Annotated in this window: 41 protein-coding genes and 2 riboswitches (1 of these 43 running past the window's edge); of the genes, 25 read left to right on the top strand and 16 right to left on the bottom strand. The window is 70.0% G+C overall.

Going from position 1 to position 51,720, the window contains the following annotated elements; all coding sequences use genetic code 11:
- Positions 1 to 589 precede the first annotated feature (589 nt).
- The 6 genes from AB0C02_RS15540 (at position 590) to AB0C02_RS15515 (ending at position 4,181) form a co-directional block, all read left to right on the top strand.
- Complete coding sequence (locus tag AB0C02_RS15540; protein WP_357548625.1) at positions 590 to 847, top strand: hypothetical protein; 258 nt, start codon at positions 590 to 592, stop codon at positions 845 to 847.
- Positions 848 to 1,799: 952 nt separating this feature from the next.
- Positions 1,800 to 1,979, top strand: coding sequence for a hypothetical protein (locus AB0C02_RS15535; protein WP_357548624.1), 180 nt, complete (start codon positions 1,800 to 1,802; stop codon positions 1,977 to 1,979).
- A gap of 197 nt (positions 1,980 to 2,176) precedes the next feature.
- Positions 2,177 to 2,380, top strand: a complete 204-nt coding sequence (locus tag AB0C02_RS15530) for a hypothetical protein (RefSeq protein ID WP_357548623.1) — start codon at positions 2,177 to 2,179, stop codon at positions 2,378 to 2,380.
- Between the two features lie 237 nt (positions 2,381 to 2,617).
- On the top strand, positions 2,618 to 2,821 hold the full coding sequence (locus AB0C02_RS15525) for a hypothetical protein (RefSeq protein ID WP_357548622.1): 204 nt from the start codon (positions 2,618 to 2,620) through the stop codon (positions 2,819 to 2,821).
- Positions 2,822 to 2,981: 160 nt separating this feature from the next.
- Positions 2,982 to 3,197 carry a hypothetical protein gene (locus tag AB0C02_RS15520; protein ID WP_357548621.1) on the top strand — a complete coding sequence of 72 codons (216 nt, stop codon included), beginning with the start codon at positions 2,982 to 2,984 and terminating at the stop codon, positions 3,195 to 3,197.
- A gap of 141 nt (positions 3,198 to 3,338) precedes the next feature.
- Complete coding sequence (locus tag AB0C02_RS15515) at positions 3,339 to 4,181, top strand: ricin-type beta-trefoil lectin domain protein (protein ID WP_357548620.1); 843 nt, start codon at positions 3,339 to 3,341, stop codon at positions 4,179 to 4,181.
- Positions 4,182 to 4,268: 87 nt separating this feature from the next.
- On the opposite strand, the gene AB0C02_RS15510 is transcribed toward AB0C02_RS15515, so the two are convergent.
- Positions 4,269 to 7,094, bottom strand: coding sequence for a M36 family metallopeptidase (locus AB0C02_RS15510; RefSeq protein ID WP_357548619.1), 2,826 nt, complete (start codon positions 7,092 to 7,094; stop codon positions 4,269 to 4,271).
- Positions 7,095 to 7,678: 584 nt separating this feature from the next.
- Here AB0C02_RS15510 and AB0C02_RS15505 point away from each other — a divergent pair.
- On the top strand, positions 7,679 to 10,138 hold the full coding sequence (locus tag AB0C02_RS15505) for a hypothetical protein (RefSeq protein WP_357548618.1): 2,460 nt from the start codon (positions 7,679 to 7,681) through the stop codon (positions 10,136 to 10,138).
- 93 nt (positions 10,139 to 10,231) lie between these two features.
- On the opposite strand, the gene AB0C02_RS15500 is transcribed toward AB0C02_RS15505, so the two are convergent.
- A complete protein-coding gene (locus AB0C02_RS15500) occupies positions 10,232 to 10,903 on the bottom strand; it encodes a DUF305 domain-containing protein (protein ID WP_357548617.1) in 672 nt (223 codons plus the stop codon).
- 260 nt (positions 10,904 to 11,163) lie between these two features.
- Between AB0C02_RS15500 and AB0C02_RS15495 the strand changes: the two genes are divergently transcribed.
- Both AB0C02_RS15495 and AB0C02_RS15490 read left to right on the top strand, forming a co-directional pair.
- Complete coding sequence (locus tag AB0C02_RS15495; protein ID WP_357548616.1) at positions 11,164 to 11,460, top strand: phosphopantetheine-binding protein; 297 nt, start codon at positions 11,164 to 11,166, stop codon at positions 11,458 to 11,460.
- On the top strand, positions 11,457 to 12,677 hold the full coding sequence (locus tag AB0C02_RS15490; RefSeq protein ID WP_357548615.1) for a cytochrome P450: 1,221 nt from the start codon (positions 11,457 to 11,459) through the stop codon (positions 12,675 to 12,677). Before AB0C02_RS15495 ends, AB0C02_RS15490 begins: the two co-directional genes overlap by 4 nt.
- A gap of 23 nt (positions 12,678 to 12,700) precedes the next feature.
- Here AB0C02_RS15490 and AB0C02_RS15485 read toward each other — a convergent pair whose 3' ends face one another.
- Genes AB0C02_RS15485 through AB0C02_RS15470 form a run of 4 tightly spaced genes read right to left on the bottom strand, consistent with a single transcriptional unit; the run spans position 12,701 to position 18,016 of the window.
- Positions 12,701 to 14,149 carry an amino acid adenylation domain-containing protein gene (locus tag AB0C02_RS15485; RefSeq protein WP_357548614.1) on the bottom strand — a complete coding sequence of 483 codons (1,449 nt, stop codon included), beginning with the start codon at positions 14,147 to 14,149 and terminating at the stop codon, positions 12,701 to 12,703.
- Positions 14,146 to 15,414 carry a condensation domain-containing protein gene (locus AB0C02_RS15480; RefSeq protein WP_357548613.1) on the bottom strand — a complete coding sequence of 423 codons (1,269 nt, stop codon included), beginning with the start codon at positions 15,412 to 15,414 and terminating at the stop codon, positions 14,146 to 14,148. Before AB0C02_RS15480 ends, AB0C02_RS15485 begins: the two co-directional genes overlap by 4 nt.
- Before the next feature lie 24 nt (positions 15,415 to 15,438).
- Positions 15,439 to 16,758 (bottom strand): MFS transporter, encoded by a 1,320-nt coding sequence (locus AB0C02_RS15475; protein WP_357548612.1) that lies wholly within the window; start codon positions 16,756 to 16,758, stop codon positions 15,439 to 15,441.
- Between the two features lie 7 nt (positions 16,759 to 16,765).
- Positions 16,766 to 18,016, bottom strand: coding sequence for a condensation domain-containing protein (locus AB0C02_RS15470; RefSeq protein ID WP_357548609.1), 1,251 nt, complete (start codon positions 18,014 to 18,016; stop codon positions 16,766 to 16,768).
- 198 nt (positions 18,017 to 18,214) lie between these two features.
- Between AB0C02_RS15470 and AB0C02_RS15465 the strand changes: the two genes are divergently transcribed.
- Together AB0C02_RS15465 and AB0C02_RS15460 are read left to right on the top strand one after the other, a co-directional pair.
- A complete protein-coding gene (locus AB0C02_RS15465) occupies positions 18,215 to 19,501 on the top strand; it encodes an MFS transporter (RefSeq protein WP_357548605.1) in 1,287 nt (428 codons plus the stop codon).
- A gap of 309 nt (positions 19,502 to 19,810) precedes the next feature.
- Entirely contained in the window at positions 19,811 to 22,384 is a 2,574-nt protein-coding gene (locus tag AB0C02_RS15460) for a tetratricopeptide repeat protein (RefSeq protein WP_357548601.1), read from the top strand.
- A 69-nt stretch (positions 22,385 to 22,453) separates the two neighbouring features.
- On the opposite strand, the gene AB0C02_RS15455 is transcribed toward AB0C02_RS15460, so the two are convergent.
- The 4 genes from AB0C02_RS15455 to AB0C02_RS15440 form a co-directional block, all read right to left on the bottom strand.
- Positions 22,454 to 23,212 carry an SRPBCC domain-containing protein gene (locus AB0C02_RS15455; protein ID WP_357548598.1) on the bottom strand — a complete coding sequence of 253 codons (759 nt, stop codon included), beginning with the start codon at positions 23,210 to 23,212 and terminating at the stop codon, positions 22,454 to 22,456.
- A gap of 44 nt (positions 23,213 to 23,256) precedes the next feature.
- Positions 23,257 to 23,841: a helix-turn-helix domain-containing protein gene (locus AB0C02_RS15450; RefSeq protein WP_357548595.1), complete on the bottom strand. Its 585-nt coding sequence runs from the start codon at positions 23,839 to 23,841 to the stop codon at positions 23,257 to 23,259.
- A gap of 125 nt (positions 23,842 to 23,966) precedes the next feature.
- Positions 23,967 to 24,875 carry a DMT family transporter gene (locus AB0C02_RS15445; protein ID WP_357548633.1) on the bottom strand — a complete coding sequence of 303 codons (909 nt, stop codon included), beginning with the start codon at positions 24,873 to 24,875 and terminating at the stop codon, positions 23,967 to 23,969.
- 41 nt (positions 24,876 to 24,916) lie between these two features.
- On the bottom strand, positions 24,917 to 26,473 hold the full coding sequence (locus AB0C02_RS15440; protein ID WP_357548591.1) for a helix-turn-helix domain-containing protein: 1,557 nt from the start codon (positions 26,471 to 26,473) through the stop codon (positions 24,917 to 24,919).
- A gap of 135 nt (positions 26,474 to 26,608) precedes the next feature.
- On the opposite strand from AB0C02_RS15440, the gene AB0C02_RS15435 reads away from it, so the two are divergent.
- From AB0C02_RS15435 to AB0C02_RS15410, 6 genes are all read left to right on the top strand, one after another.
- Positions 26,609 to 27,871, top strand: a complete 1,263-nt coding sequence (locus tag AB0C02_RS15435; protein WP_357548588.1) for an FAD-dependent oxidoreductase — start codon at positions 26,609 to 26,611, stop codon at positions 27,869 to 27,871.
- 281 nt (positions 27,872 to 28,152) lie between these two features.
- On the top strand, positions 28,153 to 29,577 hold the full coding sequence (locus tag AB0C02_RS15430; protein WP_357548585.1) for a M1 family metallopeptidase: 1,425 nt from the start codon (positions 28,153 to 28,155) through the stop codon (positions 29,575 to 29,577).
- A 103-nt stretch (positions 29,578 to 29,680) separates the two neighbouring features.
- A riboswitch (cobalamin riboswitch) is annotated at positions 29,681 to 29,895 on the top strand.
- 212 nt (positions 29,896 to 30,107) lie between these two features.
- Entirely contained in the window at positions 30,108 to 32,429 is a 2,322-nt protein-coding gene (locus AB0C02_RS15425) for a ribonucleoside-diphosphate reductase subunit alpha (protein ID WP_357548632.1), read from the top strand.
- Positions 32,411 to 33,460, top strand: a complete 1,050-nt coding sequence (locus AB0C02_RS15420; protein ID WP_357548581.1) for a ribonucleotide-diphosphate reductase subunit beta — start codon at positions 32,411 to 32,413, stop codon at positions 33,458 to 33,460. The genes AB0C02_RS15425 and AB0C02_RS15420 overlap by 19 nt, the downstream gene beginning before the upstream one ends.
- Before the next feature lie 44 nt (positions 33,461 to 33,504).
- Positions 33,505 to 33,720, top strand: a riboswitch (cobalamin riboswitch).
- Positions 33,721 to 33,845: 125 nt separating this feature from the next.
- Positions 33,846 to 34,358, top strand: coding sequence for an acyl-CoA thioesterase (locus AB0C02_RS15415; protein ID WP_357548578.1), 513 nt, complete (start codon positions 33,846 to 33,848; stop codon positions 34,356 to 34,358).
- A 3-nt stretch (positions 34,359 to 34,361) separates the two neighbouring features.
- Positions 34,362 to 34,985, top strand: a complete 624-nt coding sequence (locus AB0C02_RS15410) for a LysE family translocator (RefSeq protein WP_357548576.1) — start codon at positions 34,362 to 34,364, stop codon at positions 34,983 to 34,985.
- Positions 34,986 to 35,070: 85 nt separating this feature from the next.
- Here AB0C02_RS15410 and AB0C02_RS15405 read toward each other — a convergent pair whose 3' ends face one another.
- Entirely contained in the window at positions 35,071 to 37,884 is a 2,814-nt protein-coding gene (locus tag AB0C02_RS15405) for a M36 family metallopeptidase (RefSeq protein WP_357548574.1), read from the bottom strand.
- A gap of 279 nt (positions 37,885 to 38,163) precedes the next feature.
- The gene (locus AB0C02_RS15400; RefSeq protein WP_357548631.1) at positions 38,164 to 38,874 is read right to left on the bottom strand and encodes a YcnI family protein; all 711 of its coding nucleotides are present in this window, start codon (positions 38,872 to 38,874) and stop codon (positions 38,164 to 38,166) included.
- A gap of 505 nt (positions 38,875 to 39,379) precedes the next feature.
- Here AB0C02_RS15400 and AB0C02_RS15395 point away from each other — a divergent pair.
- Positions 39,380 to 40,813, top strand: a complete 1,434-nt coding sequence (locus AB0C02_RS15395) for a non-reducing end alpha-L-arabinofuranosidase family hydrolase (RefSeq protein ID WP_357548572.1) — start codon at positions 39,380 to 39,382, stop codon at positions 40,811 to 40,813.
- A gap of 74 nt (positions 40,814 to 40,887) precedes the next feature.
- On the opposite strand, the gene AB0C02_RS15390 is transcribed toward AB0C02_RS15395, so the two are convergent.
- On the bottom strand, positions 40,888 to 42,255 hold the full coding sequence (locus AB0C02_RS15390) for a cellulase family glycosylhydrolase (protein WP_357548570.1): 1,368 nt from the start codon (positions 42,253 to 42,255) through the stop codon (positions 40,888 to 40,890).
- Positions 42,256 to 42,679: 424 nt separating this feature from the next.
- Here AB0C02_RS15390 and AB0C02_RS15385 point away from each other — a divergent pair, with 424 nt between their 5' ends.
- Positions 42,680 to 43,867 (top strand): RNA ligase RtcB family protein, encoded by a 1,188-nt coding sequence (locus AB0C02_RS15385; protein ID WP_357548567.1) that lies wholly within the window; start codon positions 42,680 to 42,682, stop codon positions 43,865 to 43,867.
- On the top strand, positions 43,864 to 44,535 hold the full coding sequence (gene prfH / locus AB0C02_RS15380; protein ID WP_357548564.1) for a peptide chain release factor H: 672 nt from the start codon (positions 43,864 to 43,866) through the stop codon (positions 44,533 to 44,535). Before AB0C02_RS15385 ends, prfH begins: the two co-directional genes overlap by 4 nt.
- On the opposite strand, the gene AB0C02_RS15375 is transcribed toward prfH, so the two are convergent.
- Genes AB0C02_RS15375 through AB0C02_RS15365 form a run of 3 tightly spaced genes read right to left on the bottom strand, consistent with a single transcriptional unit; the run spans position 44,527 to position 46,144 of the window.
- Complete coding sequence (locus AB0C02_RS15375; protein WP_357548559.1) at positions 44,527 to 45,501, bottom strand: NAD(P)-dependent alcohol dehydrogenase; 975 nt, start codon at positions 45,499 to 45,501, stop codon at positions 44,527 to 44,529. The genes prfH and AB0C02_RS15375 overlap by 9 nt on opposite strands.
- On the bottom strand, positions 45,498 to 45,704 hold the full coding sequence (locus AB0C02_RS15370) for a helix-turn-helix transcriptional regulator (RefSeq protein WP_357548630.1): 207 nt from the start codon (positions 45,702 to 45,704) through the stop codon (positions 45,498 to 45,500). Before AB0C02_RS15370 ends, AB0C02_RS15375 begins: the two co-directional genes overlap by 4 nt.
- Positions 45,705 to 45,715: 11 nt before the next feature.
- A complete protein-coding gene (locus tag AB0C02_RS15365) occupies positions 45,716 to 46,144 on the bottom strand; it encodes a hypothetical protein (protein ID WP_357548557.1) in 429 nt (142 codons plus the stop codon).
- A gap of 146 nt (positions 46,145 to 46,290) precedes the next feature.
- On the opposite strand from AB0C02_RS15365, the gene AB0C02_RS15360 reads away from it, so the two are divergent.
- The 5 genes from AB0C02_RS15360 to AB0C02_RS15340 all read left to right on the top strand — a co-directional run.
- Positions 46,291 to 47,541, top strand: coding sequence for a sugar efflux transporter (locus AB0C02_RS15360; protein ID WP_357548556.1), 1,251 nt, complete (start codon positions 46,291 to 46,293; stop codon positions 47,539 to 47,541).
- A 238-nt stretch (positions 47,542 to 47,779) separates the two neighbouring features.
- Entirely contained in the window at positions 47,780 to 48,574 is a 795-nt protein-coding gene (locus AB0C02_RS15355; RefSeq protein ID WP_357548554.1) for an SCO2525 family SAM-dependent methyltransferase, read from the top strand.
- A gap of 216 nt (positions 48,575 to 48,790) precedes the next feature.
- The gene (locus AB0C02_RS15350) at positions 48,791 to 50,632 is read left to right on the top strand and encodes an SCO2524 family protein (protein WP_357548552.1); all 1,842 of its coding nucleotides are present in this window, start codon (positions 48,791 to 48,793) and stop codon (positions 50,630 to 50,632) included.
- Positions 50,633 to 51,562, top strand: a complete 930-nt coding sequence (locus AB0C02_RS15345; protein ID WP_357548550.1) for an SCO2523 family variant P-loop protein — start codon at positions 50,633 to 50,635, stop codon at positions 51,560 to 51,562.
- Positions 51,562 to 51,720 carry the 5' end (the start) of an SCO2522 family protein gene (locus tag AB0C02_RS15340; protein ID WP_357548548.1) on the top strand. 810 nt of this gene lie beyond the right edge of the window, so only the first 159 of its 969 coding nucleotides appear in the window; its start codon is at positions 51,562 to 51,564; its stop codon lies off the right edge, out of view. Before AB0C02_RS15345 ends, AB0C02_RS15340 begins: the two co-directional genes overlap by 1 nt.

The raw sequence follows: 51,720 nt of genomic DNA, 5'->3' as shown, positions 1-51,720 counted from the left end.
TGATCTTCTTCCCTAGACAAGAGGAATGATCGATCAAGGGCTGTTCCCATGATCAGCCGGGGTTGATGTCACCGCCCCGCAGGTTAAAGACCAAGCTCACGGGCCACGCGGTACCGGCGGTGCGACCTCGGCCGCTTCGCCTGGATGGGTCGCCTCTTAGCCGGCATCAGAACCGCCACCCGCTCCGGCCATCGCCTCCTCCTCCTTTGGTCTTGGCTGCCAAGACGAGGAGAACACGCCGATTTGAGCGGGCAACGTGGGATGCCCTCCGGGTCAGGGCTCACCCAATAGTCGATCTCCAGAGCAACAAACCGGCGGCGTCACCGTTGGACTTCCTGTGCCCGCAGCAAGCCGCGTTACCGGAACGGGGTGTCGAACGATAGGACAGATCGGCAGAGCGGTCACAGGGGCTCCCGCACGGTCGGGTGCCACAGTGCTGTCCGCATCAGTCGATACAGTCAGGCATCGGTCGACTTGGCCTACCTGCGAAATGCAGGGGCCCCTGGGCTCGCACCCCAGGGGCCGCCACGACGGTCACGTCCGCCGGTGTCCGGTGAGGGACCACTACGAGGGAGGAAACGAAGACCAGGTGACAACGGTAACGAGGCGGCCCAGGCAGAGCCAGACCCGGGGCCGAGGCAGCACCGAAACCCCCCTGATCGCGGGGTTGGTGCTGGTCACGTCGCTGGCGATCGGGGCGTTGCTCTGGATCGTCCTGGCCAGCGGCGAGGACATCTCCAACGTCGCCGGGGCGGCCATCACCGCCATCGGGTCGGTCGCCCTCGGCGCGATCGGCGCGTTCTCGGTGGTGCTGCGGCGAAGGAGCGGCAGGAACAGCCGGTCCTAGGCAACGTCAGTGAGGCCGAGGGCAGGGCGGGTTTCATCGACCCCTTGCCCTCGGCCTCACCCTCTTCACCAACGACATCAACGACCTCCTACACAACCTCACCGAGGAGGTGCAGGAGATGGTCAAGTTCATCTCCGACTTCGTCGACCCGACCGACTTCATCTTCGACCACGGCATCATCCGCAACCTCACCTCCTACCTGAACGAATCCCCGAGCCTTTCTCCGGCTGCGGGGAGAGAGAAGCGGGAGAGTGGCGGGGTCTCCGTCTGGCCTTCTCCAAAAAACGGCGGCTGCTCGTCCGCTGTCCGCTGGCATCGCCGATGGCTCTCGCTTGTCCGTCGTCGGCCTCGCGTGGCCTCTCGGTATGTCGTGCCGCCCCGGCCGGACGAGGCGACGGGAAGCCGTCGGAGGCGGTCAGCTCGGGGCCCAGCCGCCGGGTCGCCAGATCCAACCTCGACTGATGCGCCGTTTGACGTCTCTGGGTTTGGCGCAGCAGGGACACGCGGGTTCGCCTGGTCGCCAGCCTTGGTCGGGCCTGCGGGTCGATGGGTGGGTACCCACCCGGTAGGGGGTGGGGGGGTTGGGGGGTAGGTAATTGGTGGGTGGGGGGTATCCCCTCCCCCACTCGGTAGGGCAGTCGGCGGTGGGTCATCGGGCGGCCAATCGGGCGTACGGCAGGTGCCCGGGTCTCAACCGACGGTGAGGGGAGACAGCCCGACAGGGCTGGCCTGTTTCGTCCATATTCCCAGCCCAACACCTGACTTCCAAAAGGGGGAAGCCAGACCGGCGGGCTCACCCTCAGCGACAACCAAAAAGATCCTCTTGACATGACCCCCGTCGGGCTGGCATTTTGCGAAGCAAAGCGGAGCCCAAGGGAGGGCATGGTCGATCCGAATGGATCACTGTGTCGAGCGGAGGCTCACCCCTATGGGCAATAACGTCGCTACCCGGTTGCTGCTGCTGGTCGTCGCCATCCTGGCTGCCAGCCTGATCGGCCTGATCGTCGGCTGGGTCACCTGGGCGATCGAGCAGAACGCTGGCAAGGCTCTGCTCGCCGGGGGTGGCGCCTTCGGCGGTTCGCTGATCCTGATGATCACCGCGTTCAACTTTGTCATGAACCGAAGCGCGTGACCCGCGCTGGCCCCGGGCGATCCCTGGCGGGGGTCGGGGTCGCCCGGGGGCCCGTCAGTATCGGCACGGGGGCAAAAGTCGACGGTGGGTAGACGCCGCGCGGGCGAGGTGCCATTCTGCGGAGCAAGGCGAAGCGGGTCCTCCACCCCGCACTCCTCCACAAGGGAGGACTGTGTGTGTACAGGAGGAACCCCTCGATGGGAAACGGCACCGCTACCCGGGTCTTGTTGCTGGTCGTCGCCATCCTGGCGGCCAGCCTGATCGGCATGATCGCCGGCTGGGTCACCTGGGCGAACCAGCCCAGCGCGGGCAAGGCCCTGCTCGCCGGGGGCGGTGCCTTCGGCGGGGCGATGGTCCTGATGATCACAGCGTTTAACTTCGTGATGAGCCACCACGCGTGACCCGGCCGATCCGGGCGATCCCTGGCGGGGACCGGGGTCGCCCGGGGCCAGCGGCCAGCGCGGGCGACCGACACGACCTGGGCGGCCCCGGACCGGCTGTTTTCGTGACTGCCGTCACCATCCCTTGCCGAGGTCCCGAGCGCTGGCCACAGTAGAGAGACAACTCCAACTCAACCTCTAACACGTAGATCAGCAACTCCTCCAAGGGGAGGACTCTGTCTAGTGAGAGGGGAAGGTATGGAGGTTAACGCTCTGGTCCGGCTGCTGTGCCTGGCCATCGCCGTCCTGTCGGGCGGTTTGACCGCGACGGTCACCAGTTGGATCTCTTGGGCCATCGAACCGAGCATCGGGCAGGCTCTCTTGTCAGGCGGGGTCGCGTTCAGCGGCTGCTTCGCCCTGGTTCTCACCGCCATCCGGTACGTTTCCGGCCGCGACACATGAAACCCCGGCATCCGGGCGACCCCTGGCGAGGGCTGGGGTCGCCCGGGGCCGGAGGGTGAAGCCGGCAGGCAGCCGCTGGCCAGCTTGACATGGGCGACCGCAGTCTTCACAGTCAGTAGCAGCTCGCTCACATCGCATTCAGCTCCTTGGAGGATGCTCTGTGAGCACTTCTAGTTCTGCCACCAGCAACACCCGCGCCTTGTGGTTGGCCATCTCGATCTTGGCCGCCCTGCACCTCGGCACCGCAGCGGGCGTCATCAAGTGGGTCGGCAGCCACGACCCGGGCGACGCCGTCCTATTCGGGGCTGCCTCATTCGCCGGCACCCTCGCCCTGTCGATCACCGCGATCAACTTCGTAATGCGTCGGGACGGCTGAACCTGAGCGGCCTCCTCGGGCGACCCCTGACGGGGTCGGGGTCGTCGGGTTCCGGTTGACGTTGAGGTCGGGCCGCCCGGGGGCTCCCCCCGAAACGGGCTGCGCAGCCCGGCCGCCACGTGGATCAGCACGTATCCGTCGGTGCCGAAGAGCCGGATCTTCGTCAGCGGCACCGGGTACAACGACAACGTCACCACCGTGTGCGCCGACAGCCGACTGTCCGGGACCTTCCTCTCCCTACACTTCTACGGATTCTGGAAGCCCACCGAGAGCAGCTACTGGACCTGGGCCAACGACCTGCGAAACCGGATCGGCTCCTGCGCCTCCCGTACGGTGCTGGACGAGTGGGGTGCGCCAATGACGACCGGGCTCAACTACAACGGCCCGATCAACGGCAACGCCTACATCGCCTACGTGCAGGCCACCAGCGACACGCTGCGCCTGCTGGGCATGGGTTCGGTCTACTGGCCCGGTCTGCGCACCGGCGACTCGTACAGTATGACGACGCTCGGCGGCAGCGGCACCAGCCTGACCCTCACCAACAACAACGCCTCCGGCGTCAGCCGGCTGCAGTGGGCCTGGGGCGTCGGCAGCGCCACCGCCGCTCCGATCCGCGGGGTCGGTTCCAACCGGTGCCTCGACGTGCCCGGCTCGTCGACCACCTGGGGTACGAAGCTGCAGATCTGGGAATGCAACGGCGGCGGCAACCAGTCCTGGCTGCTGACTCCGTCGAAGACCCTGGTGGTGTACGGGAAGCTGTGCCTCGACGTCCCAGGCGGCAGCGTGACCGCCGGTACCCGGGTGGACACCTGGGACTGCAGCGGCAGCGGAAGCCAGCAGTGGAGCGTCAACGGCGACGGCACGATCACCAACGTGCAGAGCGGGCTGTGCCTGGACGTGACCGGCGCCGGAACCGCCAACGGCGCCGCCGTCGAACTGTGGTACTGCAACAGCGCCTCGAACCAGCGGTGGACACGCTCGTGACACCGGTCGCCGCGTCCTGAAACGGGTCCGACCAGACCGGAGGGAGCGTTCCCTGATGGGGACGCTCCCTCCGGCTGGTGCTGGGTACTAGCTAGTGAACTTGAAGTAGGCGCGGTGCTGGAACCCGTTGTCGAGAGTCATGACGAACTCTCGGCAGGTGCCGGCCCAGGCCTTGTCGGTCTTCCACGGGTAGGTGTAGCGGCCGTTGTCGTTGGCCGACATGCTCTGGCCAGCCGGCGTGAGGGCCGCGACCGGAGTGGGACGAGGCGTGATCGGCCCGCTCGGGTTGACGGTCTTCAGCGAGTTGCAGTCCACCAGCCGCGAGTACGGCGAGTTCTCGGCCAGGATGTCCAGGCCCCGGTTGGTGGCCAGCTTGAAGGCCAGCTGCACGTTCGTACCCGCCTTGACGCTGTTCAGCGCCGGCGCGGCCGACTGGTTGACGAAGTCAGCCCGGCAGGACGGCGGCATGTCGAACGCCTCGGTGCTGTTGGCGCGGCTGGTGCCGACCTGCACCGCGCTGTAGCCCAGGCCACGGCGAGCGAACGAACCCCAGATGATGCAGGAGTTCTCGCCACCGGTCAGCACCTTGTCCGCAGCGATGATCGCGTTACGGGAGGTCACGAAGCCCGGGTTGCAACCCTGCATCTTCAGCCCGTCGATGACCAGCTGAAGCGCGAGGTTGTTACCACCGGTGCTCCACCGGTCGTAGATGTTCGGGTTGAACCCGTGCCGGTCGATCAGGTTCCAGGTCATGTCCCACAGCACGGAGGTCCAGCCGTGGCCGATGCCGTGCGGGACAGCCAGGGACGTGCCGTTCAGCCAGCCACCGGTCTTGATGCTGTCGTAGGTGAACGGCTGGATGTCCATGTTCCGCGAGTACGGCCGCGGCCGGATGCCGTCACCGCTGCGGTCGTCCTGGAACAGCACGTACGGGCCCATGCCCCGCTTGCCGTCGGCCGTGTCGAACTTCGGGTCCAGGAGCATGGTGATCGCGACGTAGTCGCTCCAGCCCTCGCCCTGCTGCTGGTCGCCGCTCAGGCAGTTGACACCCAGGCCACCGGTCAGCCGGGTGGAGATGCCGTGGGTGTACTCGTGGATGATCACACCGGCGTCGAAGTCACCGTCGCGGATGCCCGGGTGGTTCGGGTGCTTGCGAACGTTGCCGGTGACGGAGCCAGCGGCGATGGCGGCCTTGATGGTGGCCCCGTTGGCCTGCGTCACGGCGACCGCCGGGATGGTGACCGGCGCGGTCGTCATGGCACCGGTGAGCACCGGGGCAGCACCGCTGGCGTTGTGAGCGATGACCAACGCCGCAGCGCCGGCGGACTCGGCGACCTGGGTGCGCTGCAGGTAGCTGCAGGCGGTGGTGCCGCCGTCGGCGACGGCGATCCAGTTGCCCCTGGGCAGGGTGCTGGGGTACGCGCTCACGGCGCAGCCGGTGCCACCGTAGTAGAGCTGGCTCCCCGCGGGCACGCCCGCCGGGGTCGGCGCGGTCGAGTACCGCGACCAGGAGGCGTTGAACGAGCCCACGCCGTCCACGACGACCTGGTTCGGGTCGCCGAACTGGGTGCCCGGCCACAGGTACATCTGCATCCGGGGGGTGCCGCCGGACGCCGGGGTGGAGAAGTTGGCGTTGTTGGTGCCGCCGCCGTCGGCCGCCTCGGCGCGGACGTAGTCGCCGGCGACGCCCTTGCCGAACTTGTTGGCCTGGAAGTTGCCGGACACCTCGTCAAAGCCGTACAGGTAGGAGACGTCGTGGATGATGTTGTTCCAGTAGAACAGGCTGGCGGTCGCGGCGTCCCGGTAGTTCTGCGCGTGCTCGGCCTGGTCCATCGGGAAGTCGAAGCTCAGGTTCGCGCCGCCATCCGGGCTGCTGCCGTAGTCCGGAGCGTTGTTGTTGTCCTGGTCCTGGTAGGCGTGGACGTTGTTGCCCTGGGTGGTGGTGTACTTGCCACCCGCCAGGCCGGTGTCGTGCCACCCGAGCGGCGAGGCGGTGGCGTCCGCCGGGTTGGTCACCAGGGTCCGCGGCCCGTCGTTCGGGCTCTCCTTGGCGCCCTCGAAGACCCGGTAGCTCGACCCGTCCTGGAGCGGGTTGCGGGTGCCGAAGTTCGCGGGGCTGAGCGGCGACGACGTGGACAGCGACTTCGACGTCGACGTCGCGCTGCGGCCCAGGTTGCTGGAGATCTCCTCAGCGTTCTCGTGGGTGGTCCAGTCGTCGGCGTTCAGCAGTGCGCCGGTCTCGGCGTCGACCGCGGCGTTCCACAGGTGGTCGTCGGTCGAGTCGTCGATCACCATCTGCCAGGCCAGGCGCAGCCCGTTCTCGGTCTGCTGCCAACCCAGCTTCGCCGGAATCGGCTCGTCCGAGATGCCCGCACCGGACACGACCGTGGCCTTGGCCGTGCCGGCGTTGCGGCTCATCACCTTCGCGTTCTTCGGCTTGGCCAGGTCGAGACCATCGGCCGCCGCCTCCACGGCCTCGACCGCGTCCAGCGACGCCGCGCCGGAGGCCTTCTCCGCCAGACCCGACACCAGGCTGTCGCCAACGTAGATGACGCTGCCGTCCTTGGCGATGTTCACCGTGCTGACCGCCCCGAAGACGTCCAGCTCCTTGTAGCGCTGCACCAGGTTGACGTGCGTCACCCCGTTGTGCCGACTCGTGTAGCTCGACATCACCGACAGGTCGGACACGTCCCCGGCACGCACGCCGAAGTCGGCCGGGTGCGACCGCAGGTACCGCATCGCGATGTCCTTCGGTGCGCCCTCGTTCGGGCCAGTCAGAAAGATCGGGTTCTCCGGAGCGTTCTCCGGAGCAGCCCAGGCAGGTTTCATGGACAACGACGTCAACGACGCCACCAGCGCCGTGGACAACAGCAACGCGGCGTTGCGTCGACCACGGGACAGATTCACAGGCACCGCTGCTCCCTTCGAGGGTTGGACAGGACAGCACGGAGCGTCGTTCCACGACCGCCACAGCGGCCCGCCATGCGCTCCGCGGCGCCCGCCAGGCGATTACGTTCAGTAGTCAGACCCGGGCGAGGTGAATTGCATCGACGCTACGGTGTGGTCTACGGGCCGATCATCCGACGGTTGGCGGAATATTCCGGGCAGCGGCTCCTACGCTTGTCGCGACCACCACCGACTCGCCACAACGGACACACAAACCAGCGGGTCGGCCTGCTTTGTAGCTTGCTGACCTGGCTGAAGGGCGATGAGGCAGATCTTCCGGACCGACCGCTTTTGGGGCGACCGGCGAGATCTCGAGCGACGCCCGTGCCCCCGGTTGACTGACACAAATACCCGTAATTCTCGCTGACTTCTTGACCAACGACCAATGGCCGGTACGGTCCTTACTCACACGGCGCGCTTCTTCCAACATCTGGAAGGGTGCGTCAGGTCTTTCGATCGGAAGGCGGCAAATGACACATCAATTGGGAACCAGGCCACGCCGCGGGCGCCAAGCGCTCGGTGTGCTGGCCGCGGGGCTCCTCATGGCCGGCGTGCTGCCCAGCACGGCGGCTTCGGCGGCGGACCCCGACCCGCGGGTCGGGCTCGGCGCCGGCTATCTCAACGCCCCGTCCGCGAGCAGCAACCTGGAGCAGGTCGCGCACCGCGACCGGCCGGCGGGTATGTTCGACCCGAACAGCTACTCCAGCGGCGGGTTCTACAACTCGGACTTCGGCTTCGGCGGCAAGTACGCGTTCACGGGCAACTACAACGGGTTCAACATCTTCGACATCTCCAAGCCCAGCGACCCGCAGCTGGTGACGAGCGTCGTGTGCCCGGGTGGACAGGGTGACATCTCGGTCCACAACAACCTGCTCTTCATGTCGGTCGAGGAGACCCGTGGGCGGGTCGACTGCGGCACGAACTCCAGCGTCGGCGAGCGGTTCCAGGGCGTCCGGATCTTCGACATCAGCAACGTGCGGAACCCGGTGCAGGTCGCGGGGGTTCAGCTCTGCCGCGGCTCGCACACGCACACGCTGGTGAACGACCCGAAGGACCCCGACAACGTCTACATCTACGTCTCGGGCACCGCCTCGGTGCGCCCGGCGACGACGATGGAGGGTTGCAACAACAACGCCGCGGACGGCGACAACCCGTCGCGGTGGCGGATCGAGGTCATCAAGGTTCCGGTGGCGGCGCCTCAGCTGGCCAAGGTAGTGACCGAGTCGCGGCTGTTCCAGGACCCGGTGACCGGCCGGGTCGACGGCCTGCAGAACGGCCCGACGTCGCCCCGGCACCCGTCCGGGTCGACCTGGTCGCCCACGCCGAACACCAACGCCTGCCACGACATCACCGCGTACCCGGAGATCGGGCTTGCCGCTGGCGCCTGCCAGGGCAACGGCATCCTGATCGACATCTCGGACCCGGCGAACCCCCGCCGGATCGACGCGGTGGCCGACCCGAACTTCGCGTACTGGCACTCGGCGACGTTCAACAACGACGGCACCAAGGTGATCTTCACCGACGAGTGGGGTGGCGGTAGCGCCGCGCACTGCCTCGCCACCGAGCAGCCGGAGTGGGGCGCCAACGCCATCTTCGACATCGTTGACGGGAAGATGCAGTTCCGCAGCTACTACAAGCTGCCGGCTCCGCAGACCACCCGGGAGAACTGCGTCGCGCACAACGGCTCGCTGATCCCGGTGCCCGGTCGTGACATCATGATGCAGGCCTGGTACCAGGGCGGCCTCTCGGTGTTCGACTTCACCGACTCGGCCCACCCGAAGGAGATCGCCTTCTTCGACCGTGGTCCGGTCAGCGCGACCTCGCTGGTGCTCGGCGGTTTCTGGTCGGCGTACTGGTACAACGGTCACCTGTACGGCAACGAGATCCTGCGCGGCTTCGACGTCTTCAAGCTGAAGCCGAGCCAGTACCTGTCGAAGGCGGAGATCCAGGCCGCCGAGAGCGTTCGGCTCGACGGGTTCAACCCGCAGGGCCAGCCGAAGATCAGCTGGGCGCCGAGCTTCGCGGTCGCGCGTTCGTACTACGACCAGCTCGTCCGGGCCAACGCCTTCGACGCGGCGCTGGCCACGAAGGTCGACGGCTTCCTGACGCGGGCCGAGGACTTCGCGGCCGACGGCAAGCGGGGCGCGGCTGAGGAGCAGCTGCGGACGCTCGCCAACGTGCTGGGTGCCCCGCAGTACCAGACGCTGAAGGACGCGGTCCTGGCCCTGGCGGACGCGGTCAACCCGGCCGTCTCCGTCACGGTGAACCCGGCCGAGGCGACTGGCAACAACGGCTGGTACACCAGCGACGTCACGCTCACCTTCACCGGCCTGACCGCCAACCTGACCGGCCAGGTCTCCACCGACGACGGGGCCACCTGGGTCAACGCGTCTGCCAACGGCGTCGCGACGATCAGCTCGGACGTCAAGGGCTCGGTGCGCTACCGGGCGCTCGACAACAACGGTTACCCGACGAAGGAGGCCACGGTCTGGCTCAAGATTGACAAGACCGCGCCGACCGTGTCGGTGTCCGGCCTGGCCAACGGGGCGTCGTACGGCAACTCCGGCTCGGTGACCGTCGACTGGACGGTCAGCGACGCCACCTCCGGGCCCGCCGCCACGCCGGAGAGCGGGCTGCTGGACGGCAAGCGGGTGACGCGGGGTACGTCGATCGTCCTGTCCGGCCTCACGCTGGGCAGCCACACGTTCGAGGTGACCGCGAAGGACAAGGCCGGTAACACCACGACCAAGTCCATCACCTTCACCGTCAAGACGTCGTTCGCCGACCTGCAGGCGTTCGTCGACGGCTACAAGTCGACGGGCACCATCTCCGCCAGCAACGCCGACAAGCTGACCAGCAACCTCAGCAAGGCCAGCGCGGCGGCGTCCAACGCCGAGAAGATCGAGTGGCTCACCGCCTTCGTCAACCAGGCCAGCGTGCTCAACGCCACCGGCGTGCGCAACCAGCTGGTCCGCGACGGCCAGGCGCTGATCAACGAGCTCCGCGGCTAGTACGCCCGGTCCACTGGACCAGGCAGGGTAACGAATGAAGGGGGCCCGCTCAGCATTGCTGAGCGGGCCCCCGACTTCTTGTCACAGCACATGTCAGCGCATCTTGGCGAGCATCCCCTGCATCCGCTCGATCTCGATGCTCTGGTCGCCGTTGACCTCGCGGGCGAACTGGTCAGCCGCCGGTTCGAGCCCGCCGCCGGTCGCGTAGAGCTCCTCCACCATCGTCAGCGCTCCCTGGTGGTGGCCGATCATGAACGTCAGGAAGAGCCGGTCGAACTCCGCGCCGCGTGCCTTCCTGAGCTGGTCGAACTGCTCCTCGGTGAGCATTCCCGGCATGTTCTTGTGCCCGGCATGGCCCACGTTCGGCCCCGCGGTCGGCACATCCCGCTCCTCGAGCCACCGCTGCATCCGCGCGATCTCCTCGCGCTGCGACATCTCGATCCGTTTACCGAGCAGGGTCACGTCGCGGTTGGTGGTGCGGTCCGCGATGAGCGCGGTCATCTCCAGGGCCTGAGCGTGGTGCGGAATCATACCCTCGATGAACAGGGTGTCGGCCGCGGTGAACCCGGGCGCCGAGAGCTGGGACAGCTCTTCCGGTGACAGTGACCTGCCCGGCTGGCCGGGCGCACCCGGCTGGACCACGTGGGCTGCGATCGGCGGACGGTAGGGCGGGTCGCTGTCGGGCCAGAGGGCGACGGCCACCCCCGAACCGACGGCGACCGTGGCTACGGCAGCCGAGATGATCAAACGACGAGAAAGGGGCATGGTTTCAGTACCTATCCAGGTTGAGCTGCGCAGAAGTGAAGTCATAGTGCCTCATGTCCGCCGCCGTCACCAGGCTTCCGGCCGGCTCTGTTCCGAGCATCCACGTGCCGACGGATGGCCGACTCACCCGATTGACCAATGCCGGTGGGCACGCCCGAGCTGAACATGCCCGTACGGACCCGAACAGCGGCGCCCTTGATCGGCTGCCTTGGTGGTCGGAGGCTGGCATCGGTTGTGACGAGCAGGGAGGTACCGCCGGTATGAGCACCGTTTCCCGGGACGACCTGAAGGTCGCCTCGACGTACGTGCCGCCCCGGTCCACTGTCGAGGGCCGTCTGGCGGAGCTGTGGAGCAGCAGGCTGGGCGTGTCCCCGATCGGGGTGCAGGACGACTTCTTCGAGCTCGGCGGTGACTCGCTGCTCGCCGCGGACCTGCTGATGGACATCTACCATGAGCTCGGCGTCGAGATCGACGCGTCGGTGTTGTTCCTGTCGCCGACCATCGCCGACCTGGTCGAGGCGATGCCGACGGACGCGCCTGGGGCGGACGTCCGATGACCGGCCGGGGCCTTGTCGACCCGGACCTGGTGGACCTCTCCGATGCCCGGCTGTTCGATCACGGCGAGCCGCACCAGGTGTGGCAGGCGCTGCGGGCACGCCGACCGGTTCGCTGGCAACCCGTCGACGGCAGCGCCGGGTTCTGGGCGGTCACCGGCTACGCGGACGCGGAACGGGTACTGAGCGACCACTCCGGATTCACCTCCACCCGGGGGGTGTTCCTCAACATGCTGGGCCGCGAGGAACCCGCCAGCGATCTGCAGTTCTCGGCGAGCGATCCGCCGCGGCACGGCAAGCTGCGCCGGCCCGTGCAGCGCGAGATGACGGTCAGGGCCGTGCGGCGCCACACCGAGTCCTTGCGGGCGGACATCCTCCGCCTCCTCTCCCCCGCACTCGACGGCGGGCCGGTCGACTTCGCCTCGATCACCAGCACGCTTCCGCTGGCGATACTCGGTCCGCTGTTCGGTATCCCCGCTGCGGACTGGCCACGGCTGACGCGTTTGGTGGGCATGTCGGTGGCCGAGGACGATCCGGCCTACCAGCTGCCGGAGGGCGTCGAGGCGACACTGCAACGGGCCCACCGGGAGCTCTTCGGATACCTGCTCAATCTGGTCCTGGCACATCGCCGTCGCCCGCGCGGCGACCTGGTGGACGTGCTGGCGTCGATGACCGTGGACGGCCGGCCGTTGAGCCCGGGCGCAGTGGTGGCGAACTGCTACAGCCTGCTGCTCGGCGCCAGCGCCGCGATCCCGCATGTGCCGAGCGCGGCGCTGCTCGAGCTGTCCCGGTCCGGTGGTTACGCCGAGTGGGCCCGCCAGCCCGACCTGTTGGACTCCGGGATCGAGGAGGCACTGCGCTGGGCCGCCCCGGCCCGGCACTTTCTGCGCTGCGCCACCCGGGAGGCGCGGTTGGGCGACGTGACCATCGGCGCGGGTGACGCGGTGGTGGTCTGGATCGGCTCCGCCAACCGCGACGAGCGGGTGTTCGCCGACCCGCACCGGTTCGACCTCCGGCGCACCCCCAACCGGCACCTCAGCTTCGGCGACGGCCATCACTACTGCATCGGGGCGCCTCTCGCGCGGCTGACCCTGCGCACCTTCTTCACGGAACTGTTCCGGTGCTTCTCTTCGATTGAACCCGCCGGGGACGTCGAGTACGTCCGGTCGACGTGGCTGGCGGGCATCCGGCGGCTGCCGCTGGTCGCCACACCGCGGTGAGCCCGGCCGGCGCCCCGCCGTGCTCAGCAGTCCGATGCCAGCCGGTTCAACGCGCGGCGGTCGAGCTTGCCGTTGGGCTGGGTGGGCAGTCGGTCCAGCACGACGTAGCGGACCGGGACGGCCACCGCGGGCAGCCGGTCCAGCATGTGCGCACGCAACGCCCGGGTGTCCACCGGCTGTTCGGCCACCACGAAAGCGACCAGCCGGGCGTGCGCCGGGTCGGTTCCGGCCCGTCCGACGGCACCGGCCGTGATGCCCGGGTGGCCGGTCAACGCCTGCTCGATCTCGGCCAACTCGATCCGGACACCGCCGAGTTTGAGCTGGTCGTCGGCCCGGCCGTGAAAGCGCAGCAGACCGTCCCGGCCGACGCTGGCCAGGTCTCCGGTACGGTACGCGCCGGTGCCGCTCGCCACGCCGGGCCCGTCGATCCAGATCTCGCCGATCATTCCTGGTGGCACCGCTTCTGCGCCCTGTGACCTACGCAGCATCACGGTCGTGCCGGGGATCGGAGCGCCGATCGGCACCGTGGAGGCGCAGCTGTCGGCCGGGGCGCACCGATGCACGGTGCTCCAGACCGTGCACTCGGTCGGCCCGTACTCGTTGTAGAGAGCCGTGTCCGGCAGCACGGCGAAGTGCCGCCCGACCAGGGTGGGCGGGCAGACCTCGCCGGCGACGACCACGGTGGTCAGGCTGCCCAGGTGCGCCGGCTCGGCTGATCTCAGCAGCATCGCGTAGAGCGACGGCACCATCAGCAGGTGCGACGGCCGGTGCCGGGCTACCGCGCGCTGAACCGCGAGCAGGTTCACCGGCCGGTCACTAGGGATGATCAGCCGGCCGCCGCTGGCCAAGGTCCAGAAGATGCCCGCCACCGAGCTGTCGAACGCGATCGAGGAGCAGAGCAGGAAGCCGTCGACCAGGCCGGGATAGTAGTCCAGGCGGGCCGCCGTCGAGTACGCCAGCGCCGCCGCCGGCACCGTCACCGGCTTGGCCTCCCCGGTCGTGCCACTGGTGAAATACGTGTAGGCGGCGGGCCCGCGGACGGGAGGGGCCAGCGGTGGAGCTTCGTCGGTGGCCGAGCCGACGTCGACCGCACGCCACGGCCCGGGCAGCGACGGGACGCCCGGCTGGGCGAGCACCAGCTTCGCCCCGCTGAGCTGGCACGTACGCCGCTGCCGCTCGATCGGGAACGCCGCGTCCACCGGGACGTAACGCCCACCTGCCCGCAGCACGGCAAGCAGGGCGACGACGGCCCAACCGGAGAGCCGGGCATGGACGATGACCGGTTCGCCCTCCGACAGCCCTTCGCGGTGCAGGGCTGCGGCCATCCGGCGAGTCGTCCGGTCGAGTTCGCCGTAGGTCAGCGAGCCGGCGGGGTCGACGACGGCGGGAGCTGTCGACTCGGGCCGCAGGTACGGTTCCAGCAGGTCGAGGATGTGTTCGGGGTGGACCAACCCACCGCTGGCCGTCGTCATGGGCGTACCAGCCAATCGAGTCGATCCGCGTAGCACTTCACGAGCTGGTCGATGATGTGCGGTGAGAACAGGTCAGCGCGAAAGCGCACGGTCCCGGTGTAGCCGCTCTCGCCATCCTGCTCGAGCCAGACCGCGAGACCGTTGACCGGGATAACCGGCCCGCCGAGCGGCAGCCCGGCGGGCAGTCGGATCGGCCGGCACGACAGCGGCCCGGACGGCGGCGCGGGTGGCACCTGGATGACCTCGAACTGGGCGTTGACCGGCCCGCCCGGGGCGAAGAAGCGGGCCGCCTCGGGCAGGCTCGACACCAGGTCGGCCAGCGGCAGCTCCCGGGTGAACGCGGCGGCGAAGGCGGCGTGTACCCGGCGGAGGCTTTCCACCGAGCCCAGGTCGCCCGTGAGGTCCACGCGCACGGGCAACGCGTTCATGAACAGTCCGACCGTGTCCCAGTCGGAGCGGCCGCGCCCGTAGGTCAACACCGGCACCGTGAGGTCGGTGGCGCCGGTGAGCGCGCTGAGCGCGCCGATGAAGCCGCTGAGCAGCAGGACGAAGGGCGTGGTGCGGAGGGTACGGGCGACGGCGCGCAGCCGCGAGTCGGCGACGGCGAGCGAGAAGCGGGTCTCGGTGGTCCGGGGCGCACCGCCGGGCAGGGCAACGCCGAGCGGCAGCGGGCGCACGTCGGTCAGCACCCGTCGCCAGTGCTCGATCAGCCGCCGCGTACGCAGCTCGTCGTCCCCGCAGCGGGGTGCCGGGATCCGCTCCCGGCTCGGCGGCGCACCCATCGGGTCCTGGTTCAGCCCGCCGAGCCGGTCGGCGTAGGCGTGCAGCAGGTCGGCGATGAGGAGCCGCATCGACCAGGGGTCCACGACGGTTTGCTGAGCGACCAGCACGAGTGTGGCGTCGGTGGCGTTGTGGCGGGCGAGGTACGCCCAGAGCAGCGGCACGGAGTCGGACGGGTAGGTCCCGGCGACGATCGTGTCGATCAGGCGGTCCGGGGCCACCTCGACCAGCGGCACCGGCGCGGGCGGCTCGACCCGCAGGTAGGGCGGTTCATGGTCGCGCACGATCAGCGTGCGCAGCGCCTCGTGCCGCACGAGGAGCCGGTTCAGCGCGTCCCGCAGCGCGGGCAGGTCGAGCGGGCCACCGAGTCGGTAGCCGCCGAGGCAGACGAAGCGTGGCCCGAAGACCACGCCCGGGTCGACCTCGTCCACCCAGGCCAGGAGCCGCTGCGCCGGGGACGGCGGTACGGCGGGCAGGTCGTGCATGCCTCTCCTCAAGCAGCGAACGGGTCAGGTCGACGGTTCGGCGGCGACGACCGCCGAGCCGGTCGCGGCTGCGGGCACGGTGTCCGCCGGCGTAACGCCGGGTGCGGGTGGCTCGCCGAACAGCCGCGGCAGGGCGAGCGCGAACAGCAGCCAGCCGGTGACGAACGCCGCAGCCACCACGGCGAGGCTCAGCCGCACGCCGAGCAGGTCGCCGAGCAGGCCGCCGACGATGGCGCCGAGCGGTAGCGCACCGACAGCGATCGTGCCGACGGCCGCCGTCACCCGGCCGAGCGCGGACGGATCGGTGCGGGCCTGACGCTGGCTGAGGTTGTGGACGTTGAACACGGTCAGGCCGAGGCCGTAGACGTTGAACGAGAGCACGATGAGCGCCACGGCCACGAGCTTGGGGCCGCTCGCCACCGGCACCAGGATCGGGCTGCACGAGGCGAGCCCGATGGCGATCACGAGTGTTCTGACGGTCCCACAGCGCCGCTCCATTCTGGCCGCGACGACGGATCCGACGACCGCGCCCACGCTGCCCAGCGCGATGCAGAGGCCGACCTGGCCGGTGTCCAGGTCGAGGAAGCGGACCGCGTAGATCATGAACAGCGTCAGCAGCGCCTGCTCGCAGAAGTTGAACCACGCCCCTTCCAGCAGCAGGGCGCGCAGTACCAGGTCCCGCCAGAGGAGCCGGACGCCGTGCGTCAGGCGCCGCGCCGTCGACTCGTCGTCGCCTGTCGGCTGCACGTGGCGGGGTTCCCGCTTGCGGATCGCGAGTAGGGCGATGACGGAGACCGCGTACGAGGCGATGTCGAGGAGGAACGCGATCGCCGGGCTGAGCAGCTTGAGTAGCCAGCCGCCCAGGCCGGCGCCCGCGAGCTGCGCCACCGAGTAGGAGGCCTGCATCTTCGCGTTGCCCTCGACCAGGTGTCGCCGTTCCACCACCACTGGCAGGTACGAGTGCCACGCCACGTTGAACGCCGCGGTGAACGTGCCGAGGACGAAGGCAATGACGCACCAGCTCCAGACCCGCAGCGCGCCCGTCTGCAGCAGTGCGATGGCGGCGGCGAGCGTGGCCATCCGGGCCAGGTTGGACCCGACCAGCATCGGACGCCGACCCAGCCGGTCCGCCCAGTAGCCGGCGACGAGGGTCAGCAGCAGCCCGGGCGCGAACTGGGCGGCCGACACCACGCCCAATTCGGTCGGCGACGCACGCAGGTGGGTCACCGCCACCAGTGGAAACATCAGCTGGGTCGCGTAGGTGCCGATCAGTGACACGCTTTCGCCGAACCACAGCTTGCGGAAGTCGGAGTGATACCACAGTTCGCCACGCCGGTACCGCATCGTCGGCTCAACCGGCCCGATCCGCGTCGAGCAGAGCCTGGTGCATCCGGCGGAGCACCTCCGCGGCGACGGCCGACCACCCGACCGGAACTCGTAGTTCGAACGTGAGGTCAGCGCCGTCGATGACCCGAAGGTAGCAGCGGGGCCCGACGGACGAGAACGGCGTCGCCCAGGACACCGTCTGTTCCTGGGCACCGGCCGCGTCGACGTCCGCGAGCGAGGTCTCCGGCTCGTCGGGCCCGCGTGGGATGAAGTTGAACGACCAGGTGCTGTCGTACTGCGCCCGGCGCTGCCCCGCCTCGTCCAGCAGCTGGAACATCCGGTCCACATCGTAGGCGGCGTAGGCGTACGCGACCCGGGTCCGGTTGACCACCTCACGGACCAGCCCGGCGAGGTCCGGCCCGGACGGCCGGTCGATCGGGACCGAGATCCACTGGTTCATGGATGTCACGACGTCCCGCCGGTACGGGTCGAACCGGTTCGACGACAGCACACGGACCGCCAACCGATGGTCATCGACGAGCGCGAACAGACCGGCGCAGTATGCGGCGAGCACCACGTTGGCGACGGACACGCGCAGCCGCGCCGCCGCCCGCCGAGCCGCCCGGGCAAGCGCCCGGGAAACCAGCCTGGCCTCCACGTAGGGCGGTGTCTGGGCGATCGGGGACGGTATCTCGGTGAACAGCTTCGCCCAGTAGTCGAGCGCCGCCGCGGCACGTCGCCGTCCGGCGGGTGACTGCTCGTGCGCCGCGATCGTTGCCGGACCGGTGACGGCGTCGTCGAGCGTGCCGGCGAGCGCCGCGAAGAAGTCCCGCTTGAGGATCGCCATCGCCGCTCCGTCGGCGACGATGTGGTGCTGCGCCAGCACCAGGTGCGTCGGGGTGTCCGCGGCGGCGACGATCGTGGCTCGCCAGGCCGGCTCGCGGATCAGGCCGAACGGTTTCCGGGCGCACTGTTCACGGACCGCGTCGAGGTCGGCTTGCGGCTCGGCGGTTCGCTCGACCCGCACGTCGGGCGGCTGCGGCGGATGCGCCACCTGCCGGAGCGCGGCCGGATCGGTGAGGTCGTATGTGGTCCGCAGCGACTCGTGCCGGCGGACCAGGGCGGCGATCGCCTCCCGGACGGCCGGCATCCCGATCCCGACGGGCAGGGCCCAGGTCTGCGCGAGATTGGGCTCGTGCCACCGGTGCTTCGGCACGGACTCCACGTCCCGCCAGATGGCGAGTTGCCCGTACGTCAGCGGCGCGGACGTGATCAACAGAGCCTCCGTATGGGTGTTGCCGACCGATCGGGGTGGGACCGTCCCCTGCGCAGGCCCAGTCTGGTGACCGGTGACGTCCCGGGCATAGCCGGTCGAGCAGTCTCGAACGGACCCGAACGGACCCGAACGGGCAAACATCCCTTTGCTGCCACCCCCACCGATACGGTCTGGGTCAGCAGATCGAGGGAGCGTGTGGTGACCGAGCGGGCCGCGACGTACACCGAGGTGTTCGCGGTCCGCGAATACCGCTACCTCTTCACGGCGTACCTGCTGTCTCTGCTCGGCGACCAGCTCACGGCCGTCACGGTGGCCTACCTCGTATACACCGGCACCGGATCGGCGGCGCTGGCCGCCGCGGCCTATGCCAGCTCCTACCTGGCCTGGCTGACCGGCGGACCGCTGCTGACCGGCCTGGCCGATCGGATTGCGCGACGGCGGGTCATGATCGGCTGCGACGTGGCCCGCGCGCTGCTCATTCCCCTGGCGGCGCTGCCCGGCGTCCCCGCGCCCGCCCTGGTGGCGCTGCTGTTCGCGGTGAACCTGCTGCGGCCGCCGTTCGTGGCCGCGCGGGCGGCGCTGCTGCCCGAGGTCCTCGAGGGTGACCGATACCCGGTGGCCAACGGCGTGGACAACACCACCGCACAGATCGCCCAGGTGCTCGGCTTCGCCGCCGGGGGCGGCCTGGTGGCGGCGCTCTCGCTGCGGGGCGCGCTGCTGGTCGACGCCGCGACCTTCCTGCTCTCCGCGGTGCTCATCGGGATCGGGGTGCGCGCACGCGGGGCCCCGACCCGACCGGAGGGGCCGGCACGGGGCGGCCCCTCCGTCGGGTTACGGGTCATCTTCACCGACCAGCGGCTGCGGGCGTACGTCCTGGTCCTCTGGGTGGCCACCGCCTTCACCTACGCCGCCGAGGGGCTGATGGCGCCGCTGGCCCTCCAGTACAGGGGTGGGCCCGGGACGGTCGGACTGCTGCTGGCGGCGGCACCGCTGGGGACGGCCACCGGAGCGGTGCTCCTCACCCGCTTCTGCCCGCCGCGCACCCGTCCCCGGCTCATCCTGCCGCTGGCGGTGCTCTCCGCCGCGATCCTGACGGTGGTCGCGCTCGCGCCGCCGTTGTGGACGGTGCTGGGCCTGCTGATGGTGGCCGGTGCCGGCAGTGCGTTCGGCGTTCCGCTGAACGCCCTGTTCGGCCGGGCGGTACCGGCCGAGTTCCGGGGGCGCGCGTTCGGCGTCGCCATCACCGGCCTGAGTGGACTACAGGGCCTGGCGATGATCCTGGCGGGCCTGGCCGCCGAGCGCTGGGCCGCGACCACGGTGATCGGGACGAGCGGTGTGCTGGGGGCCATGGGCGTGCTCGCGCTGGCGCCGCTCTGGCCGCACCGGCGCTCCAGACCGGCCGCCGGGCCGCTCGAACACCTTCGAATGACCTCGACCACCCCGGAGGGTTCCGCCACTGCTTCCCAGGCGGCCAACCTGAGATGACCGGTCCGGCACCGGGCCGGCTCCCCGAGCGGAGAGGAGAAGCTCATGCGCGGCACCTGCAAGCGTGGCACCTGCAAGCGCGGCATCAGCTGGACCTGATCGCCTCTGGCATCTGGTGCGCCGGCCCCGTCCGCCCATCGGCGGGCGGGGCCTGTCCACGCCCAGCCGCTTGTTCACCGCGACACCGCTCTCGATCGCCGATGTCGTCTCGCGGCGCGGTTGCTCCCCCCGTCGCCTTGCCCGCACTGACATACTTGCGCTGGTGAGTCTCCGGCAACGGGTACGCGACCTCTGTGACGTGAACGGCGCATGACGGCCCCCGACTTCGGCGTCGACCCCACCACCGCGTCCTGCCCCGAGCAGTACGTCGCGCTGCTACGCCGTCTCCGCGACCAGTCCGGCCTCGCCTACCGTACGATCGCCCGCCGAGCGCAACGCAACGGTGACGTGCTGCCCGCCAGCACCCTGGCGACCATGCTGGGCCGGTCGACCCTCCCCCGCCGCGACCTGGTGGTGGCCCTGCTGCGCGCATGCGACGTCCCGGACGACCGGGCGGCGGCCTGGTTGACGACCTGGGCCCGGCTGTCCGCCGCACGGACGGCAGACCGGGGTGCCGCCCTGGGTAGCGGGGCCGCCGATTCCGGACGCAGTAGCGCCGCACCGCCGGATCCGATGGACCCGGTGCTCGATACTCCTCGTGGATCTCCGGTACTGCGGCTGGTGCCCGGCACCGGAGGGCTGCGGGTTGCCCCGGGCCGGCCCGGGGCGGCGCGCGTCGCCGAGGCGGGCGGGCCCGACGCGGAGCGCGAGCGAACCGTGTCGCACGCACCGTCGTGGCCGATTCCTGATCAGGTGCGGGCCAACGACCGGCCACCCGTACCGTTTCAACTGCCACCGGCACCGCCCTTCCTCGTGGGGCGGGACGCGGAGAGCAACGGTCTGATCGCCGCGACCGCCCACGACGGTGCCATCTGTGTGGTCGACGGTGCCGGCGGGGTCGGCAAGTCCGCGCTCGCCCTGCACGTCGCCCACCAGATCGCGGCACGGTACGACGGCGGCTGCCTCTATGCCGACCTGCACGGCACCAGTACCGGAATCGCCCCAGCGGAACCGGCGGACGTGCTGGCCCGGTTCCTGCGCGCGCTGGGCGCGCCGGCCGCACCCGCGTCCATGGAGGAGGCGACTGCGCTGCTGCGCACCTGGGCCGCCGACCGCCGCGTGCTCGTCGTCCTGGACAATGCCGCCTCCGCGGCGCAGATTCGCCCGCTCCTGGTCAGTGGCCCGGGGTGCGCCACCTTGCTCACCAGCCGGTGGGGGCTCGCCGATCTCGACGCGACCGTCCGGATCCGGCTCGACCCGTTGCCGGACGACGCGGCGCTGGCCCTGTTCGAACGGCTCGGCGGCGCGCGGCGCGTCGTTGCCGAGCCGGACGCGGCGGCGCAGGTCGTCCGGCATTGTGGCGGGTTGCCCCTGGCGTTGCGGATCATCGGCGCACGCGCCTCGGCCCGGCCCGACGCACCGCTACGTGGCCTCGCGGAGCGGATGAACGACGAGGAACGCCGGCTCGACGTGCTGGAGGTCGGGGATCTCTCCGTGCGGGCCAGCCTGCACCTCGGCTATCAGGCGTTTGGGGACGCGCCGCAGGAAGAGCGCCGCCGAGTCGCCCAGCTCTTCCGGCTCGCGGCGCTGCCCGACTGGGCCGATGCCACCGCGTACGGTTGCGCGGCGCTCGCGGACCTGCCGGTCCCGGTCGCCGAACGAACGCTCGAGGCGCTGGTGGACGCACACCTGCTCGAGTCGGCCGGCGACGGCCGGTACCGGTTCCACGACATTGTCCGCCTCTACGCCCGCGAGCGCGCCCACGAGATCGATGCGGTCTCCGATCGGGAGGCGGCGCTGGGCCGGCTGACCGGGTGGCTGTTCGCCACCACCGCCGCGGCGGCGCGGCTGCTCTACCCGCAGGAGAGGCTTCCGGTCGCCGCGCTGAGCGACCCGGCCGGGCACCCCGGCCAGCCGTTGACCGGCACCACGGACGCCTGGGCCTGGTTCGAGCGCGAGCACACGAACCTGCTGACGGTCGCCCGGCAGCAGGTCGCGGCCGGGCAGACGCTGGCCTCGGTACGAGATCTCGCCGCCGTCCTCGTCAAGTTCATCGACTACTCCGGGTACGTGTCAGAGCAGCAGCAGTTCGGCCAGCTCGCCGTCGAGGCGGCGCAGCGGTTGGGTGACCGGTCGGGCACGGCGCTGGCGTCGAACATCGTTGCCGTGGCGCTGCTGCGGCAGGGCCGACTCGACGAGGCGGTCCCACTGCTGGAGCGCAACCTCGCCGTGCAGCGCGAGCTCGGCGACCGGGCACGGGAGGCAGCCTGCCTCAACAACCTCGGCAACGCGCTGCGCGACAAGGGCGATCTTGAGGCCGCGCTCCGGCACCTGCGGGCGGCCCTCGCCATCCGGCGAGAGCTCGGCGACCGGCACAAGGAGGGCAGCGTCCTCGACAACCTCGCGCTGGTTCACCAGCGCCGAGGCGAGTTTCGACAGGCCGTCGCGCACCACGAGGCGGGGCTGGCGATCGCCGCCGACGGCGCGGATCCGCTGTGGCAGGCGCAGGCGCTGGTCAACTTCGCGGAGACGTTGCACCTGGCCGGAGGTCACGAGGCAGCGATCACGCGGGCCGCTGAGTCGTTGGAGATCTGCCAGCGGTACCGGCACCAGCGCGGCATCGGCCTGGCGCAGCGGGTGCTGGGCGACGCGTACGCGAGTCTCGGGCGCCCGGCCGAGGCACGCCGGCACTGGCGGGAGGCGCTGGTCCGGCTCGACGGCCTGGACCGGGAGGCCAACACCAAGCTGCGGGCGGCCCTCGGTGACGACGGGTCGACCGGCTAACCGCGTCCGTCCTCACGAGCGGCGCGGCCCGGCTGTCGTCAGCCGGGCCGCCTGATCGGTCGCGTACGGTCAGCCGATGGGGAGGGCGTTCACCCAGTGCTGCCAGGCCTGCTCGGCCCGGGTGGGGTCCTGGCCGGGGGCGAAAACGTGGTGGCCGAGGACCAGGACGTTGCCGCGCTCGGTGCCGGAGTGCAGAAACCGGTAGAGCGCGTCGTCGGTGCGAACACCGAGGTAGGTCGGCAGGCCGGCGAGGTCGACGACCCCGTCGATCGGCGGCAGGCCGTCGACGGTGAGCCGGGCCCGCTGCCCCACGGTGACCGGGCCGGTGATGCCGAGCGCGTCGGCCACCGCCGCCCACACCTGCTCGGGAGTTCCGGCCCCGGGACGGAACGCGGCGACCGGGGCACCGGCCCGGCCGGGGAAGTGGACGAGGTAGGCGGCCAACGTCCCCAGGTACATGTCCCAGCCGGCCTGCATCGCCTCGTACTCGGTCTCCCAGTTGTCGCCGAGGATGCCGCTCTGCACCAGCCGCAGCGTCGTGGCGCCCTGCTCGCGGCCCTCGATCAGGTACTCGATGGCGGTGAAGGCGCCCTCCGGCCCGGGCTCGGAGCGGAGGGCGAGCCGCTTGCCGGGCTCCCACGCGGTGACGGTCGCCTGCTCGGTGTGGCCGCCCATGGTGAGGCTGCTCCGGCCGCCCTCGCGCGGCTCCACCTCGCTGCGGCCCATGAACCAGGAGTCGATGCCCGGCCCGGTGGCGATCGCCGCCCACACCTGCTCGGGCGTGGCGGTCAGCTCGATGTCCTTGTGCAACTCGAAGTGGTGTCCCATGATGCGGAGCCCTTTCCTGTGATCCGTGTCGACGGAGGTCATGTTCAGTCGGATTTGAGGGTGGGGTGCAGGGCGAGCACCACCCGGTGCTCGCGGCCGCCGGGGGCCTTCTCGTCGTGGTACTTACCGACCAGGGCGCTGACCGCGGACGCCAGCTCCTCGGCGAACGCGGCCCGATCAGCGGCGGAGGCGAACCGGACGGTGGCGTCGACGCCGAACGTCGCCACCGGCTTCCCGGCCCGGTCCGCGCCGGTGATCAGCGCGCCGACGTCCTGCACGAGCCGGGCGGCGACCGCTAGCAGCCACCGCGCGGACAGCCGGTCCGGCGCGTCGGACGGGTTCGGCCGCACGGCCCCCAGGGCCACCGGCGAGATCACGTACGAGGCCGCGGTGGCCCGCATGACCCGTTCGGTGACGGTGCCCTTGCGCCGCTCCTCCACCAGCTCGATCAGGCCGTGCTGCTCCAGTGCCCGGAGGTGGTAGTTGACCTTCTGCCGGGGGAGGCCGACCCGGGCGGCGAGCATCGTCGCCGAGGCCGGCTCCGCGAGCGCGGCCAGCAGCCGAGCCCGCATCGGGTCCAGCGACGCCTCGGCTGCCGCTGGGTCCTCGATCACCGCGATGTCGAACATGACCCGACTCTCTCACCGACAAATTTTTTTGTCAAGACAAAATTTCTTTTCGGACTCGCCCCGGGGCGGCCGCAACAGCGCCGAGCCGCCGCGGACCACCGGGAGGCGGTCTTCCGCCCGCCCCGCTACGGGGCGTCGTCGGAGGGCTCGTTCACCGGCTCGAGGTGGTGCCCGACGATGTGCGGTGACGCGGCCAGCAGGTACACCGCGAACGTCATCACCCCCAGGCCGACGACCTCGACGGCGAGCGCCGCCGGTGTCAGCCGCAGGGTCCCACCGAGCACGCCGATGCCGATCGCGATACCGGAGAGCGGCTCAGCCGCGGCCAGGGGCGGAAAGGAGACGGACAGCGGAGCGAGGTCGAACGCGCTCTGCGCGAGCAGCGTCCCGATCAGTCCGATCATGAACACGGTGTACGGCTGCCAGCTGGTCAGCAGCGCCAGCAGCCCGCGGGTGGACAAAAGGTGCACGGCCGACTGGGTCAGGGCAGACTGCAGTCCGTAGAGCATGCCTGCCCCGATCGCCAGCATCGGCGCTTCCTGGTTCGGGCGCAGCCGGCGCGCGGAGCGCACGAGCAACAGGGTCAGCGTGCCGATGCCGGCCGCGGCCACCGCCCAGTCCCAGGCTGGTACTCCCTCCGGGTTGCCGGTTCCGGGATGACCCGCCACGATGAAAGCGACCATGCCCACGGTGACGGCCAGCGCGACCCCCCAGTCCCGCGCTCGCAGCGGCCGCCGGGACCACAGCGCCGAGGCGGACAGGGCGAACAGCAGGCGCAGCACCAGGACGGGCTGCACCAGCACGACCGAGCCCCGCCCCAGCGCGGCGCCACTGAGCAGGCCGCCCAGCAGCGTCGCCGCGAGACCCAGCAGCCACAGTCGCTGCCGGACGAGATGCCACAACAGCCCCACGCGCAACGCCAGGCCGTCCGGAGCCTGGAAGGCGACCCGCTGCTGGATGGCCGAGCCGACGCCGAGCAGCAGGGCGGCACCGATTGCCAGGATGAAGACCACCGAAGGGCGTACCCCGCCCACCTCGGTCAAACCACGGATTTTTCGCGCCTTCAGGACGCGGGTCAGGATCCGGGGCGCAGCGCCGCGAGTTGGATCTGCAGTGCCAGCCGGGTGCGCGGGGAGTCGAGATCGACGCGGACGACCTCGGCGAGGCGGCGCAGGCGGTGCCGGAGCGTGTTGGGGTGCACGTGCAACTGCCGGGCCGCCTTGTTCGGGTCACCCTGCTGTTCGAGCCAGGCGGCGACGGTGGCGACGTAGTCGGTGCCGTGCTTCCGGTCGTGGGCGACGAGGTCGGGCAGGGGCCCGCCGACCAGCAGGTCGTCCTGCGGCACCGCGGCGACCACCCGGTGTACGACCACCTCGGCCCAGAGGTCCTCGAACCGCAGCACCGAGCTCCGCTGCCGAGCCGAGCCGTACAGCGCGAGCAGTTCCGCTGCCTCGGCGCGCGATCGCGGCAGGTCAGCCAGGTCCGCGGCGACGCTGCCGGACGCGGCGCGCAGCCCCGGTTCGTGCACGGCGATGTCGCGAATGAGCCGTTCCATCCAGAGCCAGGAGCCGGGCGCCTCGCCCTCATCGACCACGACGGCGAACAGGACGTCCCCGACGTCCGCGATCAGCGGCTGACGCCAGCCGTGGCGGCGGGTGATCGACTCCCACAGGGCCAGGTTGTGCACCATCTCCGCGGTCCCGCCGTGCGCCTCGAGCGCGACGGCCCGCCACGGCCCCGTGGGCAGGCCGAGCTCCTCCCGGCCCATCCGGCCGGGGGCGCGCAGGGCGGCCCGCAGGCGGTCGGCCGACACCCGGCGGGCGACATCGGCCTGCACCCGGAGGCGGAGCAGGTGCAGCGCCAACACGGACGCCGCGCCCTGAAGGTCGCGCAAGCGCCCGTCCGGCACCGGCCCCTCCACGACGGCCCAGATCGAGCCGAGCAGCTCACCTCCGGCACGGATCGGGATCACCAGCCGGGGCAGGGTCCCGTTCGGGCCCTGCGGCACGAAGACCAGCTCGCTGCCCTTCGCAAGCTTGCGAAACACACCACGGGAGCGGAAGTGCGCGATCACGTCGCCGGGTACGCGTCGGCCGACGATCGTCGAGACGCGCGCCGGGTCGGTGCGGTCCTGACGTGACGAGTAGGCGAGCACCCGGGACTGGGCATCCTCGATCGTCACCGGCGCGTCGACGATGGCGGCGGTCGCGTCGGCGAGGGCGAACAGTTCGTCGTACACCCCGGGTGTGCCGGTCTCGGGTGAGCCGGGCGCGGCCGCCCGGTCGATCACCCCGCGGAGCAGCCAGACGAGTTGGGCCCATGACCCGTGGCGCTGCAGCTCGACCAAGGTCAGGTCGCGGTCGGCGGCGGAGGATGTCACGTCGGGGTGCGAGGCGAGCGGGGGTTTGAGGACGAGGCCGGCCGCCGCGGTCTCCGCGCAGCGCTCGATCACGGCGAGCGCCTGGTTCGGCGTCGCGATGCCCGCGCCGAGGACGAGATCGCCGCTCTGGCCGCTCGACGCGTCGTCGAGTTCGGCGAGGGTCACGTCGCGTACTTCCGCCGGTTTCGCGGCGACGACGACCTGAAGCAGGGCAGCGCCGACCGCCTCCACCACGCCAGCCACGGTCATCATGACCACATCATGCCTCGGCGTTGTTCGTTCCGACCAATCGCGGGTATGAGTGTTGGCCGGCCAGGACAATGACGTCTCAGCCTGGCGACGACAGGATTGGGCCCGATCTCAGGTCGCTTGAAGGAGAAAACGGGAATGTCTGCCACCGAGTCCGCACCCGCCCCCCAGCGCGTCGCCATCGTCGGCGCCGGGATGGTCGGGCTGGCCACCGCCTGGTTCCTGCAGGAGCGGGGGGTGGAGGTCACCGTGTTCGATCGCACGGGTGTGGCGGCAGGCGCCTCGTGGGGCAACGCCGGCTGGCTCACCCCCGGCATCACCACTCCCCTGCCCGAGCCGGCCGTGCTCCGCTACGGGCTGCGCGCCGTCCTGAGCCCGTCGTCGCCGGTGTACGTGCCGCCGCGCGCGGACGCTCGGCTGCTGCGGTTCCTGGCGGGCTTCGCCCGGCACAGCACCCCCGCGAAGTGGCGGACCGCGATGCGGGCCTACATCCCGATGAACCGGCGCGCGTTCGAGTCGTTCGACGCCCTGGGGGCCGGCGGGGTCGCGGCGATGACGCACGAGGCGAAGTCGTTCGTCGCGGCGTACCGGACCGAGGCCGAACGGTCGGTCCTGCTGGACGAGCTGGCGCACATCCACGCCGCGGGCCAGGAGATCGAATTCGACGTCCTGACCGGGGCCGAGGCGCGTGAGGTGGAGCCCTCGCTGTCGGAGAACATCGGCGCCGCCATCCGGCTGCACGGTCAGCGGTTCATCAACCCCGGCGAGTACGTGCACTCGCTCGCGGACTCCGTGCGCGCCCGTGGGGCGTCGCTGGTGACCGGGGCGGACGTCGTGGACATTCGCGACGAGGGAGCCGGGGTCCGGGTGGTGACCTCCGCCGGCGCGGACGAGCGCTACGACGCGGTGGTGCTGGCGACCGGCACGTGGCTCGGTGAGCTGGGCCGGCGCTTCGGCGTTCGGACGGTCGTGCAGGCCGGACGCGGATACAGCTTCAGCGTGGCGATCGAGCACGTGCCGTCGGGGCCGGTGTACTTCCCGGCGCAGCGGGTCGCGTGCACGCCGCTCGGCGACCGACTGCGCGTCGCCGGGATGATGGAGTTCCGCAGCGCGGAAGCCCCGCTGGACCGGCGTCGCATCCTGGCCATCGCCGAGGCCGCCCGACCGCTGCTGCGGGGCGCGGACCTGGACGCCCGCGTCGACGAGTGGGTCGGGTCGCGGCCCTGCACCCCCGACGGCCTGCCGCTGATCGGCGCGACCCGGTCGTCGCGGGTCTTCGCGGCCGGCGGCCACGGCATGTGGGGCATCACCCTCGGCCCGCTCACCGGCAGCCTGCTCGCCGAGCAGATGACCACCGGCCGGCGGCCGGCGGAACTGCAGCCCTTCGACCCGATGCGCTGACAACTCACCCGGTGTGCCGGCGGCCGATCGCGGTCGCCGGCAGACCGAGTGTCCACACGATACGGCCGACCTTCAGGCGGGCGGAGCGTCACGACGCTTCGCCCGCCTTTTGTGTTCAGGTAGGCATTCGACCTGGTAGGTCGTGAACAGGCGGTCTCCCACGACGCGGGGCAGGAAACCTCCGTACGAACCCTTGACGAACGCGGGTCTGGTGCGGATGGATAGGTGGTGATCATCTGAGGGCCAGTTTCCCTCCTGGCCTTTCCATAGAAAGGTTCCACATGGCAGCTCCACGCCTGCGTCATACCGCACTGGCCACGGTCGCCCTGATGGTGGCCGGAACCGCAGCGACACCGGCCACGGCCGGTGCGGCACCGGGCAACCCTGGCGCCCCCCGCTACTCCGCCGGCGCTGCGAGCGTCGGCGACCCGTACTTCCCTGACCAGGGGAACGGCGGATACGACGTCCAGCACTACGACCTCAACTTCTCCTACGACCCGGCGACCCGTTTCATGGACGCCACCGCCACGATCACCGCGATCGCCACGCAGGACCTCGACCAGTTCAACCTGGACTTCCGTGGTCCGGAGATCTCCTCGCTGACGGTCAACGGGCACGCCCACGACTTCCGGCGTGAGGGTCAGGAACTGATCGTCACCCCGCGGCCGAAGCTCAAGGCCGGGCAGACGTTCACCGTGGTGGTGAAGTACGCCGGCGTGCCGGGCGTCATCACCGACCCGGACGGGTCGATCGAGGGCTGGGTACCGACCGACGACGGCGCCTTCGTCGCCGGGGAGCCGCAGGGTGCGCCGGCCTGGCTGCCCACCAACGACCACCCGACCGACAAGGCCACGTTCCGGTTCACCGCCAAGGTGCCGGAGGGGCTCACCGCCGTCGGCAACGGCCAGCTTCTCTCCCAGCAGACGAAGAACGGTTGGACCACCTTCGTCTGGGATTCGACCGAGCCGATGGCCAGCTACCTGGCCACGATCACCATCGGCAACTTCGTGGTCACCGAGTCGACCACGCCGAGCGGCATCCCGGTGTACGTGGCGGTCGACCCGCGGCAGGTCGCCGGTTCGGCCAACGCCGTGGCGCAGATCCCGAAGATGGTCGACTTCTTCTCCTCGAAGTTCGGTCCGTACCCGTTCGCCTCGACCGGCGCGATCATCGACCGGGCCCCGAACGTGGGCTACGCCCTGGAGAGCCAGACCAAGCCGATCTTCTCCAGCGCGCCGAGCGTCAGCACCATGGCCCACGAGCTGGCCCACCAGTGGTTCGGCGACAGCGTCTCGCCGAAGCTCTGGTCGGACATCTGGCTGAACGAGGGCTTCGCCACCTACTCGCAGTGGATGTACACCGAGTACACCGGCGGCACGTCGGTCAACTCGACGTTCAACAGCAGCAGCAACTACGGGCGGGCCGCGTCGTCGTCGTTCTGGCAGACCGTCCTCGCCGACCCGGGCCCGGTGGACATGTTCAGCAACGTCCCGTACAACCGGGGCGCGATGACCCTGCACGCGCTGCGCGGCAAGGTCGGCGACGACACGTTCTTCCGCATCGTGCGTCAGTGGACGGCGACCTACCGCCACGGCAACGCCGGAACGGCCGACTTCATCGCCTTGGCCGAGCGGGAGTCCGGGCAGAACCTGCACACGTTCTTCGACGTGTGGCTGTACCAGAAGGGCAAGCCCACCACCTGGTGACGCTGCCCCAGGAGCCCCGCGACCTGTCGGTCGCGGGGCTCCTGCCGTTTCTGGACACGCCAACGCCACATCTGGTGTTGCACTAGCAAGGGCGCGGCCATATATGGTGTCTGGCGCAGCTGGTTCGGCCGCTCTCCGGGCGGTCGAGGCAAGAGGGAACCCGGTGGAAGTCCGGGACTGCCCCGCAGCGGTGAGTGGGAACGACCGCCGTCATCAGCACTGGACCACCCGTGGTCTGGGAAGCGACGGCCAGTAGGAGACCGGTTCCGCCGGTCGTGCCCGCGAGTCCGAAGACCTGCCAGCGCGCGCACGCCCCCGCCGGGGCGTGCGATGGTCCGAGGCCGCGTGGGACGGCCGACGCCACGGGACCCCGCCGTGCCGGCGGGCGTCCGGCGGTGTCCGCTCCCCACGCGCCGAGGGCCATCCGGTCCCGAACTCGCGAGGAGTGAGTAGTGACAGTCACCGAGGTCACCCCGGCCGTCGACGGGGTGCCGTGCGATCCGACCCCGCCCAGTCGACGCCGCGCCCAGATGCACGTCCGCAAGCGCAACGGCGACACCGAACCCGTCGACGTCAACCGGATCGCCCGAACGGTCGAACGATGGACCGGTGACCTGAGCGACGTCGACCCGTTGCGGGTGGCGATCCGTACCCGCGACGGGCTGTACGACGGCGCGAGCACCGACGAGCTGGCGCGGCTCGCCATCCAGATCGCGGCCGAGCTGATCGGCGAGGAACCGCAGTATTCCCGCCTGGCCGCCCGCCTGCTGGCCGGACACGTCGAACAGGAGGTACGCGGGCAGGGCATCGCCTCGTTCAGCCAGTCGGTCCGGCGCGGCCACGCCGAGGGGCTGATCGGCGACGAGACCGCCGCCTTCGTCGCAACGCACGCAGGCCAACTCGACGACGCCGTCGACCCGGCGGGTGACCTGCGGTTCGAGTACTTCGGGCTGCGTACCGTCCACGACCGGTATCTGCTGCGGCATCCGACGAGCCGGCTGGTGCTGGAGACGCCGCAGTACTGGCTGCTGCGGGTGGCGTGCGGACTGTCACACACACCGGCGGAGGCGGTCGACTTCTACCGGCTGATGTCCAGCCTGGCGTACCTGCCCAGCTCGCCGACGCTGTTCAACTCCGGCACCCGGCACACCCAGATGTCGTCCTGCTATCTGGTCGACTCGCCGCGCGACGAGCTGGATTCCATCTATCAGCGGTACGCGCAGGTGGCCAACCTGTCCAAGTTCGCCGGCGGCATCGGCATCGCCTTCTCCCGGGTCCGCTCGCGGGGCGCGCTGATCCGGGGCACGAACGGGCGGTCCAACGGCATCGTGCCGTGGTTGCGCACCCTGGACGCCAGCGTCGCGGCGGTCAACCAGGGCGGCCGGCGCAAGGGGGCCGCCTGCGTCTATCTGGAGCCGTGGCACCCCGACATCGAGGAGTTTCTCCAGCTGCGCGACAACACCGGCGAGGACGCCCGGCGTACCCACAACCTCAACCTGGCCAACTGGATCCCGGACGAGTTCATGCGCCGGGTGGAGTCGGACGGGGTGTGGTCGCTGTTCGACCCGGACGAGGTGCCGGAGCTGCCGGACCTGTGGGGCGCGGAGTTCGACGCCGCGTACCGGGCGGCGGAGGCGCAGGGCCGCTTCGTGCGGCAGGTCCCGGCCCGCGAGCTGTACGGGCGGATGATGCGCACCCTCGCCCAGACCGGCAATGGGTGGATGACGTTCAAGGACGCGGCGAACCGGCTGTGCAACCAGACCGCCGAGCCGGGCAACGTGGTGCACCTGTCGAACCTGTGCACCGAGATCATCGAGGTGTCCAGCGACGCCGAGACCGCGGTGTGCAACCTGGGCTCGGTCAACCTCGCGGCACACCTGACCGACGGCGGCATCGACTGGGCGCGGCTACGGGCGACCGTACGCACCGCGGTGACCTTCCTGGACCGGGTCATCGACATCAACTACTACCCGACCCCGCAGGCGGCGGCGAGCAACCCGCGCTGGCGGCCGGTCGGCCTCGGCATGATGGGCCTGCAAGATGTCTTCTTCGCGCTGCGGCTGCCGTTCGACTCCCCCGCCGCCCGGGAGCTGTCCACCCGGATCAGCGAGGAGCTGTACCTGACCGCACTGGAGACCTCCGCCGACCTCGCCGAACGGCACGGCCCGCACCCCGGCTTCGCGCAGACCCGAGCGGCGCGTGGGCAACTGCAACCTGACCTGTGGGGCGTCACCGGCAGCCAGACCGCGCGATGGGACGCGCTGCGGAACCGGGTGGCCGCGCACGGCCTGCGCAACTCGCTGCTGGTGGCGATCGCTCCGACGGCGACCATCGCCTCGATCGCGGGCTGCTACGAGTGCACCGAGCCGCAGGTGTCCAACCTGTTCAAGCGCGAGACGCTGTCCGGGGAGTTCCTTCAGGTCAACACGGCTCTCGTCGCGGAGCTCAAGGCTCGCGGGCTGTGGACCGAGCGGATCCGGGCGGCGATCAAACGCGCCGACGGGTCCGTGCAGGACGTCGCGGAGCTGCCGGCGGGGGTACGCGAGCTGTTCCGTACCGCGTGGGAGCTGCCGCAGCGCGCCTTGATCGACCTGGCCGCCGCCCGCGCGCCCTTCATCGACCAGTCCCAGTCGCTGAACCTGTTCCTCGCCGCGCCGACCATCGGCAAGCTCTCGTCGATGTACCTGTACGCCTGGAAGGCCGGGTTGAAGACCACCTACTACCTGCGGTCCCGACCGGCGACCCGGATCCAGCAGGCCACCGTGTCGGCCGTCGTGCCAGCGGTGAAGCTCGACGCGGAGGCGCTGGCCTGCTCGCTGGAGAACCCCGAGGCATGCGAAGCCTGCCAGTGACCGCCCCGACCGACACCACCACGGAGATCACACCCATGCTGCTCGACCCCGGGATGGACCTCACCCTCCGCCCGATGCGCTACCCACACTTCTTCGACCGCTACCGCGACGCCATCCGCAACACCTGGACGGTCGAGGAGGTCGACCTGCACGCCGACCTGACCGACCTCGACCGGCTCAGCCCCGCCGAGCGGCACCTCGTCGGCCGGCTCGTGGCGTTCTTCGCCACCGGCGACACCATCGTCGCCAACAACCTGGTGCTCAACCTCTATCAGCACGTCAACAGCCCGGAGGGCCGGCTCTACCTGTCGCGGCAGCTGTTCGAAGAGGCGGTGCACGTCCAGTTCTACCTCAACCTCCTGGACACCTATGTGCCCGACGAGGCCGAGCGCGTCGCCGCCTTCGCCGCCGTCGAGAACATCCCGTCGATCCGGCGCAAGGCCGAATTCTGCTTCCGCTGGATCGACTCGCTGCACGACCTACGCGAGTTGAAGACGCGGGAGGACCGGCGGGCGTTCCTGCTCAACCTGATCTGCTTCGCCGCCTGCATCGAGGGGCTGTTCTTCTACGGCGCGTTCGCCTACGTCTACTTCCTGCGCTCCCGCGGCCTGCTGCACGGCCTCGCCTCCGGCACCAACTGGGTGTTCCGCGACGAGTCGATGCACATGGCGTTCGCCTTCGACGTGGTCGACACCGTCCGGGCCGAGGAGCCGGACCTGTTCGACGACGACCTCGCCGACCAGGTGCGGCAGATGCTCGTCGAAGCCGTCGAGTGTGAGGTGCAGTTCGCCGAGGACCTGCTCGGCCAGGGTGTGCCGGGGCTGCCCCTGGCCGACATGCGCGAGTACCTCCAGCATGTCGCCGACCGGCGGCTGGCGCAGCTCGGCCTGAGCGCACACTACGGGTCCACCAACCCGCTCGCCTTCATGGAGTTGCAGGACGTGCAGGAGCTGTCCAACTTCTTCGAGCGCCGGGTGTCCGCGTACCAGGTCGGGGTGACCGGCACCGTCGCCTTCGACGACGACTTCTGAGCACCGTCGCCCGGGGCGAAAACACCGCCCCGGGCGACGGCGGATATGCTGGCTGCGGCGCTGGTTCGCCCGGCCGTGACAGGCCAGGCGTCGTAAGAGGGAACCCGGTGTGAGTCCGGGACTGCCCCGCAGCGGTGAGTGGGAACGACCGCCGTCATCAGCACTGGACCACCCGTGGTCTGGGAAGCGACGGCCAATAGGAGACCGGCCCCCGGTCACGCCCACGAGTCCGAAGACCTGCCCGCGCCGCGCGCACGAGGTGTGCGCGCTGCCGTCGACCTCGCGGGTGGGTCGGGCGGGTGACACGCCGGACGCAGGTCCGGTGTGGCCTCGACGTGCGCGCCCCTGAGCCGGCGGTCCGCTTTCCGAGGACGGACAGACCACAGTGCCTGACACCACCACGATCACCGGCCGGCCGCCGTCGGCCTCCCACCTGACCCTGTCGCAGATCATGGACCAGCACCACACCAACCTGATGGGCACGGTGCACGGCGGCCGGATTCTCAACCTCATCGACTCGGTCGCCGGTGTGGTCGCCGCCCGCCATTCCGACGGGCCGGCCGTCACCGCGGCCATCGACGAGACGGCTTTCCTCCGGGCGGTGCGGGTCGGCGACGTGGTCCACGTGGACGCCCGGATCACCTGGGCCGGCCGCAGCTCGATGGAGGTGGCGGTCAAGGTCACCGCGGACCGGTGGGACCGGGCGGTGCCACCGGTCGACGTGGCGACCGCCCACCTGGTCATGGTGGCCGTCGACGACGCGGGCCTGCCGCGACCGGCGCCACCGCTGCTCCCCGAGACCGAGGCCGACCGGCGCCGCTACCGCGAGGCGGAGATCCGCCGCAGGCACCGGCTGACCCTGCGGCGCGCGCTGCTCGACGGCGTCGAGGAGGGCTGAGTCATGCTCGGACTGTCCATGGCGGTGCTCGCCGGCTACCTCGCCGCGATCGTGGTCCTGATGGTCACGCCCGGTCCGGACATGATGTTCGTCCTCGCCAATGCCATCCGGTACGGCACCCGGGCGGGAGTTGTGGCCGCGCTCGGCGTCGCCGCCGGCGAGGCGGTGCATGTCGCGGCGGTCGTGTGCGGCCTCGCGGCGCTGGTCTCCGCCTCGCCGGTGCTGTTCGCCGCGATCCGATGGGCCGGCGCGGCGTACCTCATCGTGCTCGGGATGCGGGCGCTGCGCGGCGGCGACGGGCCCGGCACCGCCGCAGCGGCGCAGGATCCTCGGGCCGGCCGGGCGTTCCTGCGCGGGCTGGTGACCAACCTGCTCAACCCGAAGATGATCCTGTTCAGCGTGGCGTTCCTGCCGCAGTTCGTCGACCCGGCCGCCGGCGATGTCACCGCGCAACTGGCGCTGCTCGGCGGGCTGTTCGTCGCGGTGCAACTGGCCGTCGATGTCGCCCTCGGCGCCGGTGCCGGGCGGTTGGCCGGGCGGTTGGCCGACGGCCGGTGGTCGCGACGGATCAACCGGATCTGCGCGGTCGCCTTCGTCGCCCTGGGGCTACGCCTGGCCGCGGGCTGACTCTCTGCCCGCCCTGGCCACGGTAGGGCCGGAGGGAGCGTTCCGTGGTCGGAACGCCCCCTCCGGGTGCTGCTGGTGTTACCGGTTAGTTGAACTTGAAGTAGGCGCGGTGCTGGAACCCGTTGTCGAGAGTCAGGACGAACTCACGGCAGGTGCCGGCCCAGCCCTTGTCCGTCTTCCACGGGTAGCTGTACCGGCCGTTGGCGTTGGCCGACATGCTCTGCCCGTCCGGCGTGTGGGCCGAGACCGGGGTGGGCCGGGTCGGCCCGCTCGGGTTGACGGTCTTCAGCGAGTTGCAGTCCACCAGCCGCGAGTACGGCGAGTTCTCGGCCAGGATGTCCAGGCCCCGGTTGGTGGCCAGCTTGAAGGCCAGCTGCACGTTCGTACCCGCCTTGACGCTGTTCAGCGCCGGCGCGGCCGACTGGTTCAGGAAGTCAGCCCGGCAGGACGGCGGCATGTCGAACGCCTCGGTGTTGTCGTTACGGTTGGTGGTGCCCTGCACCGCGCTGTAGCCCAGGCCACGGCGAGCGAACGAACCCCAGATGATGCAGGAGTTCTCGCCACCGGTCAGCGCCGCGTCCGCGGCGATGATCGCGTTACGGGAGGTCACGAAGCCCGGGTTGCAACCCTGCATCTTCAGCCCGTCGATGACCAGCTGCAGCGCGAGGTTGTTACCACCGGTGTTCCACGCCTCGTAGACGTTCGGGTTGAACCCGTGCCGGTCGACAAGGTTCCAGACCATGTCGTACAGCACCGCCGCCCAGCCGTGACCGATGCCGTGCGGGACAGCCAGGGACGTGCCGTTCAGCCAGCCACCGGTCTTGATGCTGTCGTAGGTGAACGGCTGGATGTCCATGTTCCGCGAGTACGGCCGGGCCCGGATGCCGTCACCCACCCGGCTGTCCTGGAACAGCGCGTACTGCCCGTAACCGCGGGCCTTTTCCGGATCGTCGATCGCGGGGTTGAGCAGGGCGGTGATCGCGAGGAAGTCGCTCCAGCCCTCGCCCTGCTGCTCGTCGCCGTTCAGGCAGTTGACACCCGGGCCACCGGTCAGCCGGAGGGAGACGCCGTGGCCGTACTCGTGGAAAATCGTTTCGGAGCGGAACGAAGCGTCCCGCATCGGCGGCCGGGCCAGGTTCCGGTGGACCTTGCCCGAGGCCGGCAGGCCGGCCTTGATGGTCCTTCCGTCGGCCTGGCTCACCATGACCGCGGGAATCCCGACCGGCGGGTCCATGGAGCCGCTCATCACGACCGGAGCACCAGCGGCGTTGTTGACGACCACCACCGCGGCGGCGCCGGCCTTCTCGGCGTTGACCACCTGGGTGTAGTAGTTGCAGGTGCTGGTCCGGTCGACCACGGCGATCGCGCCGCGGGGCACGCTGTAGGCGGTGCAGCCGTCGCCGGTCGCACCGACGCCGTCGTTGACGACCACCACCTCACCGGCGAAGCCGGCGCTGGTGGGCGCGGGGGTGAACCGCGCGTACTCCGCCTCGTACGTGCCGGCGGCGGAGCCGCCGTCGATCGTCACGGCGTTCGGCAGGCCGAACTGGTTGCCGGGCCAGAGGAACATCTGCATCCGGGGGCGTCCGCCGTCCGCCGCCGGCGTGGAGAAGTTGGCGTTGTTCTCGCCGGAGCCGTCGTGCGCCTCGCACAGCACGTCATCGCCGCCGACGCCACCCCGGCCGTAGTTGTTGACCTGGAAGTTGCCGGAGGCCTCGTTGAAGCCGTAGCGGTAGGTGATGTCGTGGACCATGTTGCACCAGTAGAACTGGTTCACCACGGCGGCCTGGGCGTAGGTCTGCGGATGCTCGTTCATGTCGGCGGTGAAGTTGAAGCTGAGGCTGGCTCCGCCGTCCGGCGCGCTGCCCGGGTCGACCTGGTTGTTGGCGTCCTTGTCGGTGTAGGCGTACGCGTTGTTGCCCCGAGTGATGGTGTATTCGGGGCCCGGCTTGCCGTCGGTGTCGTGCCACCCGTACGGCGACGCGGTCCCGTCCGCCGGGTTGGTCACCACGGTTCGCGGGCCGTCGTTCGGGTCACCCTTCGGGAACTCGAACACCGTGTAGCTCGACCCGTCGACGGCCGGGTTCGGCGGGCTGACCCGGAGGGTCGGGACGCTCGCGGCGGCGACGGTCGCGGCTTGCGTCTCCCGGCGGCCCAGCGTCGTGGCCAGATCCTCCGGGCTGTCGTGGTCGGTCCAGTCGTCGACGTTGAGCAGCTCGCCGGTCTCGGCGTCGACCGCGGCGTTCCAGAGATGGGCGTCGGCAGAATTGTCGATCACCATCTGCCAGGCCAGCCGCAGCCCGTTCTCGGTCTGCTGCCAACCCAGCTTCGCCGGAATCGGCTCATCCGAGATACCCGCACCGGAAACGACCGTAGCCTTGGCCGCGCCGGCGTTGCGGCTCATCACCTTCGCGTTCTTCGGCTTGGCCAGGTCGAGACCATCGGCCGCCGCCTCCACGGCCTCGACCGCGTCCAACGACGCGCTGCCGGAAGCCTTCTCCGCCAGCCCCGACACCAGGCTGTCACCGACGAAGACCACGCTGCCGTCGCGGGCGATGTTCACCGTGCTGACCGCGCCGAAGACGTCCAGCTCCTTGTACCGCTGCACCAGGTTGACGTGCGTCACCCCGGTGTGCTCGCTCGTATAGCTCGACATCACCGACAGGTCCGACACATCCGCGGCACGCACCCCGAAGTCGGCCGGGTGCGCCCGCAGGTACCGCATCGCGATGTCCTTCGGTGCGCCCTCGTTCGGGCCAGTCAGAAAGATCGGGTTCTCCGGAGCCTTCTCCGGAGCAGCCCAGGCAGGTTTCATGGACAACGACGTCAACGACGCCACCAGCGCCGTGGACAACAACAACGCGGCGTTGCGTCGACCACGGGACGGATGCTCAGGCACCGCTGCTCCCTTCGGGGGTTGGACAGGACAGCACGAAGCGCCGTTCCACGACCGCCGCAGCGGCCCGCCATGCCGCTCCGCGGGCGCCCGCCCAGCAGTTACGTTCAGTAGCCATACCGGTGCGGGGTGAATTGCATCGACGCTACGGTGTGGTCTGCGGGCTGATCATCCGACGAGTGGCGGAAGATTCCGAGCAGCAGCTCCTACGCCTGTCGCGGGGCCCCCGCGAAGGAACTGGGGGCGCCGGCCGCCGGTCGCCGACGGCCGGCATCCCGTACGTCAGTCCGCCGCGTTGGTGACGGCGGGTCGCCGACGCCAGGCCAGGAGGCCGAAGGCCAAGCCGGCCAGGCCGGCGACCAGGCCGGCGATGCCGAAGGTGAGCGCCCAGCCGGTGCGGCCGTCGTCGGTGTCGGTGGCGTCGCTGGCCTTGACCGTGGCGACAGCGTTCGAGTCAGCCGCCGGGGTGGCGGCAGCCCCGTGGGCCGAGTCCGCGGACTTGGCGAGCTTGAGGACCGGGGCGGGGTGCTCGACCTCGGAGCCGTCAGTGCTGGGCTCCTCGATCCACCGCACGACCTCGCCGCTGGAGTAGGTCTGCAATGCTTTGAAGATCATCGTATCGGCCTCGGGCAGCGGGCCGGCGGAGATCTCAAACTCCTGGAACTGGCCCGGTTTGATCATGTTGCCGTCGCCCTCGGCCGTCCACGTGATCTTCGACGGCGCCTCTGTCACCTGGCTGCCATGCATCTCGAGAGGCTTTGCGAGCGTCGCCTTCTCGACCTGCACGGTCCATCCCGCCATCGGCCGCACCGACACCGACGCCACCGGCGTGTCGGCCGGCAGGGTCACTTCCAGCTTGGTCGTGCCGGCGTTGTCCCGCTCGTTCGGCACCCGGAAAGCGAGCTTCGCGTAGCCGCCCTGGGTCGCCTCACGCGGGTTGACCGTGACGTGCGCAGACGCCACGCCGACTCCGATGGTCGTTGCGGCAAGCATTCCGGCCACGGTTGCGGCCAGCAGCCTGGCCACCGATCGTGCACGCATCAACAGAACTCCTCGATCACAATGTCCGTACGGGTCGGCCACGCCGCCCGCACGTGGTGGCCGCACGGCCACCACGCGTGTTGGTCGTAGCGGGGGGCTGCTGAGTTCCCACAGTCTTACGACGCGCGCGAGCATCCTCGACCCTTTCATCGACAACGTGCTATTTTCTGCGGGAGTCAGGGCACGCCACCCCGTTCGGCGCCACCGACTGATCGAAGGGCACCGGGTCTGACCCCGGTCGGCTTTCGGTGACCTGTCCGAGCCGCTCCCGCCACCTGTTCCGCACTTCTCAGGAGCGTTCAACTGGCGCCGGGTTTCGTGGGTCCAGCAGCCCTGCACCGCCTTCGTCAGCCCGTCAGCACGACTCGCAACCCGGGCGTGACCGCGCGGACCATCGCTGCGCCGACGATGCGGCACTCCACGGTGCGCCGGCGTACCCATCCGCGAAAGGACCTCGATGCGTCCCACCTGGAGAGCTAAGGCCGCGACACTCGCGGCCACCGCAGGACTTGTCACCGCCGCCGCAGCCGTCACCATGCCGGCCCAGGCCGCCGCGGCCGGCTGCGCGGTCACCTACGCCGTGTCCTCACAGTGGCAGGATGGCTTCGGCGCGAACGTCACCATCACCAACCTCGGGGACCCGGTCGACGGCTGGACCCTCACCTGGTCCTTCACCGCGGGCCAGACGGTCACCCAGTTCTGGAACGCCTCCATCACCCAGAACGGCGGGCAGGTCAGGGCCGTGAACGTCAGCTACAACGCGACCATCGGCACCAACGCCAGCGTGTCGTTCGGGTTCAACGGCTCATGGAAGACCAGCAACCCCGCGCCGACGAGCTTCGCGCTCAACGGGGTCACCTGCACCGGTGGTACGAGCACCCCGCCGCCCACCACCACCCCGCCATCGACCGCTCCCCCACCGACCACGCCCCCGCCGAGCGGCAGCCTGCCGAACACCTTCCGCTGGAGCTCCAGCGGCGTGCTGATCGGCCCGAAGTCGGATGGCCGCGGCATCGCCGGGATCAAGGATCCCTCGGTGGTCTACTACAACGGCAAATACCACGTCTTCGCCAGCACCGCGAAGTCGTCCGGCTACAACCTGGTCTACACCAGTTTCACCGACTGGCCCCAGGCCGGCTCGGCACCCCTCACCTACCTCGACCAGACGCCGATCGGCGCCGGTTACCGTGCCGCGCCCCAGATCTTCTACTTCGCCCCACAACGGCTGTGGTACCTGGTCTACCAGACCGGCAACGCCTCCTACTCCACCAACGCGGACATCAGCAACCCCGCCGGGTGGAGCGCGCCGAAGAACTTCTACAGCGACATGCCACAGATCATCAAGGACAACATCGGCAACGGCTACTGGGTCGACATGTGGGTGATCTGCGACAGCAGCAACTGCTATCTGTTCTCCTCCGACGACAACGGCCACCTCTACCGGTCGCAGACGACGCTGGCGCAGTTCCCGAACGGATTCACCAACACGGTCATAGCTCTGCAGGACAGCAACCGTAACCGGCTGTTCGAAGCGTCCAACGTCTACCGGGTCGGCAACCAGTACCTGCTGCTCGTGGAGGCGATCGGCGGCGACGGCCGGCGCTACTTCCGCTCCTGGACCGCCGCCGCCCTCACCGGGCCGTGGCAGCCGCTGGCCGACAGCGAGAGCAACCCGTTCGCGCGGGCCAACAACGTCACGTTCACCGGCACGGCCTGGACCCGTGACATCAGCCACGGCGAGATGATCCGCAGCGGCTACGACCAGACCCTGACGATCAGCCCCTGCAACCTGCGCTACCTGTACCAGGGCCTGGATCCGAACGCCGGCGGCGACTACAACGGGCTGCCCTGGCGCCTGGGCCTGCTGACCCAGACCAACTCCGCCTGCTGACCGGCGGGGCCGGCCGCCCCCGCATCCCCGTCGAACAGTGGGCCGGGCGCCACGACGCCCGGCCCACTGGTCGGTCAGCTTGCGGTGCAGGACAGGGTTGGGACGCTGTTGGTGACGTTGTTCCACGAGCCGTTGAAGCCGAAGTTCGTGCTGGCACCCGCGCCAAGACTGCCGTTGTAACTCTCGTTGCGGGCGGTCACCTTGGACCCGCTGCTGGTCACGGTCGCGTTCCACCACTGGGTGACAGTCTGCCCGTTGGCGAAGGTCCACGTGACGGTCCAGCCGCTGATCGCCGAACTGCCGGCGGTGACCCGCACGTCGCCCTGGAAGCCGCCCGGCCACTGGTTGACGACCGCGTAGGTGGCCGTGCAGGTCCGGCCACCGGTGGGTGGGGTGGTCGTGGGGGCTGCCGTCGGGGTAGGCGTCGCAGTCGCCGTAGGCCGCACCGTCGGTGAAGTGGTCGGTGAACCCCCGAAGATGGTGGCCTCCTTGGCCGTGGCCTTGATGCCGTTGGTGCCGTTGAAGATCCGCTGTCCCCAGGTGGTGAGCCGGCTGGGATCGAAGTTCGTGGCCATGTCCAGGATCGGGTCACTGTTGCCGCTCCAGGACCAGCCGAGGTAGCCCAGGCGACGTGCCTGCGCCTCCGCCAGGATGGTCTCGTGGTCGACCTCGCCCGCGTTGAACCGCCAGCCGAACTCACCGATCACCACCGGCCACCCCTTGGTCTGGAACCGGTTCAGGTAGTCGGTGATGGACGCGGCAGTGTTGAACACCGCGTACATGTGGATCGACAGCACCGTGTTGTGCTGAACGTCGGCGTCCAGGATCGTCTGCGCGTTGTCCCGCATGACGAACTGCCAGTCCTGGCCCCAGTTCGGTCCGTCGATCATCAGCAGGTGCTCGAAGCCGTTCGCCCGCATCTTCTTGATCGCGGCGGTGGTCGCGCTGGTCCACTGGCCGGCGTTGTTGTTGCCGATCGGCTCGTTGCCGATGTTGATGATCACATAGTTCTCCTGGCCGACCAGGGCACTCTTCTGGCTGATCCAGTAGTTGACCGCCTCGTCGAGTGAGGCCGCCGCGCCGTCCTCGCCGTAGCCGGTGGTGTCGTGCACCTCCAGTACGCAGATCAGCCGGTTCTGCTTGCACAGTGAGATCACGTTCGGCACGTCATTGGACGGACCCCACCGCTTGCCGCTGCCCAGCACCACCCGCACCGTGTTGGCGCCGAGCGCCTTGATGTTGGCGAACGAGCTGGTCTGGCCCGTGTACCAGACATGGGGGTGGTTGACGCCCCGCATGATGAACGTCTGGCCGTTGGCCTCGACGATGTTGGTTCCGCTGACGTGCAGGCCCACGGCCGCGTCCGCGGGCCGGACGAACAGCAGGACGGATGCGGCGACTGCGAGCAGGGCAGCGCCGAGAGTGAGAAGCCTTCGTTTCATGGCCTACCTCAGAGTGAGGCCCCGACCGGTCGGGGCACGAGCGCGCCTGCCCAAGCGCACGGCCAGGCGGCGGTGCGCGGCGCGATGGCGACGTGCGAGGTGCGGACGCGAGGCCGGCTCAGCACTCACGAGGTGTCAACAAGCTACTCGGAGACACAGCCCGACACAATAGGTCAATATCAATGCGCAAACCCGGCGTACGAGCACCCGCTCGCGTCGCGGTCTCCCGCGCGGCGACACGAACCCGGGCAGGACCGAAACGGCTTCCAGGTGGCCGAAAGTCGCTTGCCGCGCCCGGCGGGCTCGGCGAAGGTGATGCCCATGACGTTCTGACGGCCAGCCCTCCTCCTTGCTCCGCCACCCACGGTGCCAGTCGGTGCCGTGCTGCCGTCCGCCCAGACTCCGCACCGAGAATCGAGCGTCGTTGTCTCAGTACCACTGTCCACCCGAGCCTCTGCCGGAGCCCACCCCGGCCACCGTCACTGTGTTCGCCTCCCCCACAAGCTGGATCGAGTCTGCTGCCCTCGCGCAGTGCCACCAGGTGGCCGGGCTCGACGGCATGATCCACGTCGCGGCCATGCCGGACCTTCATCCGGGCAAGGGCGCCCCCATCGGGGCCGCCATGGCGTCGACCGTGTTGTACCCGTTCCTGGTGGGCTCGGACATCGGGTGCGGCATCGCCGTGTTCCCGATCAAGCTCAAGCGCGCCGTGCCGGAGAAGCTTGCCGGACGCTTCCCCGACCTCGACCGCCCGCTCGATCCTGACCGGGACGCCGACGACCCGGCCTGGGCCGTCATGCGGGGCGACATACCCGCCGGTCACGTCGACGGGCTCGGTACGGTCGGTCGGGGTAACCACTTCGTCGAGCTGTCCCGGATCGGAGCCGTCTTCGAGCCGGGCCACGCGAGCCGTCTCGGGCTCGACCCCGGTGACCTCGTGCTCATCGTTCACAGCGGCTCCCGGGGGCTGGGCGAACGAATCCTGCGGGCGCACACCGAGGTCCACGGCGCCGGTCCGGCCCCTGATGCCGCCGCCTACCTGGCGATGCACGACGCCGCCGTACGTTGGGGTTCGCTCAACCGGCGGCTGCTGGCCGCCCGGGTCGCCCACGCCCTCGGGGCCGAGCCCACCGAGCCGATCGTCGACCAGTGCCACAACCTGGTCGAGATCCGCGACGGGGTTTACCTGCATCGCAAGGGCGCGGCGCCGGGTGACGGCCGCGACGTGCTCATCGCCGGTACGCGAGGCACCCCTTCCTACCTTGTGGCCGCCCACGCCGGCCCGGATGCCAACCACTCGGTGGCGCACGGCGCGGGCCGCAAGATGTCCCGCGCCGACGCCCTGCGCCGCGGCCGGGCCAAGCACACCGTCGAGGAGCTGCGCCGCACCCCGGTCGGCTCGCTCGTGGTGTGCGGCGACCGCCAGCTGCTCTTCGAGGAGGCGCCGACGGCCTACAAGCGCATCGAGCAGGTGATCGGCGACCTCGTCCACCACGGGTTGGCCACCCCCGTGGCCACCACGGTTCCTCTGGTCACCTACAAGACGCCCGACCTCGGACCCACACCACGACCTGATCGGCGGGACAACCGTCGCGGGCGAGGCCGGCCATGAGGGTCGAGCTGCTCTTGTCGGCCGGGCGCGGCCCGCAGGAGTGCGCCTGGGCGCTGGCCCGGCTGCTGTGCCGGCTGGAGGCCGACGCCGGCGGGCGCGGTCTGACCACCCATCGTGTCCAGACCGTGCCCGGTGACCGACCCGACACCTACCGGTCCGCCCTGGTGCAGATCCGTGGTGCCGATGCCGAGACGTTCGCCGCCTCGTGGACCGGAACCCTCTGCTGGCAGGCGCCCAGCCCCTACCGGACGAGCAACGGCCGGAAGAACTGGTACGTCATCGCCCGACCGTGCCAGCTCGACGCCCCGGCCACGACGTTCGCGGAGGCGGATGTCGACGTGGTCGCCTGCCGTACCGGCGGCCCCGGCGGCCAGCACCGGAACAAGGCCAGCACGGCGGTACGGGCGACCCACCGTCCCTCGGGCCTCGTTGTCGTGGTCGACACCGAGCGCCACCTCAGCAGCAACCGCCGCATCGCCCTGCAGCTTCTTCGACAACGCATCGAGCACGACGACGAGGCGGCCCGGCGCGCCGTCACCGTTGCCCGGTGGCGCGTCCACGACGAGCTCGTACGCGGCAACCCGATCCGCGTCGAGCGGCCGGAGCCATCAGGACCTGACCCGCAGCGGGGACGACGGCGATCCGCACCACCGCGCTCGTCACGGTAGGGGGACGGTGACGACGGCCTTTCCGGTCGCGTGGCCGCCCTTGAGGTGGCGAATGGCGTCGGGGACGCCGGCCAACGGCCAGGTCCGGTCGACAACGGGGGTGATCTGGCCGGCCTCGATGAGCCCGGTCAGTGCCATCAGGTTCTGGGTGCTCTCCTTGCTCATCAGCGGCACCAGGCGCTGCCCGACCAACGGTGACAGGGCCAGCGCGCGCAGCTGCCGGTCGAAGCCCTGCAACCACTTCCCGCCACGCGCCTCGCCTCCGACGAGGACGAGGACGCCCGTCGGGGTCACCGCCCGGCGTAGCCGGGACAGCGACCGGTTGCCGGCGGTGTCGATGACGGCGTCGTAGCGGTGCTCGGGCAGGTCGACGCGGGTGTAGTCGACCACTTCGTCGGCGCCGAGTCGGCGTACCAGGTCGAGCTTGGTGGGCCCGCAGAGGCCGGTGACGTGCGCACCGGCGGCCTTGGCGAGCTGCACGGCGTACGAGCCGACGCCGCCGCCGGCGCCGATGACCAGGACGCGGTGCCCGGGGCGTACCTGGGCGGCGTCGCGGACGGCGGTGAGCGCGGTCTGCCCGGAGATCGGAACGGCGGCGGCCTGTTCGAAGCTGAGGCTGGCGGGTTTCGGTGCGAGCCGGCCGGCGGACGCGACGGTGTACTCGGCGAAGGAGCCCGCGCCGGTGCCGTACACCTCGTCGCCGGGGGTGAGCCCGGTGACTCCGGCCCCGACGGCGGTGACCACGCCGGCGAGGTCCATGCCGGGGACGCGGTTGCGGGGCCGGCGCAGGCCGAAGCCGAGGCGTACCACGTAGGGCAGGCCGGTCAACAGGTGCCAGACGCCGGGGTCGACGCCGGCCGCGCGGACCTGGACCAGCACCTGGCCGGCGCCGGGCGTGGGTACGTCGATGTCGGCGAGGCGGAGCACGTCGGCCGAGCCGTACCGGTCCTGCACGATCGCCTTCACGATTCCTCCTGTGGGTACTCGAACACGTCGGTGAGGGGCACGCCGAACACGGCGGCGATCTGGAAGGCCATCTCCAGCGACGGCGAGTAGCGGCCCTGCTCGATGGCGATGACGGTCTGCCGGGTGACCCCGACCCGCCGGGCCAGCTCGGCCTGGGTCATCTCGTCGTGCGCGAACCGCAGCGCCCGGATGGAGTTGGTGATCCGGGTCGGCTTCACCACGACTGGAACCCCCGCCGGTAGGCGACGATCTTCGCGGTCGAGCCGACCACCGCTGAGAGCACGAAGCCCAGGTAGATGACGTTGGCGATCCAGAACTGGTCCCAGTCGGCGAGCGCCATGGCCAGCGCCGCGACGCCGCCGATCACCAGGAACGACTGGCCGATGTGGTCGCCGAGCCGGTGAATCTCCCGGTCCCGCTGGTCCTTCTCGTTGGCGCCCTCGGCCGAGAGGATCGAGACGACGATATTCAGCGCGATCGACGCCACGATCGACCCGCCCACCGTCGCCAGCAGCGGGCCCGCGTAGGAGACCTCCGCGAGTGGGTCACCGTCCGCCCGCCCGAGCACGATCACCACGTACGCGGCATAGGCGGCGATCGCCACCAGCCCCATGATCCAGGAGCGCTTCTCCTCGAACGCCATCGGGCCCTCCCCTGAGGTAAAGAATTCTTGACACCACTGAGTGTCAAGCACAGCGGACACGATGTCAAGGATTCTTTACCTCTCCTGAGACAGGGCCCGCGAATCGGGCGAGGGCGACGCCGCGAAAAGTCCTAGAGTGTCAACCTGTGGCAGTGGATGCTGGCCCCACCGGGCAACCCAACATGGTCCGCACCCTGCTCCCCCTCGGCGTGGTCTTCTTCGCCATGGGCGTCGCCAACGCCGTGGTCATGCCCTTCCTCTCGCTCTTCCTGAGCACAGCCGTGCACGCCGACCCGATCCGGATCACGGCGCTCCTCCTTGTCGCACCGCTGGCGGGCGTGGTCGCGGCCACGGCGATCGGATGGCTGTCGGATCGCTGGGCGATCCGGCGCGCGGTGCTTGTCGGGGCTGCCCTGGCCGGGCTGATCCACGCCGCGCTGACGGCCTTCATCCGCGACTACTGGATCCTGCTCGGGCTGGCCCTGACCCTGGCACCGCTGGCCGCGGCGCTGTTTCCGCAGTCCTTCGCCTACGCGCGCCAGGTCCTCGCCGGCGCGGACTCCGCTCGGACGGCGATGGGCATCAGCACGCTACGGACGGTCTACTCGCTCTCGTGGGTGGCAGGTCCGCCCCTGGCCGCCCTCCTGCTGAGCGCCGGAGGGTTCCGTGGCCTCTACGGAACGGCGGCGCTCATGTTCGCGCTCGCCGGGCTGGCCTCGATCGTCGGCCTGAAGCGGATCGCCGCGCCGGCGGCCCCCACCGACGGGCAGCCCACCGACGCCCCTGCCGTACCGCGATCGACAATACTGCTGACGGCAGTGGCATTCGTCCTGCTGAACTGCCCGTTGACCCTGGCCGTGCAGGCACTTCCGCTGTTCATCGGCACCGAACTCGGTGGCGACGCGGCCCAGGCCGGTCTTCTCCTCGGCCTCTGCGCCGCGCTGGAGATCCCGCTGATGCTGGGCCTGGGCGCCCTGAGCACCCGGGTCGGGGTACGCGTGCTGCTGCTGACCGGCGCCGGGTGTGGTGTCGCGTACTACGGGCTGGCGGCCACCGCCTCGTCCGTATGGGTGCTGGCCATCGGTCAGCTCGCCAACGCCGCCTTCATCGCCGCGGTGTCCGGCCTCGGCATCTCGTACGTGCAGGACCTGATGCCGCAGCGCCCCGGGCAGGCCACGACCTTGTTCACCAACTGCTTCCCCATCGGCGCGATGCTGGCCGGTCCGCTGTTCGGCCTGGCGCAGCACTACGGCTTCCGCCTCGCGTACGGCGCATCGGCCGCCTTGTGCGCCGCCGGGCTGCTGCTCCTGTTCCTCACCCGGCCGCCGGCCACCGCCCGTGTCGCTCCGCCATCCACCGGTCGGCCCGTCCGCTCCCGGTTGCCACAGCCGTCCTGAGGAACGGCCGCCGGCTCAGGTGCCGGCCGATCCGCCAGCAATGTGATCCCACGCGTTTCTTCCTGCTTCCATTCGGTCCGGATTTGCCGGAGACATACTTGCGAAACCTACGCGAAAAGCAGGCATTGACGGAGTTCCCCTTGCGGGCCGACGCCTCCGTCCGATACAAATTGGACAGCGTGCTCAGCGCGCCGGAACAACGGCCAAAGTGGTCCGCCTACCTCTTGGAGGCATGTCCATGGCATTGACGCCGGCGGCTGGCTCGGGTTGTAACGCATCGTCCGCTCCGCCGCCCCGAAATCAATCCCCGAAACAGGTCAATTCAGAGATCGAGTGGGATCGGTTCGACCCCCAGGCGTACGTGCGGCACAACTACTCGGCGCTGCGTCCCGACGATCGCGAAATTCTGTGCCACATCAGGGATTTCTTCGCCGACGCGAGGCTCTCCGACTCGCGCTGCGTCGACGTGGGATCCGGGTCGAACCTCTACCCGGTGCTGCCCTTCCTACCGTTCGCGCGCAGCGTGGAGCTGTGTGAATGGTCCGCGTCCAACGTCCGCTGGCTGCGCAGCCAGATCGACGGCTACGACGAGGTCTGGGATCCGTACTGGCAGGTGTGTGCGGAGCATCCGTCCTATGCGACGCTGCTTGATCCGCGAGGCCGTTTGGCACAGATCGGCCGGGTCCGGAAGGTCAGCGTCTTCGACCTGCCAGGGCATGCCTGGGACGCGGGCACCATGTTCTTCGTCGCCTGCTCGATATCGGCCGAACGTGCGGAGTTCGACCGGGCGATCGGCCGGTTCCTCGGCGCGTTACGTCCCGGTTCCCCATTTGCCGCGGCGTTCATGCTCGGCTCCCGCGGCTACCGCGTCGGCCCGCGCTGGTTCCCGGCGGTGGAGTTGCGCAGCGCCGACGTGGAGGCGAGCATGGCGGCCGGCGCGTGCGACGTGGACTTCCACGAGGTGCGCCCGAAGCCGCCACTGCGGGACGGGTCCCTGAGCATGCTGCTGGCCACCGGCCGCACCCGCGACTGACGGCACTGTGCCGCCGCAGCATGGGGTGTCCGCGCGGATCGGGGCACGAGCCGCACCCGGACGACCTCGGCGTCGAGACCGACACACGGCCGCCCACAGGCGTCCCCGCACGGCTCGGCATGAGTGGATACGATGAAGGGCGTACCTCACCGTGAATCATCGTGTGCAAGGCAACACCCGTTCCGAGTCGGCGACTACAGCAGACGGCGGTGAATCATGCGGATACAGCCACGCCAGGAGATCCTCGACATCTGGCGGGCCACGGTGCACAGTTGCTGGCAGAACGGTGAATGGCAGTGGGGCGGCCGGAGCGGCAGCAACTCCATCAGCGACGCCGAACAACTGCTGACCCTGTTGCTGCCGGCGACCAAGGTCCCGGCGCTGGGCCTCGACGACCCGGACCGCACCGACGAGGAAGTCCTTGACGCGCTCGACTCGATCGGCGGCGCGATCGAAATCCCCCGTCGGCTGGTCAGCGTGATGACCGACTACTTCACCCGCTACACCGACGACGGCGGCGCCCCGATCTTCAGCGCCGGCGGCTATCTCAATCCGTTGGATGCCGGGCCCGACCTCACCGAGGAGCAACGCTCGCTGGACATCGTCGACTCGTTCGCCGTGTCGATCACGCTCACCCTGGCGACAATCGGTTTCGCCAAGGTCTACCGTGGCGCCACGCAGCGACGCGACCTGTTGGCGCAGTTGGACACGCTGGAGGCGATGGCCAGTGCGCGGCTCAGCGCAGCCATGGTAGGGCTGTTGCGCAGCTTCAGTACCTCGGTCTTCACCTCGACGGGCGACTACGGGGTCCGGCTGTGCGACATGATCAACCAGGACGGGGTGCCGCGCCGCGAACTCGTGGCGGCGCTGCGCGAGCGGCTGAAGGAGACCATGGCCAGCCTGCGCAGCGTGCTGATCGGGTCGGGGCGGGTGACCGAAGACCTGGACAACAGCGAAATGCTGTTCGAGTGCGGTTGGTCCTGGGGAATCATCTCCGGCGCCGAGGAGGTCTCGACCAAAGAGCCGATCGGCCGGCAGCGCGAGGGCGCGGCGGAGAACGCTCCCTTCCTCTACTTCACGGTCATCGCGATGGACGCCATCGAGGATTTGAACTCCGAGCGTACCCGGCTGCTCGGGCTGCTCAATGAGGAGCAGCAGCGGCTGTCCGGGGCACTGCAACTGCGCTGGGAGCTGACCCGCACCTACTGGGCAGAGGTGGCGACCTTCGACAGCCGACGGCGGTGGCCCATCGAGGACGTGCCGTGGCGCACCACCGACGGTGACCGCACCGACTACTACACGCTGCAGGTCACCTCACTGGCGGTGAAGGGCCTGCTCGCCCGCGGGCGCGGCGCCGACGAGGAGCTCGGGCGGATCGCCGCCGTGCTGGTGGAGCTGGCCCAACGGGCGCGGATCACCCGGCGCGCCTCGCTCGGCGAATCGGCGCTGGTCGTGCACGCGCCCGGGAAGGGGGTCACCCTGACCGACGCGACGTCCAAGCCGATCATGATGTGGAACGTCAACGAGTTCTCCGCCGTGCTGCTGCAGCGGGCGGCCACCGTCGCCGGTCTGCTCGGCAACGCCCGCCGCCGCAGCGAACTACTCGAGCTGGCCGACGAGGTCTGGGACCACCTGCTGCTACGCCGCATCTCCGACGGCCAGAATGGCGGCCTGTGGGATCACGCCGGTGGCGCCTTCCCCGGGCTCGCGCCGATGCCCGAGGCGCCCTCCTGGTACCTGACCGAGCGGGTGGTGCAGGCGCTGGTCAGCGCCGGTCAGCTGCTCTCGGACCGGCCGCTCCCGCGGGCCGGCCGGCTCTCCGCGTACGCACAGGATCTCATCGACGAGGCCGAATACCTGTTCGACCGGGAACTGATGAGCGGCACCTTCAGCGGTACGGCGATGCAGCGCAGCATGCGCAGCATCCGGGCCAGCCTGCGCCGGGCGCAGCTGTTGGTGGACGAGCGCCCCGGCACCGCGGCCGCCCTGGCGAACTCTCTGCTGTTGCTGCTCAACGACGTCACCACCGGGCAGCAGAAGGCCAGCGAGGGGATCTGAATGTTGGTTTTTGTCACGTCTCACAAGGGCGGCACCGGGCGCTCGGTGACCGCGGCCAACATCGCCTACCGCAGCGCGCTGTCCGGCCGCGCCACCTGCTACCTGGACTACGACTTCGCCTCGCCGACGGCCGGCGTCACCTTCCAGATCCCCAAGGCGATCAACGGGGTGGAGGGCACCGGGCCAAAGGCCGGCGGCCTGCACCGGTACCTGCGCGGGGAGATCTCGTCTCCGGAGCAGTTGGACGTCTGGGGCACCTCGGAGCGGGCCAGTCTGCGTCAGCGGCCAGCCGGGTCCGGCTCGCTGGTGTTCCTGCCGGGGCAGCGCAACGGCAGCGAGTTCGGCTTCACCAACGACATCGCCAAGCGCTGCGCAGAGCTCTTCCTCCGACTGGAGGAGGAGTTCGACCTGACCCTGGTGGATCTCAGTGCCGGTCGCTCCTACGCCAGTCAGATCGCCCTGGCCGCCACCGCCACCCCGACCATGCGCAAGGTGGCCGCCCGATGGCTGGTCTTCCACCGGTGGACTCCCCAGCATGTCACCGCGGCCGCGGACCTCGCCTTCGAGCCCGGCGGAATCCTGGCCATGGGCAAGGAGTACGGCCACGAGCCGGACCGGCTGCGGGAGTCGCTTCGGTTCATCCGCACCGCGGTGATCAACCCGCGCGGGCCCGAGATCGGCCACCTCGACCTGGCGCAGCAGGCCTTCCTGCGCAAGTGCGACGCGGAGCTGGCGGAGTTGGCCCGGCGGCGCGGCACCGGGCGCACCACGCTGCTCGGCATGGTGCCGCTTGACCCGCTGCTGCAGTGGCGCGAACAGCTCATCTCGGACCACGACGTGCAGTCCAAAATCGCTAACGCCGAGACCGTGGACGCCTTCGTGGAGCTGACCGAGAAAATCTTCGACGACACCGCGTGGGAGACCGTGTGATGGCCGTGGATGTCAGATTCCAGGAGGCAGCCGCAGTGCGTCGCACCGAGAGTGTGCCGTACTCCCACCTGTCAGTCGAGTTGGGGCACGTCTACGCGGAGGATTTCGGCGACGACTGCCGGGAGTTGCGGCGCAAGTTCGAGCGGATCGCGGACTGG

The sequence above is a fragment of the Micromonospora sp. NPDC048999 genome, from assembly GCF_040649295.1.
GTDB lineage: Bacteria > Actinomycetota > Actinomycetes > Mycobacteriales > Micromonosporaceae > Micromonospora.
This window is presented reverse-complemented; position numbering and strand designations above follow the sequence as displayed.

What these genes read in the sequence shown, in the direction of transcription:
- AB0C02_RS15530 (WP_357548623.1), top strand. Translation starts at nt 2,177, where the DNA reads ATGGGAAACGGCACCGCTACCCGGGTCTTGTTGCTGGTCGTCGCCATC.
- AB0C02_RS15525 (WP_357548622.1), top strand. Translation starts at nt 2,618, where the DNA reads ATGGAGGTTAACGCTCTGGTCCGGCTGCTGTGCCTGGCCATCGCCGTC.
- AB0C02_RS15500 (WP_357548617.1), bottom strand. Translation starts at nt 10,903, where the DNA reads ATGCCCCTTTCTCGTCGTTTGATCATCTCGGCTGCCGTAGCCACGGTC.
- AB0C02_RS15495 (WP_357548616.1), top strand. Translation starts at nt 11,164, where the DNA reads ATGAGCACCGTTTCCCGGGACGACCTGAAGGTCGCCTCGACGTACGTG.
- AB0C02_RS15490 (WP_357548615.1), top strand. Translation starts at nt 11,457, where the DNA reads ATGACCGGCCGGGGCCTTGTCGACCCGGACCTGGTGGACCTCTCCGAT.
- AB0C02_RS15485 (WP_357548614.1), bottom strand. Translation starts at nt 14,149, where the DNA reads ATGACGACGGCCAGCGGTGGGTTGGTCCACCCCGAACACATCCTCGAC.
- AB0C02_RS15480 (WP_357548613.1), bottom strand. Translation starts at nt 15,414, where the DNA reads ATGCACGACCTGCCCGCCGTACCGCCGTCCCCGGCGCAGCGGCTCCTG.
- AB0C02_RS15475 (WP_357548612.1), bottom strand. Translation starts at nt 16,758, where the DNA reads ATGCGGTACCGGCGTGGCGAACTGTGGTATCACTCCGACTTCCGCAAG.
- AB0C02_RS15460 (WP_357548601.1), top strand. Translation starts at nt 19,811, where the DNA reads ATGACGGCCCCCGACTTCGGCGTCGACCCCACCACCGCGTCCTGCCCC.
- AB0C02_RS15455 (WP_357548598.1), bottom strand. Translation starts at nt 23,212, where the DNA reads ATGGGACACCACTTCGAGTTGCACAAGGACATCGAGCTGACCGCCACG.
- AB0C02_RS15450 (WP_357548595.1), bottom strand. Translation starts at nt 23,841, where the DNA reads ATGTTCGACATCGCGGTGATCGAGGACCCAGCGGCAGCCGAGGCGTCG.
- AB0C02_RS15440 (WP_357548591.1), bottom strand. Translation starts at nt 26,473, where the DNA reads ATGATGACCGTGGCTGGCGTGGTGGAGGCGGTCGGCGCTGCCCTGCTT.
- AB0C02_RS15435 (WP_357548588.1), top strand. Translation starts at nt 26,609, where the DNA reads ATGTCTGCCACCGAGTCCGCACCCGCCCCCCAGCGCGTCGCCATCGTC.
- AB0C02_RS15430 (WP_357548585.1), top strand. Translation starts at nt 28,153, where the DNA reads ATGGCAGCTCCACGCCTGCGTCATACCGCACTGGCCACGGTCGCCCTG.
- AB0C02_RS15425 (WP_357548632.1), top strand. Translation starts at nt 30,108, where the DNA reads ATGCACGTCCGCAAGCGCAACGGCGACACCGAACCCGTCGACGTCAAC.
- AB0C02_RS15420 (WP_357548581.1), top strand. Translation starts at nt 32,411, where the DNA reads ATGCGAAGCCTGCCAGTGACCGCCCCGACCGACACCACCACGGAGATC.
- AB0C02_RS15410 (WP_357548576.1), top strand. Translation starts at nt 34,362, where the DNA reads ATGCTCGGACTGTCCATGGCGGTGCTCGCCGGCTACCTCGCCGCGATC.
- AB0C02_RS15400 (WP_357548631.1), bottom strand. Translation starts at nt 38,874, where the DNA reads ATGCTTGCCGCAACGACCATCGGAGTCGGCGTGGCGTCTGCGCACGTC.
- AB0C02_RS15395 (WP_357548572.1), top strand. Translation starts at nt 39,380, where the DNA reads ATGCGTCCCACCTGGAGAGCTAAGGCCGCGACACTCGCGGCCACCGCA.
- AB0C02_RS15390 (WP_357548570.1), bottom strand. Translation starts at nt 42,255, where the DNA reads ATGAAACGAAGGCTTCTCACTCTCGGCGCTGCCCTGCTCGCAGTCGCC.
- prfH (WP_357548564.1), top strand. Translation starts at nt 43,864, where the DNA reads ATGAGGGTCGAGCTGCTCTTGTCGGCCGGGCGCGGCCCGCAGGAGTGC.
- AB0C02_RS15365 (WP_357548557.1), bottom strand. Translation starts at nt 46,144, where the DNA reads ATGGCGTTCGAGGAGAAGCGCTCCTGGATCATGGGGCTGGTGGCGATC.
- AB0C02_RS15355 (WP_357548554.1), top strand. Translation starts at nt 47,780, where the DNA reads ATGGCATTGACGCCGGCGGCTGGCTCGGGTTGTAACGCATCGTCCGCT.
- AB0C02_RS15350 (WP_357548552.1), top strand. Translation starts at nt 48,791, where the DNA reads ATGCGGATACAGCCACGCCAGGAGATCCTCGACATCTGGCGGGCCACG.
- AB0C02_RS15345 (WP_357548550.1), top strand. Translation starts at nt 50,633, where the DNA reads ATGTTGGTTTTTGTCACGTCTCACAAGGGCGGCACCGGGCGCTCGGTG.